Raw genomic sequence first — 57,118 nt, 5'->3', positions numbered from 1 at the left:
CGGAGGCGTCGCGCACGGCGTCCGCGACGGCGAGCACTGGATCGCCCGCGAGGGCACGCTCGCCAGGCTCGACTTCGAGCGGCCGGACCGGATGCGGGGGGTGGCCCTGGAGGACTTTCCTGCTCTCGACAGGTTCGTCGGCCGCCAGGCCACGCTGTTCTTCCGCGGCGACCTCGTCTGGCACGCGACCTGGGACACGCTGCGGGCCTGGGAGGTGGCGACAGGACGGCTCGTGTGGCACGCCCAGACCCCGGGGCCGCCACGGATCGCGGGCGACACCGCCTACATGATCGACGGCCACTACCACCCCCGGTCCGGTTTCCCCCTGCTGCGAATCGATCTGAACACCCGTGAGACGACGGACCCCCAGCACTTTGCGATCGACGAGGCGTCCATCGACCTGAGCATCGCTCCGGTCAACTGGCCGAGGATCTCCGCGATCGGGCCGCACATCGTGCTGGAGACCCACTCCCGCCCGGAACGGGCGTTCCTGATCGACCCCGAGCGGTGCCTCCTGCTCCACGAACTGCCCCGGGACATCGGCCGGGACCCGCACGACGGCCGCCGCGTGCTGCACCGGATCCCCGGCGGTTATGCGGTGATCGACCTGGAGAACCCGGCCGCCCAGCCGGGGACCCGTCAGTTCCCCGACCCGGTCGGCGACGTCCGCTGGTACCAGGAGATCGGTGCCGACCGCGTCATCGGGTGGGACCGCGGCGCGCGGCGCGTCGTCGTCGCCCGCACGAGCGGCGAACTCCTCGACCACTTCGTCGGCCACGGTGAGGAGGTGTCGGCCTTCTTCGTCTCGCCCGACGAGTGCACCCTCCTGTCGGTCGACCGCGCTTGCTTCGTCCGCGCATGGCACCTGGACCGGTAGTGCTTCGTCAGGTCGGCGTGTCGTGGGGTTGCCGGGTTTTGTTCATCGCGAGCTGCAACTGCTGCTCGCAACCTGGACCGGTGCATGCCCGACCTGCCCCCGAACGATGAAACCGTTACGTCGCAACAGCTATCGACAGACCTGACAAAGCATTACCAGTCGAAATCGCCGGTCCTGATGCCGTTGATGAAGGTGGTCCATGCGAGGGCGGTGAAGATGAGTGCGGGGCTGGTGGTGTTCTTGCTGTCGCGGACGGCGTGGCGTCCGCCGGACAGCTTGGCGACCTCGATGCATTCACCGCCGTTGCTCCCCGATCGGGTGGACTTGGTCCACGTCGCCGCTGCCAGTTCCCGGTTCAGGTCCATCGCGTGATCGTCTCCTTGATCAGCTTCAGCGACTCGCGCTGGGACAGTGCTTCGACGCGGATCGTCTCGTATCTCAATGCCAGGACGGCGACCTCGTCGGGTCGATCGGCTACCTGACCCGTACCGGCCGACTCGACATAGGCCGCGTTGAGCATTCCCCGGTGCGCCTGCGCGATGACAAAACCTCCGCTGACGCCGGTCGTCGTGCGGGCCTGGGCCGGGAGGACTTGGAGCGCGATGTCAGGACGTTCGCCCGCCTCGGCGAGGTGCTTGAGCTGCGCCGCCATCACGCTGTCTTCCCCGACAGGACGGAACAGGACGCTCTCGTCGATGACCGCCCACAGCATTGGAGGGGTCGGCCGGTTGAGGATGGTCTGCCGGTCCATCCGGGCCGACACGTACTCCTCCAGTTGCTCGGGGGTGATGCGTGGCTGTGAGGTTCTGTCCCCACCGCGGTCAGGTGGCGCTTGGCCGCGGTTCCCTCCTCCGTCTTGCGAGGCACCACCTGGCCGATCCTCGCCACGGCAGGATCCGCCAGGCAGGGCCTGGTGCGTTTCGACTCTCCGCTCTGACGGGTCACGGATGTGGCGCTGAGATGTCCCACAGTCGTGTCGCGCTGTCGAGGCCCGCGGTGGCCAGCAGGTGGCCGTCGGGGTGGAAGGCCACCGAGGCGACGACTCCGAGGTGGCCGCTGAACAGGGCGAGGGGCCGACCGGTGGCGGTGTCCCACAGCCGCGCCGTGCGATCGGCGCCCCCGGTGGCCAGCAGGTGGCCCTCGGGGTGGAAGGCCACCGACCAGATGTAGTCGCCATGGCCGGCCGGCGGGGCGCCGACGGGCTTTCCGGTGGTGGTGTCCCACAGCAGTACGGTGCCGTCCTCGCCCCCGGTGGCCAGCAGGTGGCCGTCGGGGTGGAAGGCCAGCGTGTGGACCGGCTTGGTGTGATTGAACAGGGCGACGGTCTGGCCGGTGGCGTCCCAAAGCCGTACGGTGCCGTCCTCACTGGCGGTGGCCAGGTAGTGGCCGTCGGGGTGGAAGGCCGCTGACCCGATGGCGCCGGTGTGTCCGGTGAACAGGGCGATGAGCCTGCAGGTGGAGACCTCCCACAGCCGTACCCCGTAATCCCAGCCCGCGGTGACCAGCAGGTGGCCCTCGGGGTGGAAGGCCACCGAGTAGACAGATCTGATGTGGCCGGACAGGGGAGTGCCGACGGGCTGGCCGGTGGTGGTGTCCCACAGCCGTGCGGTGTCGTCCGCGCCGGCGGTGGCCAGTAGGTGGCCCTCGGGGTGGAAGGCCACCGACAAGACGGTGTCGGTGTGGCCGGTGAGTGGTATGCCGACGGGCTTGCCGGTGACGGTGTCCCACAGCCGTGCCGTGCGCTTGGCGCTGGTGTCCCACAGCCGTGTGTGGTCGCTGTCAGGCCGGAGGGGCGCGGTGTCGGTGTGGCCGGGAAGGGAGGCGCCGACGGGCCGGCCGGCGCCGGTGTCCCACAGTTGCGTCGTGTCGTCCCAGCCGGCGGTGGCCAGCAGGCGGCCGCCGGGGTGGAAGGCCACCGCGCGGACGGACGCTGAAGAGCCGTGCCGGATGAAGGAGACGTGCTCGCGGACGCCGTCGGGTGGGGCGGCTCGCAGGGACAGGCCGACGTCGGCAAGCCTCTGCTCGACCTCTTCGGCCCACTCGGAATCGAAGCCCTCGATGGCCGCCGGCAGATCCCGTTCGCCGAGGGCGGCCAGCTCGCCGCAGGTGTGGATGCCCGCGCGTTTGAGGCGGTTGTACGGACGGACCTTGAGGTTGAGTTCCTCGATGGGCAGAGTCAGGTTGTCACCCGGCGAGTACCCCGAGCACAGTGAGTCATGGTCCGTCGTCCATGACTGGCGTAGTGACATCGTGGACCTTCCTTAAGATCACACTCTCCCCGGCGAGGAGTCTTTCCGCCGCCTGCCGAGGTGTCAACCCGCGCCGTTCCGCGGGGCGCCCACCAGGGTGGGGGCAGGCCCTGTGCGCGCCGCGATAGGTCGGCGACCCGGGTGAGTCCGGCTTCGACAAGACGGGTGGTCGTTCCCGGGAGGGCGCCCGTGCGGGTCGTTCGGTGGCGGGACGAGGTCGTCGTGGACACGTTCCGTCACGGTCATTCGTGGATCCGGGTCGGGCCGCGACTTGAAACCTACTAAACCAGTATGGAACTATGGTTTTTATGTTCGCGGCACTGACCACGTACAACAGGCGTCGCGTGCCGGAAATCATTCTGGTGCGCCGCCTGTTCGTCGACTTCGTACGGACCGACGGCGCCATCTGTCGCTGAGGCCACCCATCACCGAGCGTCAACGACGGCCCCGTGGGGCTGTCGTGAAGCCGCCGATCAGCCGTCCTCACTCGCCCTGACCGCGACGTCGCGGGGGCACCTCGTCTCTTTCTCCATCCGTCTGGCGAGCACGCCGTAGGAGATCTTTCGCATGGCCCTTGTCGTAGCAGTGATCGGCGGCCCGACCCCGGGTTCCGCCACCGCGGCCCTTGTCGAGAACGTCGCCGAGCGGCTGGAGTTGGAGGGCCACACCACGGTGCTGATCAGCCCGGCGGACCTGCCACCCGCGGCGCTGATCGCCGGGGACTCCGCCGATCCGCAGATCCGTTCCGCGATCGAGTTGATCGAGCAGGCGGACGGGGTCGTGGTGGCCACCCCGATCCTCCAGGCGTCCTACTCGGGGCTGCTCAAGACCTTCCTGGACGTGCTGCCCCCGGGCGCGCTGGCGGGCAAGGTCGCGCTGCCGCTGGCCAACGGCGGCAGCCGGGCGCACCTGCTGGCCGTCGACTACACGTTGCGGCCGGTGCTGAGCGCGCTGGGCTGTCCGCAGGTGGGGCAGGGGGCGTTCGTGCTCGACACCGACATCGTCCGGCACTCCTGCGGGGTCGGTCTCACCGGCGCGAGCGAGTCCCGCGTCGCGGCGGTCTGCCGCCAGTTCGCCCACGCCCTCGCCCTGATCCCCGACCAGACCTCTGTCCGGTCCTCTGACCGGTCACTGTTCTGACCTAGGCCTCTCTCCCGCACCGACCTTCCCAGGTCGTCCTTTTGACAAGGGTTTCTCATGTTCGGATATTCGTTGTTCTCGACTTCCCCCGTCCGGGCGGCAGCCGCAGGGGCCGCGCTCGCGCTGCTGGCCGCCGGCTGCTCCTCGGGCGGTGAGGCCACCGCAGGCGCGAGCGGCGCCGACACCGGCGCGCCGGTGCAGGGCGGCAAGCTGACCATTGCGGTCTCCAGCTTCCAGCCGTGCCTGGACGTCTCGCTCACCGGCGGCCGCAACAGCACGGTCACCCACCAGATCCTGGACACCCTGACCGACCAGGACCCGAAGACGGGCGAGATCATCCCTCGGCTGGCCACGAAGTGGGAGGTGAACGACGACTACACCGCCTTCACCTTCCACCTGCGCGAGGGCGTGACCTTCAGTGACGGCACCCCCCTGGACGCCAAGGTGGTCGCCGACAACTTCAGCACGCTCGCCAAGCTGGTCGGTGAGGGCAAGACCGACACCCTGACGCTGAACGCGCTCAACAGTTTCTCCGGCGCCGAGGTGGTCGACCCCCTGACCGTCAGGCTGAACTTCAAGCTGCCGGAACTGGGCTTCCTGCGTAACGCCAGCGACCCCTACCTGGCGATCCTGTCGGCGTCCACGCTGGCCACGACCACCGAGGAGCGCTGCGCGGGCAAGCTGGTCGGCACCGGTCCCTTCGTCTTCGACCAGATCGTCAAGGACAAGTCCATCACCCTCAAGCGCCGTGCGGACTACAACTGGGGCGCCGAGGGCGTGGTGGCGCACCAGGGGCCGTCGTACCTGGAAGGCATCGTCTTCGAGGCGGTGCCCGAGTCGGGGGTGCGGGTCGGCGGCCTGGTCAGCGGCCAGTTCGACATCAGCGACGACATCCCGATCACCGACCTGCCGCAGCTGCGCTCGGCCGGGCAGACGATCGTCTCGAAGGTGGTGCCCAACCTGGTCCCGGGCATGCGCCCCAACCCGTACAGCCCGCTGGGCTCCGACGACGCGGTCAGGCGGGCCATCCTCAAGGGCACCGACCGCAAGGAGATCACCGAGACCCTCTACCCGGAGATCTACAAGGCCCCGACCAGCATCGTCTCCTCCGGCACCGCCGGGTGGAAGGACTTCGGCGCCGACCTCGCCTACGACCCCGAGGGCGCCAAGAAGATCCTTGACGAGGCGGGCTGGAAGCCGGGCGCCGACGGGGTCCGGGAGAAGGGCGGCGTACGCCTGGAGCCGAAGATCACCTACATCATCGGCAACTTCTTCGGCGCCACCCAGCAGGAACTGGAACTCGCCCAGCAGCAGCTCGCCAGGATCGGGGTGAAGGTCGAGATCAAGGCCAACACCCCCGCCGACAACGCCGCGATGCTCAAGGACATCTCCAAGGCCGACTACGACTTCCTCACCGGCTCGGGCGCCAGCAAGGACATCGACTTCCTCGCCGGACTGTTCAAGAAGAGCAACTCCGCGCTGCTCAACGCCGAGCAGCCCGAGCTGGAGGCCGTCGCCGACGCGCTGAACGAGGCGGCCACCCCCGAGGCCCGCACGAAGGCCGCGGACGACCTGCAGAAGTACGTCATCGACCACGGCCACTGGATCCCGCTGCGCGAGCAGACCAAGGTCGTCGCCGTCTCCCCGAAGGTCAAGGGCTACGTCCTCGACACCTACGCCGCGCACTTCTTCCACGACACCTGGCTGGCCGGCTGACCATGGCCCGCTACCTGCTGCGCCGCGCGGCCCAGGGCGCCTTCGTGCTCTGGGCGGCCTTCACCGCCGGCTTCGTGATCCTCTACCTGCTGCCCAGCGACCCGGTGGAGATCATGCTCGCCTCCACCGGGTCCATGGGCGAGCTCGATCCCGGGGCGGTGGCCGCGCTGCGCGCCGAGTACCACGTCGACGAGCCGTTCTACGTCCAGTACGGCATCGCGCTGTGGCGGTTCGTCCAGGGCGACTTCGGAACCTCCATTCCCCAGCGGCTGCCGGTCACCGAGCTGATCGGCCAGGCGCTGCCGGAGACCCTGGGCCTGGCCGCGCTGGCCTTCGCCATCGCCGTGCTGCTCGGCGGGAGCCTGGCCCTGCTCACCGGCTACCTGCGCGGGGGACGGCTGCGACGGCTGCTGCTGTCGCTGCCCCCGCTGCTGGTGTCGATCCCGTCGTTCTGGGCGGGGCTGATCCTGCTGCAGGTCTTCTCGTTCCGGCTCGGCTGGTTTCCCGCGATCGGCAACCGGGGCTTCGCCTCGGTGGTGCTGCCCGCGGTGACGCTGGCCCTGCCCACCGCGGCGATCATCGCCCAGGTCCTGATCAAGAGCCTCCGCCAGACCTGGGACGAGGCGTTCGTGGTCACCGCCACCGCCAAGGGCGCCTCCAGGCTGCGCATCCTCTTCGTCGACGTGCTGCGCCACGCGAGCCTGCCGAGCCTCACCCTGGTCGGCATGACGGTCGGCAACATGCTGGCCGGGGCGATCGTGGTCGAGACGGTCTTCTCCCGGCTGGGGGTGGGCCGCCTGGTCGAGCAGGCCGTCGCCGCGCAGGACATCCCGATGATCCAGGGCCTGGTCGTGCTGTCGGCCCTCGTCTTCGTGGCGGTGAACCTGGTGGTCGACGCCGTCTACCCGCTGCTCGATCCGCGCATCCGGCCGTCACGAGCGGCCACGTGAAGGAGCTGAGCGTGTCCGATCCCGCCACGACCCTGCCCGGCGGCCCCGCGCCGCAGGGGCCATCCGGACCCGAGGCACCGAGCCTCCCGCCTGACCCCGGCTCCGGTCCCGGACCCGACCCGGTCTCCGCTCCCGGACCCGACCGGCCGCGCCGTGGCGCCGGCGGGGCCCGCGCGGTCGTGCGGCGCCCCGGGCTGGTGCTCTCCGTGCTGTTCCTGGCGCTGGTGCTGGCCTGGGCGCTGGTACCCGGGATCTTCGCCCCCTTCGACCCGCTGGTCGGCTCGCCGAAGGACAAGCTGCTGCCCCCGAACGGCACCTACTGGTTCGGCACCGACCACCTCGGGCGCGACCTGTTCTCCCGGGTCGTGCACGGGTCCTCGCTCTCGCTGACCGCGACCGCCCTGGCGGTGCTGGTCGGATTCCTGGTCGGGTCGTCCCTGGGACTGCTCTCGGGGTACGTGGGCGGCCGGTTCGACGACGCCGTCATGCGCTGCGTCGACGTGCTGCTGTCGATTCCGGGACTGCTGCTCTCGCTGGCCGTGGTCACCGTGCTGGGTTTCGGCACGCTGAACGTGGCGGTCGCGGTCGGTGTGGCGGCGGTGGCCGGTTTCGCCCGGGTGATGCGGGCCGACGTGCTGCGTGCCCGCACCCAGGTGTTCGTCGAGGCGGCCGAGGCACTGGGCGTCGGCCGGTGGAGATCCCTCATCCGCCATGTGCTGCCGCACGCCGTGGGCTCGGTGCTGGTGATGGCCGCCCTGGAGTTCGGTACGGCCATCCTGGCGGTCTCCTCGCTGAGCTTCCTCGGCTTCGGCGCGCCGCCGCCCGCTCCCGAGTGGGGGTCGCTGGTCTCCGAGGGGCGCAACTACCTGGTGAGCGCCTGGTGGCTGACCACCCTGCCCGGCGCGGTGATCGTGGCGACCATGCTGGCGACCAACCGGGTCGCCCGCGCCCTGGACACCGGCAGGGGAGACGACCGATGAGTACACAGCCCCTGCTGCGCCTGACCGGCCTGCGGGTCGGGTACGGGCCGGCCCGGCGCGGTGGTGACCGGCACGAGACGGACGCGGTACGCGGCGTCAGCCTGCGGGTGGACCGGGGAGAGGTGGTGGCACTGGTGGGCGAGTCCGGCTCGGGCAAGTCCTCCACCGCGCACGCCGTCAACGGGCTGCTACCCGCCACCGGGCGGATCAGCGCGGGACAGGTCCACTTCGGCGGACGGGACATCACCGGCTGGCCGGACCGCGCGATGCGCCACCTGCGCGGCGCCGAGATCGGGTTCATCCCCCAGGACCCGGCGGTCGCGCTCAACCCGGTACGGCGCATCGGGCACCAGGTGGCCGACGTGCTGCTGCTGCACGGCCGGGCCACCCGGAGGAACGTCCGGGGGCTGGTCGAGACGATCCTGGAGGAGGCCGGGCTGCCGCACCCCGCCGACTACGCCCGCCGCTACCCGCACGAGCTGTCGGGCGGCATGCGCCAGCGCGTGCTGATCGGCATCGCGCTGGCCTGCACGCCCCGGCTGGTCATCGCCGACGAGCCGACCAGCGCGCTCGACGTCACCGTCCAGCGCCGCATCCTGGACCACATCCAGCGCCTGACCTCGGCGAACGGCACCGCCGTGCTGCTGATCACCCACGACCTCGGGGTGGCCGCCGACCGGGCGGACCGGATCGTGGTCATGCGGGAGGGACAGGTCGTGGAGGAGGGGCCGACCGAGCGGATTCTCGGCGACCCCCGGCACGCCTACACCCGCCGCCTGCTCGGTGCGGTCCCCACCCTGACCGGGCCGACACTGATCGCCACCTCGTCACCGCGTCAGACGGTCCACGGACCGCGCCCCGAGGCGGCGGCGGCCCCGGAGTCGCCGCTGGAGGCGCGCTCGCATCCGGAGGCCGGGCCGAATCCGGAGGCGCGTCTGGAGTCGCGATCACGTCCCGAGGCCGGGCCGAACCCGGAGGTATACCCGCAATCGCGTCCGCATCCGGAGAGCGACATGGAGACCGACGCGGAGAAGACGCCGGAAAGCGGAACCGTACCGGCGCCGCTGCTGGAGCTTAGGGGGGTCACCAAGAAGTTCAAGCGCGCCGCCTCGGTGACCGTCGCGGTCAGCGACGTGGACCTTGTCGTCGGCCGGGGCCGCACGGTCGGCCTGGTCGGAGAGTCGGGCTCCGGCAAGTCCACCACCGCGCGGATGGCGCTGCGGCTGGAGACCCCCACCCGGGGGCGGGTCCTGTTCGACGGGGTGGACATCACCACGGCCACCCGCAGGACGCTGCGTCCGCTGCGGCGGCGCTTCCAGCCCGTCTACCAGAACCCGTTCGCCTCCCTGGACCCGAGGCTCTCGGTCGCGGCGCTCATCGACGAGCCGCTGGACGCGTTCGGCGAGGGGGACCGCGCCGCCCGGCGCCGCCGGGCCGCCGAGCTCGTCGACCAGGTCGCGCTGCCCTCGTCGGTTCTCGACCGGCACGCCACCGAGCTGTCCGGCGGACAGCGGCAGCGAGTGGCCATCGCCAGGGCGCTGGCGCTCCGCCCCGAGCTGATGATCCTCGACGAGCCCGTCTCGGCGCTGGACGTCTCCGTGCAGGACCAGATCCTGCGGCTGCTGGTCGAGCTGCAGGTGCGGCTGGGGCTGAGCTACCTGTTCATCTCCCATGATCTGGCGGTCGTCCGCCAGATCTCGCACGAGGTCACGATCCTGCGCGCCGGCTCCGTGGTCGAGAGCGGGCCGGCCGAGCGCGCCTTCGACAACCCGCACCACTCCTACACGAAGGAACTCCTCATGGCGGTACCCGGACAGCTGAAGCCCGGCGCGGACGCGAGCCCCCGATGGTGAGCCCGCTGACCGGCGCGCGTACCGAACGGCAGGTCCTCGCCGCGCTGCAGGAACTGGTTCCGGCGATCTCCGCCCGGGTCGCGGGGGAGGACCGGCCGCACGCGGAGACCTTCGCCGACCTCAGGGCGGCGGGCCTGCCCTCCTTCGTCATCCCGGCCGCGTACGGGGGAGGGGGCGCCACCCTGCCCCAGGCCGGCCGGGTGATCCGGACCCTCGCCGCCGCCGACGCCTCGGCCGCGCTGGTCCTGACCATGCACTACATCCACGGCACGCGCCTGCTCTCGCCGCACGTCCCCGGCCGGGGAGCCGCCGAGCTGGGCCGTACCCTCGCCGCCACCGACGGCCTGGTCAACTTCGCCAGCAGCGAGCGGCTGAGCGGCGCCCCCAGCCGGGGCGGCGCGGTCCAGACCCGCGCCTCTCGCGGGGACGACGGGTCGTGGCTGCTGAGCGGCCACAAGCGCTACGTCACCGGCAGCATCGTCCTGGATCACCTGCTGGTGTCGGCCACAGTGGACAACGACGGCGACGACGACACCGCCGCCGAGCCCGTGGCGCGCACCTTCGTCGTCCCGGCCGATGCGGACGGTGTGCGGATCGAGCCGACCTGGGACACCTTCGGCATGCGCGGATCGGCCTCGCACGACGTCATCCTCGACGGCGTCACCGTCCCCGCGGACGCCGTCGCAGAGGCGTACGACCCCGAGGCGGCCCCGGAGATCACCCGTACCTTCGGCGCCTGGTGGGCGCTGCTGCTGGCCTCGATCCACCTGGGCATCGCCGAGGCGGCCCGCGAGGTGGCCCTCGCGTTCGCCACCGGTCCCCGAGGCGACGGCCGTCCGGGCAGCCGCGCCGAGCAGCCCCGCACCCAGGAGCACGCCGCGCGTATCGAGCTGGCCCTGCTCCAGGCGCGCCTGCTGCTGGAGGACGCCCTGCACCGGTGCGAGGGTGTCCCGGAACCCGCCGACGTCGTTCAGGCCACCGCCACCAAGCTCCTGGTCCACCAGCACGCCTCGGACGCCGTCGACCACGCCTGCCGCCTGGTCGGCGGAGCCTCCGTCTGGAACACCTCCCCGCTGGGACGCCACTTCCGTGACCTGCGCGTCGCCCTGTTCAACCCGCCCAACGAGGACGTCGTGATCGACGCCGTCGGCCGCGCCGCCCTCGGCCTGAACGAGAAAGGCACCTGGACGTGACCCCGCCCCGCCGTACGATGTCGCTGAACTTCAACCTCAGCGGCGTCGGCCACCACACCTCCGCCTGGCGTCACCCCGACAGCCGGACCGACCAGGCCCTGGACGTCGAGTACTACGTGCGGCTCTGCCAGACCGCCGAGCGCGGCGGGTTCGACTCGATTTTCATCGCCGACACCCCGGCGCTGCGCGGCGACCCGAACGACGCCCTGGCCAACACCCCCTTCGAACCGCTGACCCTGCTGTCGGCCATCGCCACCCGCACCACCCACATCGGCCTGATCCCCACCGTCTCCACCAGCTACAGCGACCCGTACACCGTCGCCCGCCAGATCGCCTCCCTCGATCTGATCAGCAAGGGCAGGGCCGGGGTCAACCTCGTCACCTCCGCGGGTGACCACGTCGCCCGCAACCACGGCAGGGAGCGGCACATCCCGCACGCCGACCGCTACGCCCGCGCCCGGGAGTTCGTCCAGGTGCTGGAGCGGCTGTGGGGCAGCTGGGCGCCGGACGCGATCCTGGCCGACCGCGAGGCCGGCGCCATGATCCGTCCCGGCGGCATCACCCCGATCGACCACGTCGGCGAGCACTTCTCGGTGGCCGGGCCGCTGACCGTGCCGCCCTCACCGCAGGGACGCCCCCCGATCGTGCAGGCCGGGGCCTCGCCCGCCGGGATCGAGCTGGCCGCCGCGCACGCCGACGCCGTCTACGCCCGCTCCATGTCGATCGACGAGACGCGAGGTGTCTACCGCTCCATCAAGACGCGGGCCGCCGAGCTGGGCAGGGACCCGCACTCGATCAGGGTCCTGCCCGGCGTGGTGCCCTACGTCGCGGCCACCGAGGCCGAGGCCAGGCGGCTGGTGCGGGAGATCGAGTCCCGGTTGGTGACCAACCCCGGCGCCCTCACCGCCCTCGGCGCCATGCTCGGCATCGACCTGTCCGGCTACTCACCCGACGACGCCGTCCCACTCCACCTGCTCCCCGCCCCGGAGGACTTCAACGGCTCGGTCACCGGCTTCGTCGAGCTGCGCACCATGGCCGTCGACGAGGGCCTCACCCTCGGCAGGCTCGCCGGTCGCCTCGGCGGCCTCGCCCCGCTGGGCATGTGGGCGCTCATCGGCAGCGGGGAGCAGGTGGCCGACCAGCTCCAGTACTGGTTCGAGAACGAGGCGGCCGACGGCTTCAACCTGATGATGCCGATCGCCCCCGGCGGCATCGAGTCCTTCGTCGAGCACGTCGTGCCGATCCTGCGGGAACGCGGCCTGGTGCGCGCCGGCTACCAGGGCACCACCCTGCGCTCCCACTTCGACCTGTCCCTCGACACCCCGTCGCCGCTTCACTGAGAGGAAGACCATGACCGTCTCGCCCGAGGACCTTTTCATCGACCCCGAGCAGGCCGCCGGGAAGCTCGCCACCGGCGCGCTCTTCGTCGACGTACGCCGCCCCGAGGCGCGCGCCGAACACGGCCTGCTGCCCACGGCCGTCGCCGTGGAGAAGGTCGATGTCCTGAGGAGTTTCGGCCGGGAATCCCCGGAACTGCTGGCCGACGCCGCCGATCCCGGCCGGGAGATCGTCGTCTTCTGCTCGTCGGAACGCGGTTCGGGGCCGGTCGTTCAGAAGCTCGCGGAGTTGGGGTACACCAACGTCACCCATATTCTTGGCGGGTTCAGCGCATGGAAGGAGCAGGGCTTTGCGACACACCCCCATGACGGCGCGGCCACGGATGCCTGAACACCCGCAGGCGCAGCCGCCCGCGTGCGACCGGGCCCACTGAGGCCCAGGTGCGAATCTCGGCCAAGACCGACTACGCCCTGCGCGCCCTCACGCAGCTCGCGGCGCACGCGGACCGCCCGGTCAGCTCCGAGGAACTCGCGCAGGGGCAGGAGATCCCGCACAAGTTCCTCGAAGCGATCATGGCGGAGCTTCGGCGCACCGGGTTCATCACCAGCCAGCGCGGCACCGGAGGCGGGCACCGGCTCCGCCTCCCCGCCGACCAGGTCGTCATCGCCGACGTCATCCGCGCCCTCAACGGGCCGCTCACCGTCATTCGCGGAGAATGTCCTCAGGACATCGAGTACGGCCCTCCCTCGGAGGGGTTGCAGATCGTGTGGATCGCCATGCGGGCCACCCTCAGATCCATTCTCGAATCGGTGACACTGGCCGACATCGCCGGGGGAACGCTGCCCGGCCATATTCGCGAACTCGCCGGTGACCCCGACGCCTGGGTGACCCACTGGTTCCAAAATCCCGGCCAAATTCAGGAAACCGGCCGCAAGGTCTGATCCACGCCGTATTCGAATGTCAGAAGGACGGAACGTTGACATCCTCCCCGCCCTGCAGGACGGGGTCTCCACGCAGGAGGTATTTGATGAGTGAGAGCCCGACCGGACTGATCGGTGCGGACGAGCTGGCCGAACGGCTCGGGTCAGGGGCGCGCGTCCGGCTTCTCGACGTTCGCTGGCAGCTCGGTGACCCGCACGGCCACCGCGCCTATCTCGAAGGCCACCTGCCAGGGGCCGTCTTCGTCGACCTGGACACCGAACTGGCAGCCCCGCCCTCTCCCGAGGAGGGGCGGCACCCGCTGCCGGACCTGGACACGCTCCAGCGCGCCGCCCGCCGCTGGGGGCTGGACGACGGTGACGAGGTCGTCGCGTACGACGCCGGTGGCGGCCTGTCCGCGGCGCGCGCGTGGTGGCTGCTGCGCTGGGCGGGGGTGTCCTCGGTGCGGCTGCTCGACGGCGGCCTGCGGGGCTGGACGGAGGCGGGCCATCCGGTGGAGACCGGCGAGGTCCGGCCCGAACCGGGGGACGTGACGCTGACCTCCGGTGCCCTGCCCGTCCTCGACGCCGACGCCGCGGCCGACCTCGCCGGCACCGGCGTACTGCTCGACGCGCGGGCGGCCGAGCGCTACCTCGGCCACACCGAGCCGGTCGACCCGCGCGCCGGCCACATCCCCGGCGCGGTCAACGCCCCTACCGGGGAGAACCTGACGCCGGATGCGACCTTCCTCGACGAGGAGGCACTCGCCGCCCGCTTCGGCGCCCTCGGGGTGAAGGAGGGCACGGCGGTCGGTGTCTACTGCGGTTCGGGGGTGACCGCCGCCCACACCGTCTTCGCGCTGGAGCGGATCGGGATCCACGCGGCCCTGTACGCCGGGTCGTGGTCGCAGTGGTCCAACGACCCCGACCGGCCCGCGGCCACCGGCTGACGGGGAGCCGACGCGCCGCCTCTCATCTCCTGATCAACAGCGCGATCTGGTAGGAGCCGATCCCCACGCCGAACAAGACCAGGTACGGCGTGTCGATGACGTCGGCGGCGGCGACGAGCGTCACCGCCGCGGAGGCGACGGTGAGGTTGCCGTAGTCGCTCAGCGTGTCGTGGTAGCGGGCCGGACGCAGGCGATCCCGCCAGTGCTCCAGTAGAACGTCGGAGGCCTGGTGGCCGATCACGGTCACCTCCCCGGCGTCGATCCTGTGACGCCCGAGCAGCCTCCGGATCAGGTCCGGCGGCCCGTCCATCCCCGTGGACCGGAACGCCCCCACCCCCGCGTCGGGCTCGATGCGGTAGACGGGCCGGACAGCGTCATCGGCGTCCCAGCGGACGGCCATCGTCATCGCGCCGTACTCGGCGCTGCGCGTCTCGTGGATCCAGTCGACGATCACCATCCGTTCCGACCGGCGGAGCACGGCTGCGCCCGCGCCGTCCCCGATCATCCCCGCGTGCGGGTTGCGGGCGTCCACGTGACGGCTCCAGCTCGCCCCGACGCTCACCAGCGCGTGGGTGAAACGCCCGGCCCGCATGGACTCCCAGGAGAGCGCGAGCGCCATGACGAAGGTGCCGAACTCGCAGTTGATCGGCACCACGAGCGCGTGGCTCCCCAGTCCCAGGTCACGGTGCACGCGGAACAGCCCGTTCGGGCTCAGGAACTCGGACACCGTTATGTATCCGTACAGGCTGTCGATCTCGTCCGCGCGGACACCGGCCTCCTGCAGGGCCCCGCGGCACGCCGACACCGCGAGATCCTCGATCGCCTCGCCGCCCGCCAGGACCCGGCGGCTGCGGGCCCCGCTGAACAGCCCGCTCTCGGCCGAGGGCCCGCTCCCGATGGAGACCGCCTCCGCGACCGTCGGCGGCAGGGCCGATCCCAGTCCCGCGATGCCGATGCCGGCACGCGCCTCCCCGGCCATCACGCGTCCCCCGCCACCGCGGTGAACCGCTCACCGTAGGGGGGACTCACCCGGTAGTCGGTCTTGACCACGACCACCTGGGGCCGCGACCACCTGGCCGCCGCCGACCTGGCCTCGCTCATCACCTCCCGCAGGGCTTCGGCCTCCTCGACGACGTAGGCGTCGGCGCCGAGCGCGCGGGAGAACTGGGCGAGATCCACCACCCCCAGGCCGTAGAAGTCGTCCTCCAGGGAGAAACGTCCACCGTTCTGCGCGTGCTCCCCGTGGTTCACCATCCCCAGGTAGCCGTCGTCGAGGACGACGAAGATCGCGCCCACCCGGTTCTTGGCGGCGGTCCTGACCTCGTTGCCGTTCATCAGGAACGCGCCGTCGCCCACGAGCGCGGTCGCGACACGGCCGCCGTCACCGATCTTCCCGCCGACGGTCGCGCCGCACGACCAGCCCATCGACGACAGGCCGCACGGGTAGAAGATGCGGGTCGGCGGGTCGATCACCAGATGGTGCGTGGCCCATGCCGTGCAGTTGCCCATGTCGATGTACAGGTCGTCCTGACCGGTGAGCAGGTCGTTGAGGGCGAGCATCACCGCCACCGGCGACACGCCCGCCCCGCTGTCGCGGGGGAGCGGCACCGGCGTCGGCCGCGAGGAGGGGGGCGAGAGCGTGGGTGCCTGCTTCACCTCGCCCAGCCCGGGCAGCTCACGGCGCAGACCACGCAGGAAGACCTCCGCGTCGGCCTGAATGTGCTCGCCGCCCTTGAGGAACTGACCGAAGACCGTGGGATCCAGGTCGACGTGGAAGTACGACGAGACGGCCGCGAGTTTGCGGTCGAAGCTCCTGGTCGCCCATTCCCCCAGGCCGCTGCCGATCACCAGGAGGGCGTCGACCCCCGCCGCGGCGTAGCCCGCCGCCCGCTCGGTGCCCGCCGTCCCCAGCACGCCGAGGCAGCGGTCGTCGCTCTCGGGGAAGATACCCTTGGCGCGCACGCTGGTCACGACGTGAAGCCCCAGCGTGTGGACGATTTCCCGGAATGACGACTGGTTCGAGCGCAGCGCCTGCCGCGCTCCGTTCCCCAGGAAGATCAGGGGACGTCGTGCCTGCGAGAGCGCCCCGAGGACGCGCCTCGCCTCGGCGGGGTCGAGTTCCATGCCGGGCCGCCGGACCATCACGGCGGCCTTCTCGTCCCCGACCGGCATCCGGGCGATGTCCGCGGGAACCGACAGGTACACGGCGCAGGGACGGGGGCCGGTCGCGACGTTGATCGCCTGGGAGAGGATACGGGGAAAGGAGCCCGGGTCGCTCAGGCCGGTGGAGAACCCGGAGACGTGGGAGTACATCGCGGTCATGTTGGTGCCGAGATCGCTGCTGTCCTGGAGCGCCCTGAGGCCGAAGAGATCCGTCCGGACCTGACCGCCCACCACCAGCAGCGGAACCTGGTCGCGGTGAGCGGAGGCGACCCCGGTCAGCGCGTTGAGGGCGCCAGGGCCCGCGGTGACCAGGCACACGCCCAGCTTTCCCGTCGATCGCGCGTACCCGTCCGCCATAAAGGCGGCTCCTCCCTCGTGAGAGGCGATGATGAATTTGATTTTCGGATGTTCTCGCAGAGCCTGAATGAACGCGGAGATGTTTCCACCGGGAATGCCGAAAACCGCGTCCACCCCTAGGGCGTCGAGCTGCTCAAGGAGAAACTCGGCCACGGTCAGTTCGCTTACCGAGCTTGTCCTGGTGTTCAACACAACTGTTCCCCTGGAAACGAAGAAGTGGGACATCTAACGGGACAACGTGACATCTAACGACATGGTCATCATCCGTTCGCCCGCTGGGCGTCACTCTCCAGGCGGATGCCGGGTCACCCGCGCGGGGGAGGCGGATGCTCTCGCCAGAGGGCGGAAGTCCGTTTTTCCAGGTCAAATTCATGGTGCGGGAATGGTGGCGCGGAGGGGGGGCGCCCGCCGTCGGGGTGACGAACGCCCGGCACACTCGAAGTTTTCAGAAACATAGAATTAACAAACAAAGTGTTTCTCGGCTGAATGGCTCCGTTTTATGAAATCCGGAGACACGAATCGTGGAAACGACCGAGACCGGTGACCTGACGCGCGAGGCCCGTTCCCGTCGCGGCGGCCACAGCGGCCACCACCTCGCGAAGGGGCCTTCCCCGGCGCCCGTCCGGCGCGGAAGGTCTTCCCGTACGGGCCGCCGAATCGGGGTCGCGACGCGGGACGGTTCCGGCGTGGTTCCGGCTCCGGCACGGAACCGCGCCCGTCCGCGGCACGGCGGCGGAAGGCGCACCCGGGGCGGATGTTGCGGAAGGGGGCATGGGACACTTGTCAGGACGACGGGGCGCGGTGTTGACATCGCCGCCCGTCGGCCCGGGGCGATCATGTCCCGTGCCGCGCCTCCTGCCGCCGTCACCGCCGCACAGAGCGAGCGGAGACCCGCGGAGAAGTCTCTCGTGGATCATCCCCCTGTCATGCCCGGCGCCTCCGTGCGGTCCGAGGCCCTTCCTTCTTCCTCACCCCTGTCCGAGTCCCCTGTCTCGGCCTCGCCTCCAGCCCCCGCTCCCCGGCTCGGGAGGATCTTCGTCGCCCTGCTGCTGGTCACCTTCCTGTCCGCGCTGGACCAGACGATCGTCGCCACGGCCCTGCCCGCCATCGTCGGAGAGCTCGGCGGCCTGGAACACATGTCGTGGGTCGTGGCGGCCTACGCGCTCGCCACGGCGGTCGCGATGCCGGTCTTCGGGAAGCTCGGCGACGCCCTGGGGCGCAAGTCGCTGCTGCTCGGGTCGATCGTCGTCTTCCTGGTGGCGTCGGCGCTGTGCGGCGCGGCCCAGGACATCGTCCAGCTCGTCCTGGCTCGCGCCCTGCAGGGGCTCGGCGCCGCGGGACTGATGATCCTGTCGCAGGCCGTGGTCGCCGACCTGGTCCCGCCGCGCGACCGGGGCAGGTTCCTCGGCCCGCTGGGCTCGGTCTTCGGCGTCGCCACGGTGGTCAGCCCGCTCATCGGCGGGACGCTCACCGACGGCGCCGGATGGCGCTGGATCTTCTGGATCAACCTGCCGCTCGGCATCGTGGCGCTCGTCCTCGCCGCCACCTCGCTGCGGCTGCCGAAGCGGCGGCTGTCGGCTCCCCTCGACGTGACGGGCACCGCGCTGATGGCCGTCACGACGACCGCGCTCGTCCTGATCGGCACCTGGGGCGGCACGCTCCACGGCTGGACGTCCCCGACGATCCTGGGCCTGGGCGCGTTCACACTGGTGGGAACGTTCCTGTTCATGCTCGCCGAGCGCCGTGCGGCCGACCCGCTCATCCCGCTCGGCCTCCTCGCCGACCGCACGGTCCTGGTCGCCGGCGGACTGAGCCTCGTGGTCGGTGCCGGACTGTTCAGCGTGGTCAGCTACGTGCCGTCGTACGTCCAGATGGTGTACTCGATGGGTGCCACCGCGGCGGGCCTGTTCCTGGTGCCGCTGACGCTCGGCCTGCTCGCGGCGAACATCGGCACCGGTCTCCTGATCAGCAGGTTCGGGCGCTACAAGATCTACCCGATCGTCGGCACCGCCCTCGCGGCCGCCTCGATGCTGCTGCTCGGGTCGATGACCACGCAGACGCCCTCGTGGCTGCTGGCCGCCTACCTGGTGCTGCTCGGCCTCGGGGTCGGCTGCTTCATGCAGGTCTCGATCACCGCGGTGCAGATCGCGGTGCCCCAGTCCTCGGTCGGCACCGCCACCTCGACGGTCGTCTTCGTAAGGGAGATCGGCGTGACGGTCGGGGCGGCGGTGATCGGCTCGGTGTTCGCCAACCGGGTCGCCGCCGGGCTCGGCCCCGTGCTCGGCGGGGCCGGTGACCCGCACCGCCTGACGCCCGAGGCCGCCGCCGCGCTGCCTCCAGCCGCCCGCGCGCTCGTCGCCGGGGCCTACGCCGACGGGCTGGTGCCGATGTTCCTGTGGCTGGCGGTGGTGTTCGGGGCGGGCCTGGTGCTGGCGCTGCTGCTCAGGGAACGCCCGCTCACCGCATCATCCGGCACGGCCGCCGGGGGGAGTCCTCCGTGACAGCCTGGGCGGCGACCGCGTTTCGAGCGACCGAGCCTGTCCCGGCCCGCCGCCTCAGGGAGGCGTGCCGTCACCTGAGGCGGCCACGCCGGGCCGGGTGAGGCGTTCGGGATCGACGACCTTGTCGTAGAGGGCCTGGCTGACGCCGGACTTGAGAGCGGCCTCCTTGAGCGTGAGGTCCTCGTCGAGCGCTCGGTGGGCGATCCGCGCGGCCTCGTCATAGCCGATGATCGGGCTGAGCGCGGTCACCATCATCACGGACCGGTCGACGTCGTCCTTCAGCCTGGCGGTGTCGAGCTGAGCGCCCTCAATGAGGTAGACGCGGAAGTGGTCCATCATGTCGGACAGGATCCGTACCGAGTGCAGGACGTTGTTGATGATGACAGGGCGGAAGGCGTTGAGCTCGAAGTTGCCCTCCGCGCCCGCCATCGAGACCGCGCTGTCGTTGCCGACCACCTGGATGGCGACCATCAGCATCGCCTCCGCCTGGGTCGGATTGACCTTGCCCGGCATGATCGAGGACCCCGGTTCGTTGGACGGCAGGATCAGCTCGTGCAGGCCGGCCCGGGGCCCCGATCCCAGCCAGCGCATGTCGTTGGCGAACTTGAACAGCGACACCGCCAGGGCGCGCACCGCCGCCGAGACCCGGACCAGCGCGTCGCACGAGGCCTGGGCGGCGAACTTATTGGGGGCGCTGACGAAGGGGTAGCCGGTGAGATCGGCGATCTGGGCGGCGACCTCGTCCCCGAACCCCGGTGGCGCGTTCAGCCCGGTGCCGACCGCCGTGCCGCCGATCGCCAGCCGGTACAGCCCGGTGAGGGTGTGTTCGAGGTGGTCGGCGGCGTCCTGGATCTGGACGAGGTAGCCCGACCACTCCTGGCCGACCGTCAGCGGGGTGGCATCCTCCAGATGGGTGCGGCCGATCTTGACCACGTGCTCCCACTGGAGGCTCTTGGCCGCGGTGGCGTCACGCAGCCGCGTCAGCGCCGGCAGCAACCGGCCGTCGATCGCCCGCACCGCGGCGATGTGCATGGCGGTGACGAACGTGTCGTTGGACGACTGTCCCATGTTCACGTGGTCGTTCGGATGCACGGGATCCTTGCCGCCGAGCGGACGGCCGATGAGTTGGAGAGCCCGGTTGGAGATCACCTCGTTGACGTTCATGTTCGACTGCGTGCCGGAGCCGGTCTGCCAGACGTACAGCGGGAACTCGCTGTCCAGGTCACCGTGGACGATCTCGTCGGAGACCCGGCTGATCAGGTCGGCCTTCCACCGGGGCAGCCGGCCGGCGCGGCCGTTGACGATCGCCGCGGCCTTCTTGACGAAACCGTAGGCGTGGTAGACGGCCTTGGGCATCAGGTCGTCGCCGATGGCGAAGTGGATCAGCGACCGCTGGGTCTGCGCGCCCCAGTAGTGGTCGGCCGGCACCTGGATCTCGCCGATCGAGTCGCTCTCGGTACGGGTGCCGGAGGCCTCCAGGCCGATCGGCAGGTCCAGGATCCGCGGCGCGCTCTCGTCCTCCCGGTGCTGACCGGCCATCGTCATGTCCCCCGAACCGGTCGGTACCGCGGCTGCCACATCGCGTTCTGGACCTGCTGGACGGTGTCCCGCAGGTCGGCGCGGGCCAGGTCCTCCTTGGCCGCCTGCTCCGCGACCGCGACCGCGACCGTGGCCGAGACCTCTCTCAGGTTGTCCACCTGGGGCAGCAGGGAGGCGCCCGGGGTCGAGACGTCCACCATGCCGCCGACCGCCTCGGCGGCTGCCTGGAGCATGCCGTCGCTGACCCGCCGCGCTCGCGACACGACCGCGCCCAGTCCCAGCCCCGGGTAGAGCAGGGCGTTGTTGGCCTGGGCGATGACGTAGGTGACACCGTGGTGGGTGATGGGGGCGACCGGGATGCCGGTGGCGATCAGGGCGCGGCCGTCGGTCCACCGGATCAGGTCGGCCGGCATCGCCTCGATCCGCTCGGTCGGGTTGGAGATCGGGAAGATGATCGGCCTGTCGACACCGGCGGCCATGGCTCGAACGATCTTTTCGGTGAAGGCGCCGTGCTTGGTGGAGGTGCCGAGCAGCATGGTCGGCTTGACGCGGCCGACGACCTCGTCGAGGTCGATCTCGTCCCTCTCCCCGCTCCAGTCGGCGACCTCGGAGGCCGGCCGGGCGTAGGGGGACTGGAAGTCGCGCAGGTCTGACATGTCGTCGATCAGCAGGCCCTGCTTGTCGACCGCCCAGATCCGGCGGGTGGCCGTCTGGCGGTCCAGGCCGTCGCGGACCATCGCGTCACGCAACTGATCGGCGATCCCGATGCCGGCCGTACCGGCGCCGAAGACGACGATTCGCTGCTCGCGCATCGGTGTACCGGAGACGCGGACGGCGCCCAGCATGGCCGCGAGCACGATCGCGCCGGTGCCCTGCATGTCGTCGTTGAAGGTGGGGATCCGGCCGGTGTACCTCTCCAGGATGCGCCGGGCGTTGGACGGCCCGAAATCCTCCCAGTGCAGCATCGCGCCGGGGAACAGGCGGGTGGCCGCCGAGACGTAGGCGTCGATGAAGTTGTCGTAGCGTTCCCCCCGCACCCGCGAGTGCCGGTTGCCCACGTAGAACGGGTCGTTGAGCAACCCCTCGTTGTCGGTGCCGACGTCCAGCGCGACGGGGATGACCCGGGCGGGGTCGATCCCGGCGGCGGCGGTGTAGACGGCCAGCTTGCCGACGGCGATGCCGGCCCCGCCGCCCACCCCCCAGTCCCCGATGCCCAGGATCTCCTCCGCGTCGGAGGCGACGATCAGGTCGACGTCGTCGGCTCCCATGCCGAGGTTCTGGAAAGCCCGCTCGATGCCGTCCACGTCGTCGACGGACAGGTAGACGCCCCGCGGCCGGCGGTACTCGTGGCTGTAGGTCCTGATCGCCTGCGCGATCGTCGGGTCGTACACGATCGGCAGCATCTCCCGCAGGTGATCGGCCAGGAGCCGGTAGAAGAGCACCTCGTCACGGTCCTGCAGTGCCGACAGGTAGACGTTCTTGCGCAGGCCGGTCGGTTGTGCCCGGTACTGCGCGTACGCGCGGCGCGCCTGCTCGTCGAGTGTCTCGACAGCCGAGGGGAGCAGCCCCTCCAGGCCCAGCTCCGCGCGCTCCTGCTCGCTGAACGCCGTTCCCTTGTTCAGCAGCGAGTTGTTCAGTATCTCCAGCCCGCGCAACGTGGTGACGTAGCCCCCGCCGGGGTTCTCCGTGAAGCCGCGGTGCGCGCTCCTCGGCTGTTCGGCCCTGCCGGACTCCTTCGCCATCCCCATCACCCGCACATCTCTGACCCGGGACGCACCCGCCGCCCCTCAGGCGAGTCGGCAGCCGATCTGTCCATGTGGGGCCTCCCCGCTGCACGATCCGTGCACGCCAAAGGGAAAATAAATTACTTTTGCAACGACGGCCTTGCCGGACTCGGCGATCTTGTCATGGCGGGGCGACACCTCAGGATCGACATTCCGGCAGGGGTGCACAACGCGCGGCCGGCGAGTCGGCCCAAGGCTCGCCGTACCGCTTCCTTTACCGTGGCGTGGGCCCTGCCCTGCCCGTGCCTCCCGTTCGGGTGATGCCTTGACCTCGGGTAAAACATCGCGGGAGCCGCGTCGACCGGTCCTTACTTCGGGTAGACAGTAAGAAAAGCTCCCGGTCCGGCCCATGTCGCCGGCTGGTTTCCGCCCGGCGTCCGGCCGGGGCATCGAATGATCAATCGGAAGTCGATCCGTTATGAGTGCACACGTTCACGTCCGTCTCGACCACGGCCTGACCATGAACGAAAAGAGCGAGCTGGTCGAGCTGACGCGCTGCCGGTGTGGCGCCGTATGGAGCACGACCCACTGGGCCGGAGACGGCGACCTGGAGTGATCGCCGGGCGGCGGTGGCCGGGGACCGCGTGCTCTTCTCCCTACAGCTGCGCGCGATCGGCGTCGGCCGCAGTGATCGCGTGCAGCTTCTGGGCCAGGCCCAGGGCGGCCCATTCCCTGAGGCGACGGCGGATAGTGGCGGCCGAGCAGTGCGCGCTGGCGGTGCGTTCGTCACCGTCCGCGCACCCATCCGCCGAGCAAGACCCCGCTACCGCTGGGATGCCCAACCCACATCACGCCGACTACGGGCGCGTTCGGGCCTGATCCTCCACCAGGGCGGCGAAACCGTCGAGATGGCGTGCAAGGCTGTACTCGAACAATCCGTCCACGTCCGACACCGTTTCCTCGGAAACCGCGGCCAGCAGCGGAAATCGTCCGGAGCGGAGGAGTTCGTCGGCCCGCTTTCGCTGTGTCAGCCACCACCGGTCGAGCGTCATACCGGTCTCCTGCTCGGCTTCGATCTCATCCGCCGTGGACAGCGCAACGGTGTGGACCAGTGCGTGCAGCGTGAGCGCCTCGCGAATCCGTGTCGTCATGGGCAGTCCAAGCCCGTCGAGTGCGCGCAGGGTCCACTCGGTGTGCGCCATCATGTTGGGCACCAGCAACGGTCGCGTGAACGAGATGGCCCTGGGCAGCCAGAGGTGTCGCCGGCACAGCTCCCATTGCCGGCGGGAGATCAGTTCGAGCTTGGCTCGCCACCCCTCCGGCCCCGGGATGGGGAGCTCCAGTTCGCCGAAGACCTTGTCGGCCATCTGCGTCACCAGTTCGTCCTTGTTCGTCACGTGCCGGTACAGCGACATCGGACCGACGCCGAGCTCGGAAGCGAGTCGCCGCATGGATACGGCGTCGAGTCCCTCGGCGTCGGCGATCGCGATGGCGGTGCGGAGAGCCTGCTTCCGGTTCAGTGCCTGCTTGGGGACGTCGGCTCGCCGCGGTCTCAGGGGAGTGGTCAGGCCGGCCGGCTGCTTCTGGCGCAGGGGGCTGACCACCGTGCCGGCGCCGACCTTCGTTTCGACCAGCCCTTCGTCGCGGAGAGTGGCCATCACTCTGGTCGCGGTCGCGACCGCGACCCCGCATCGCTGGGCGATCTCCCGGATGGAAGGCACCCGGTCGCCGGGCCGCAGGTCGCCGGTCAGGATCCGGGCACGGATCTCCGTGACGATCTGCCGGTATGGCGGTTCCGGTCGCGGCGTTGACGACGGCATAGAGTCCCCGATCTCTTGGTGAGGTTGCTGTCCGCCAAGAGTGTACTAGTTCAATCTCTCTCAGTACTAGTTCACTTTAACTCGCTAAATTCTCGAGATATATCCACCTCCGGGACCGTTTCAATACGATGTACCCATGACAGTTGATACGCCGTACGCATCCGTGCGGCGAGCGGATGACGCAGACCAGCAGGCGGTGTTGGACGTCCTGACCGAGGCGTTCATGAACGATCCACTGGTCTGTTGGCTCTTCCCCGAGATGGGCCAACGAGGTCGTCTCCAGGCGCACTTCTACCGCCCCCTGCTCACTCATCCCGCCGTCGAGGCGTACCTGGCCGGCCGTCGCGAGGGCGCCTCGGTATGGCTGACGCTGGCCGCAGGTCAGACGCCCTATGCGGAGCACCCGGACGCGCCCGAGGCGGGCCAGGAGACGGCCTTCGGTGAGAACGGTGCACGATTGCCGGCCCTGGGCCAGGCACTGGCCCCACGGCACCCCGATCGCGAACCGCACCTCTACCTCCCCTGCATGGGGGTGATCAGCGGGCGGCAGGGCACCGGACTCGGCTCGGCGATGCTGCGGCACCGGCTGGAGCGAGCGGACGCCGACGGGCTCGCCGCGTATCTGGAGGCGAGTTCGTCCCGGAGTCGCGCCCTCTACCAGCGGCACGGATTCGAGGATCTCGGCGAGCCGGTTCGCGTGGCGGACAGCCCGCCCCTGTGGCCGATGTGGCGCCCACCGCACCGCTGACCGCCAACTCACACCACCCGTCCAACAGACAAAGGAGAGAACATCAATGACAACGAACCGCGACGCCGATCGGCGACCGCCGACCCTGGTGTTCATCCACGGCACCAACTCCTCGTCGGCCTGGGCTTCGGGGCTGACCAGCGAGCTCGCCCTGCGCGGGCACCGGTGCGTGGCCGTCGACCTTCCGGGACACGGCCGCGAGGCGTTCTACCCCCGTTCGTACCAGGCCCCGCAGGACCTCGAGGCACTGGCAACCGAACCTTCGCCGCTCGCCAAGATCACCATCGACGACTATGTCGAGCGCGTTGTGGACGTGGTGCGCCGCGCCCGCCGCCACGGGCCCGTGATCCTGGTCGGCATGAGCCAGGGCGGCGTCACCGTGAGCAGAGTCGGCAACGCCATCCCCGAACTGCTCGAACGGGTTGTCTACGTCGCGGCGTACTGCTGCGTGGACCTGCCGAACCTGGCCGCTTATCTCGAAACGCCGGAGAACAGTGACAGCCTGCTCCCCCAAGTGACCGCGGCCATGGTCGCCGATCCAGCGGTCCTGGGGGTGAGCCGGCTCAACTGGCGCTCGGCCGACCCGGTGGTGTTCCAAGGCGTCAAGGATGCCCTTGCCGGAGATTTCACCGACGAAGGGGTCGGTCGGCTGCTCAACATGCTCGAACCGGACGAGACTGCCGGCATTCCCCTGGCCGAAGCCCGGGGCGAGGCACACACCTGGGGCCGGATTCCCCGGACGTACGTGCGTCTCACCCTCGACCGGCTTATCCCGCCGGCGCTGCAGGACCGATTCATCAAAGAGGCCGACCGCCTCACTCCGAACAACCCGACCGACGTGCGAAGCGTCGCGGCACCCCATGTCGGCCCGTTCGACCGGCCTGAACTGGTGGAGATCTTCTCGGAACTCGCCAGCCGCTGACCCGGCGCGGCATGCTCCAGGAAAAGTCGCGTTATAGCTGGTGAGCAGGAGTTCTGACGAGGCGGAGTGGGTCCGGTGTGCTGGACTCCGCCACCCGGCCGCCTCGTCTTCCGCGTCTTCGCCACCGCGTCGGCCCGCGGGGGCTAGAGCGGATGCCACTCCAACCAGTCGCATCGCCCGGTCGTGGTCTCGCAGGTGTAGAACAGCCTGACCTCGGACCCGGCGAACGTTCTTGGTCAGCGCTGGGCGGGCGGGGTCGCGCGACGTATCGGCCGCCGAGTATCTTGAGAGGTGGCGACCGTCCGCGCCCAACCTCCGGCGACCCGCCCCAGCCGGGTCACCCGACGGAGGCAAAGGGAGGCCCACCTCTCGGCCGAGGCACCATTCGTCGATCGTGCGCCCGCCGCAGCGATTGCTGGGGGATCCGCGGACGGGACGCGGGAGACGATCATGACCAAGCAGGCCGGCTTCAAACGGCACGTGCGCGCCCGGATGGCCAAGACCGGCGAGTCGTACGCGACCGCCCGCAGCAGGCTCCTCGCCGAGCACCTGGGCACGACGCCGGACGACTTCCCGGTCGACTGGATGCCCGAGGCGCTGCACATCAGCAACGGCGACGCCACCGACGTGCCAGGGACCGGGCTCGCGCGGCGCGTGGTCTACTGGCGCGATCTCCTACACGAGGGGCCGGTGCCCGAGGTGGCGCCGGCCCAGCTGCGCCGGATCAGGGTCGACTACCTCACCGGCTACGAGGGCGTCGAGCGCGCCGAGGCGATGCGCCAGTTCACCGAGCGGGACCGGGCCCTGGGGGCCAACCGCGACGGGGAGTACGTGCTGTGGTTCGAGGCGGACCTGTACGACCAGTTGCAGATCGCCGAGATCCTCGCCCGCCTGGCTGATCTGGGCGTTCCCCCCGAGCGCATCACTTTGATCTGCATAGGCGAACACGCGGGCATCGCCCGCTTCGGCGGCCTCGGGGAGCTGACCGCCGAGCAGTTGCGTGAGCTGTCGCACACGAACGCGTGTGCGCGGCTGACCCCGGCGGCGCTCGAACTGGCCGTCCGCGCGTGGGCGGCCTTCCGCGCGCCCACTCCCGAGGGCCTGGGCTCCATCGCCTCCGCGCGGCTGGGCGAGCTGCGCTTCCTGGGCGAGGCATTCGACCGACTCAGCCGGGAGTATCCGGCGACGCGGGACGGTCTGTCGCTGACCGAGCGGCGGGTGCTGGCCGCCGTCGCCGACGGCGCGTCCGATGCCGGGACGGCCTTCGTGAGGGCCGGGGCGCGGGAGACGCGGCCGTACATGGGGGACATCACATGCTTCGGCCGGATGGACCGGATGGCAGCGGGGCCACACCCGCTGCTCCGTCTCGACCCGCCTGGCCGCCCCGTGGAGCGGACGACGGGCGTGTGCCTGACCGACACCGGGGCGCGGGTGCTGGCCGGAGAGGCCGACCAGATCGCCCTCAACGGCATCGACCGGTGGATCGGCGGCGTGCATCTGCAGGGCCACTACGTGCCGTGGCGCTGGGACGACGGCACCGAAACCATCGTCCACCTCCCCGGCGAAGCATAGAAGCCCAAGGCCGGCAGCCGGCGTTCACCGGGTTACGCGCCGTTCGGAACTTGTCAAGCTCGATATCCGCAGGTCGGCCGGCAGCGCGGCGACGTCGCCGGATGTCATCGAGGTGCCGCGGCCGGCGTGCGCCACGCGCGGCCTGCCGCCACCTCGGTCTCCCGCTGAGCCGGATCAGGGATCTTCTCGACGGGCAGGCGGCCGGCTTGCGCGAGGCCCTCGGCGAACTGCGCTCCGAACTCGACGAGCAGGCGGCGCTCATCGCCCGCAAACGGTCTGCGCTCGATCAGCTGCTGCGGGACAACCGAGACCCCGAACTGCCCGCCGGGCTCGGCGCTGCCCTCGCCACGCTTGAGGCGGCAGGGCTACCCGCCGCGGTCCTGAACCGCGACAAAGAGGACCTCCTTCTCGTGATCGCCCTGGCCGACGACCCCGCCGCGACGACCGCGCAGCTCACGACCATGTACGAGACCTTGACCGCCGCCCCGAACCTGTTCCGCCACGTGGAACTGTCACACCGCTTCGCAGCCCTCGCGGACGGTGGGCACGATCCGGCTGAACTCGACCGGCTCGCGCGACTACACCGATTTCGTGCTCGCCGCCCTTCCCGGCCTCGACCGAGCGGACGCCCTCGCCGACAGCGGGACGGACTTCCACGAGATCACTGGCGAGCACGACGAGAGCACCCTCGGCTCGGCGCAGTTCGCCGTGCTCACCGCCGTTCAGGAGAATCTCGCCGCCCACCTGATCCCGGCGTCCCCCGGAGGGAGATGGCAGCCCGGCTGGCCACACCCGCCGGCCGCAACCTCTACAAACGGCGCAGTGCCCTGGTCGAACCCGGCTTCGCTCAGCTCTTCCAACGATTCGGACGCCACCTCAACTACCGAGGCACCGCCGGCGTGGACACCGAGATCAAACTCCTGGGAGCCGTCCACAACCTGAACAAGCTCTTTCTCCACGCCAAGAACACCTCTTGACCACCCGGGGCTGGGAGTTACGCGACAGCCTCCCGGTTGCCGGCCCGTGCACCGAAACCCTCCACGCCCGGTCCCGGGCGTCCTCCTGGCTCGACCAACCGCAGGCCGTCCGGCATCACGACGTCGGGAAAACCATCAAACGCGACAAAACCCTCATCGCTCGACAGCAGCGCGCAGGTTAAACGACAAGCTCAGGGCCCGCCCATCGCCTGCCAGCCGGGTCTCGCGCTCTCGGCGGTATCGATCCTCACCCTCGGCGCGTTGGGCCGAATTCGGGAAACTGGTCCTCGCGCCACTCGGCGCCGTTGCCCTGCCCCGCCGACTCGTTCTCCCGTGCGCGCAGCTCGACCCGGCGGATCTTGCCGGAGATGGTCTTGGGCAGCTCGTGGAACTCGATCCGGCGGATTCGCTGGTAGGGGGCCAGGCGCTCGCGGGCGTAGCGCAGGATCGACAGCGCCGTCTCCCTCGTCGGCGCATGGCCCGGGGTCAGGGCGATGTAGGCCTTGGGCACGGCCAGCCGTACCGGGTCGGGGGCGGGGACCACGGCCGCCTCGGCCACCGCCGGGTGCTCGATCAGTACCGACTCCAGCTCGAACGGGCTGATCTTGTAGTCGCTGGCCTTGAAAACGTCGTCGGTACGCCCGATGTAGGTGATGTACCCCTCGTCGTCGACGGCGGCCACGTCCCCGGTGTGGTAGTAGCCCCCGGCCATCGCCTCGGCATCGCGCTCGATGTCGTCCTGGTAGCCGGTCATCAACGGCAGCGGCCTGCGCGAGAGGTCCAGGCAGATCTCCCCCTCCCCGACCCCGCTGACCTGGCGGCCGGTGACCGGGTCGACCAGGACCACCGGGATACCGGGCAGTGGGCGCCCCATCGAGCCGGGACGTACCGGCGAGCCGGGGGTGTTGCCCACCTGCGCGGTCGTCTCGGTCTGCCCGAAACCATCTCGGACCGTCAGCCCCCACGCACGCCGGACCTGCTCGATCACCTCGGGGTTGAGCGGCTCCCCCGCGGCCACGGCCTCCCGCAGCGCGACCGGGCGCTCGCCCAGCTCGGCCTTGATCAGCATCCGCCACACCGTCGGCGGCGCGCAGAACGAGGTGACCTCCAGCTCGCGGAGCCGCCTCAGCAGCGCGGCGGCGTCGAAACGGCGGTAGGTGTAGACGAGGATCGTGGCCTCAGCGATCCACGGGGCGAAGAAAGACGACCAAGCGTGCTTGGCCCACCCCGGCGAGGAGATGTTCAGGTGCACATCCCCGGGCCGCAACCCCAGCCAGTACATCGTCGACACGTGCCCCACCGGGTAGGAGACCTGGGTGTGCTCGACCAGCTTGGGCCGTGAGGTGGTTCCCGAGGTGAAGTACAACAGCAGCGGATCGCCCGGCGCCGTGCCCGGATGCCCCACCGGCGCGTGCTCCAGAGCGGCGGCGCCCCGCAGATCGGCCCACCCCTCGGCCGCACCCACGCTGATCCGGGTGTAGTCCCCGGGGACGTGGGCGAACCTGCCCACGTCGGCGGCGTTGCAGATCACGTGCCGCGCCCCGCCCCGGCCGATCCGATCGACCAGGTCCGCCGGGCCGACCGCGGGGGTGGTCGGCATGATCACCGCCCCCAGCTTCATCACCGCGAGCATGCACTCCCACAGCTCGACCTGGTTGCCGAGCATGAGAACCACCGGGTCGCCCTTGCGTACGCCGTGCGCGGCCAGCCAGGCCGCCAGCCGGTCCGAGGCCCGCGCCAGCTCCGCGAAACCGCGCTGTGTCGCGGTCCCGTCCTCCTCCAGCAGCACCAGCGCCGGACGGTCGTTGTCCCGCGCGATCGCGTTGAACCAGTCCACCGCCCAGTTGAACCGCTCGCCCAGCTCCGGCCAGCGGAACTCGGCCACCGCCCGGGCATGCTCGCCACGCAGCGACAGCAACTGATCCCGGCTCGCACGGTAGGCATCGGTCACGTTCACCGCGTATCTCCTCTCGTTAGCAGGCTGACGCCGCCTCACAGTGCTCGAGGCGCCGTCGTTGGCGGACCTCATGAGCGTGCGACACACCCGAGCCGCGCAATACCCCCTTGAGGGGGTAGCCGGCTGCCCTCTACCGTGACTCCGCAGGACACGGCCGCGGGCCGCGCGCCACCCCGAGCGGGAGTGTCCATGCCCTGACCTGTGTCGTATCCTGCTTCCCTCACACGGCTCGCCGCCTCGGAGAACGACGTACGGCGGCCGGTCTCGACCGCTGGGAGGGTTCGTGAACGATGACGTCGAGGTGCGCACCGCGATCGACAAACTACTCCCGGAGCGGCTTCGGCGGCTCCAGCGGGTGACCGGCGTGCCTGTCGTCTTCGGCGGACACACCAGGCCCGCAGCCACCAGGCGGCAACTCGTCCTGAGCCGTCTCGTCGGCACCCTTGGCGACTCGCTCAGAGGTCTCGCCGTGGACACCGGCCGCGGCCTTGGCGGCTCCGTGCTGCACGAGGGATCCCCTCGCCGGGTCAACGACTACGCGACAACCACGACCATCACGCACGACTACGACCGCATCGTGGTGGAGGAGGAGCGCATCACCTCGGTCTTCGCCGTGCCGGTGGTCGTGCGCGGCGTCGTCCAGGGCGTGATGTACGGCGCGGTGCGCGACCCCCAGCCGATCGGGGATCGGGCGCTGAACAGCGCCGGCGTGGTGGCGGCCCAGATGCAACAGGATGTCGAGGACCTGTTGCGACCTGGCGCCGAGGAGCCTCATCCCGGCTCCGCCCACGCCGCGATCGCCGAGCTGGCCGATGTCGTACGGAGCATCACCGACCCCGCTCTGCTCGCGCGACTGGCCCGGATCCACCGGGCCTTGGTCGGCCCTGGCGTGCGGGTGCCCGCCACCATCACGCTGGCCCAGCGCGAACGCGACGTGCTGAGCCTGGCCGCGGTGGGCGCCTCCAACGTGGAGATCGCCGCGCGACTGGGGCTGAGCCCGCAGACCGTCAAGGCCTACATGCGCACGGCCATGAGCAAGCTCGGCGTGCACAACCGCACCGCCGCCGTCCACGCGGCACGCCAGGCCGGCGCCCTCTAGGGGTAGCCGGCTTCGATCCCGGGTCAGGCCCACTCCGGGGTGACGGATTCGGTGCCAATCGCGTGTGCGGCTCGTCGTAGCGCCGTGACCAGGGCGGAATCATCGGACGAACGGGTACACAGGGACAGCGGGCAGGGTTCGACGTCCATGACCGGCACGAACACGATATCGGGATGCCAGCGGCTGTGACTGACGAAGCCTCCGGTGATCGAGATGGCGTGCCCTGCGGCGACAACCTCCAGCAACTCATCCATCGTGTGCACGGACGGCCCGTAACGGACAGGCACACCGCTCGGTCGCGGATCACACGCCCACCACCGCACCCACTGCTCGTCCGCCTCGTCGTCGGTGACGTGTGGTTCCCCATCCAGCTCGGCGAGCGAGACGGTCGCTCGGCCGGCCAGTCGGTGCGCCACCGGCAGCGCCACCACACGTGGCTCGTGAAGCACGACGTCGAACCGCAGGCCGGTCGTGTCCGCTATCGGCGGACGCACGAGGGCGGCGTCCACGTGGCCTGAGCGAACCGCGGATGCCTGTTGTGGCCAGGGCAGTTCGACAAGCCGGATTGATGATGTCGGGATCCGTCTGTGCAACTCGTCGAGCAGCCGGCGGCTGTGCGGGCCGGCGGCGGCGGTCATGAACCCAAGCCGCAGGCAGCCGGTGAGGCCGCGCTGGTAGGCGGCAACGGCGGATACCGCACGGTCGGACGCGGCGAGCGCCTCACGCGCTTCGACGAGGAACCGCCTCCCCGCCTCGGTCGGGCGCAGCGGGTGCGCCGAGCGGTCGATCAACTCCACGCCAAGCGTGCGTTCCAGCTTCCGCACCTGCTGGCTCAGCGAGGGTGCGCTCACGTACAGCCGCTGGGCAGCCCGGCCGAAGTGGCCCTCGTCGACGACCGCGATGAGGTAACGCACGAGGTGCAGGTTGAGGTCCATGGTGACTCCTCCCAGCCAGGAGCATAATGCGGCCACCGTCCCGATCACAGCCCGTTGACCTGCGGTGTTAGCCGAATGGTTAATGGGTGTGTCGTTTTTATGTCCTGGACGACCCGGTAGCCGGCGGCGAACGTGGGAACCCCCGGACGGACTCTAGGAGGAAACCCCGTGAGCCGCTACGAACACGCGTTCACGCATATGTTCGCAAGCCTGGAAAAGCAGATCGACAACACCGACAACCCGCGTCACCGCGCCATCCTCAAGAACTACCGGCGACACGGCTTGCTCGAGGTCTCCGGCCGCTACCGCGAACTTCTCGCGCCCAGCATGACCGTCGAGCATCCGCATTACCGCCTTCACGAAGGCGGCACATCGGTGATTCTCGACGGCATGGCCCAGGTGATGGCCTTTTACGAGTCGCTGGTCAAAGCGAACGCGATCGTCATGTGGGTGAACAAGCAGGACATCGCCGTCAATGATCGAGGCTTCTCGGGCGAGGTCGAGTTCTCGCAGTTCGTGCCCGGCGCGATGCTCGGCGACAGCGTGTTCGGCTCGGTGCGGGCCGGCGACGATCCCACCGACATCTACCTGCTGAAGCGCACCCTGGCGTTCGTCTGGCCCTACGACGAACGCGGCCGGCTGATCGGCGAGCACGTCTATGAGGACACCGCCTCGCGCGAGATCACCAAACCCGACCCGGCGGACGTCATCACCGCGGAACGTGCGGCCGAGCTGCTCGCCCCCGAGATCGACAAGGAGCTCCCGTGAAGGTCGCGCTCGTCACCGGTGCCGCGGGCGGGCTGGGCGCCGCGGTAGCCGCTCGCCTCGCCGAGGACCATGCCGTACTCCTGACCGATGTGGACGCCGACCGGGTCGCCGCGGCCGCCGCGAAGCTCGTTTCGAGTGGCGCGACCGTCGCCCACACCAGGTGTGACGTGCGCGATCGAGAGTCCGTGCGGGCGGCGTTCACGACCGCCGAGGAGCGGCTCGGCGAGGTCACGGCATTGGCCAACGTTGCCGGGATCGGACTGTTCGTCCCATTTCCTGAGCTGACGGACGAACAGTGGGACCGCACATTCGCGGTGAACACCCGAGGAACGTTCCTCAGCTGTCAGGAATTCCTGCGCCGCCGTGCCGGACGGCCTGGGGCGATAGTCAATGTCGCCTCGATCGCCGCTCGGCTCGGCATGGACGTGCTCGCCGACTACGGTCCGTCGAAGGCTGCGGTGATCGAGCTGACCCATGCCGTGGCCAGGGCGGGGGCCGTCACTGGCGTACGGGCCAATGCCGTGATGCCGGGGCTGATCTGGACCGACATGTGGCGGAAGACCAGCGAGTGGCTTCTGGAGAGCGATCCGGCGTATGCCGGTTCGACGCCGGAGAAGATCTTCGCAGGGTTCGTCGATGCGCTGGTCCCGATGAAGCGGCCGCAAACTACGGACGACATCGCCGCGATCGTATCCTTCCTGATGAGCGAGCAGGCCGTGAACATCACCGGCCAGACCATCGCGGTCGACGGCGGCGTCGTGATGACCTGAGGTCTCCCAGCCTCGGGCTTCCGTACGCCCAGCAGGCACGGTCGGCCGATCGAGGGAACGCGTGTTCGGCCGACCGTGCGGTGATCAATCGGGGTTGTCCTCGTCAGGGTGGTGGCCCCGACATGAGCCCATGTCCAAGAACCAGGGGAATGTCAGTGCTTGGCTGCGATCTTCGTCGGTGTCGAGCGGTGCTTGGAGGCCAGGGTCTTCAGCATGGAGGTCAGCATGACCCAGCGAAGCCGGTGCAGTCGTCGGACGTCACCGGCGAGCAGGTAGTACTGGACGAGCCCTCGGTATTCGGCCCCGTAGATCCCGACGATGTCGTGGTCGTCATAGTTGATCACCTGGGGCCGGCGCGCAGGTTTTCCGCGCTTGGTGTAGAGGGCGATCTTGGCCTTGATCAGCGCTTTCGGCACGTGCAGGCTGACAGCGCCGTTCACGGCGCGCTGGCCGCTGGCAGTGCGTTGCCTGTCGTCGTGCTGGACGCTGATCTCGTAGCCGAGGAAGCCTGCCCGGTCTGAGCGGGCGTGGGTGATCAGCGTCTTGTCCTGGGACAGTTCCAGCTTGAGGTCATCACGCAGGAACTGCGCCAGCCGCTGTTTGATCTCTTCGGCTTCGGCTTTTGGTCCGGTGAACCCGAGCAGATGGTCGTCGCAGTAGCGCACATACCGCAGCCGCCGGAAGCCGGGATCGTGGGGATCCACGCTCGGCAGGCTCCGCATTCGATCATGGACCTTCCGGGCTTCGGCTCGGTCTCCGGCTCTGCGGGCTCGCGCGAGTGCGTTGGCCTCCTTGAGGTAGGCAGGGTTGCGTGCCCTGCGTCCCCCTCGGGTGTATTCCGCGGATGAGACCTCCGATGAGGCTAAGTCGTCAAGCTGCTGCTGTGACGGGTGGCGGGAAGGCCTTGGCAGGATCGTAGGCCTGGCCGGTTTGCAGGCAGTGGTAGAGCTGTCCGAGCATGCGGTTGAACAGATGCCGTAGTGCTGAGGTGCTCGCGCAGCGTCAAGAGGGTACGGTCGATCGCCTCCAGCACCCGATCCGTGCCGGTCCGCCCGGACAGGTCGAGTCCGAGTCGGCCCGAGAGCACCTCCGGCACGAACACGTTGGTGTTCAGCCGGTACCGGGGAGGGCGAACCGCTGGGCGAACGCGGACATCTCATCCCGCTGCCGTTCCGGTTCCGCCGTGGTGGGGCTGACCACGATGCGGCGGCGGCGCTCATCCCGAACACGCACACCTCACCCATCCGGTGAAGTGCTGGCGCCGGAAGAAGCCGGTCTCCGCCCGCGCGTCGCCCTCGTCAGCGCGGGAGCCCGCCACCCCGGATGACCGCCGTCAGCAAACCCTTGACCTCGGTGGCGTCGTAGGCATCTCGATCAAAGGGGCCGAGTAGTACAGGTCCGTCACTGGGATCGTCAGGGAGGCGACCGTGGCTTCCGCGCACCAGGGCCGGATCGAGCGGCACCACCGGCATCGTGTAGCGGAAGCCGAGCCGCTTGCGGGCCAGCGCCAGGCCCGCGCGGACTTTCACGAGCGGGTCGGCGGGATCCATGAACAGCTCGGCGGGGTCGTAGCCAGGTTTGCGGTGGATGTCCACGAGCCGGGCGAAGTCGGGCGCCCGGTCGTCGGAGAACCAGTAGTAGTAGGTGAACCACGCGTGCGGCTCGGCGACCGCGACGAGCTCGCCCGCGCGCTCGTGGTCAAGCCCGTACTTGGCCTTCCCCGCCTGGTCGAGGACCTCGTCCACGCCGGCCAGGTCGGCGATCACGTCGCGGGCCCGACGCAGGTCGGCGGGGTCACGCACGTACACGTGGGCGATCTGGTGGTCGGCCACCGCGAAGGCGCGCGACGTCCACGGGTCGAGGTACTCCATTCCCGCCTGGGTGTGGACCTCAAGCAGCCCGGCCGAGCGCAGCGCCCGGTTGATGTCGACGGGCGTCGTGGCGTTGGTGATGCCGTACTCCGACAGCACCACCACTGTGGCGTCCTCGGCCAGGAGAGGAGCCAGGGCGGCGTCCACCGCCTGGGCCGCCCTGACAGCCTCCGGCCCGTCCGGGCCGTACCGCTGCAGGTCGTAGTCGAGGTGCGGGACGTAGACCATGAGCAGGTCGGGCCGCTCCTCGTGCAGGATGTGGCGGGCCGCGGCCACGATCCACCGGGAGGAGGCGATGCCGGCGTTCGGTCCCCAGTAGCTGAACAGGGGGAACGGGCCGAAGCGGCTTTCGAGGTCGTCATGCAGTGAGGGTGGCCGGGTGTAGCAGTCGGGTGACTTGCGGCCGTCGGCGTGATAGATCGGGCGCGGCGTGACGAGCAGGTCGCTGGCGGCTCCCATGGCGTACCACCAGCAGACGTTGGCGGTGCGCAGGCCGGGCACGGCGTCCCAGAGTTGGCCGCCCTGGATGAGCGCGTTGTGCTGGCGCCAGAGGAGCACCTCGCCGAGGTCTCTGAAGTACCAGCCGTTGCCGACGATGCCGTGGTCGCGCGGCATGGCGCCGGTCAGCAGGGTGGCCTGCATGGAGCAGGTGACGGCGGGCAGGACGGGCCGCAGCGCCGCGGCTGCGCCGACCTTCGCGACGCCCGGCATGTGGGCCAGCAGCCGTGGGGTCAGGCCCACCACGTTGATCACAACCAAGGGCGGCATCACAGCTCCTTGAGTCCGAGTATGGCCAGTTCCCGGCGCGTCCAGTCGAGTTCGGCGGCGATGCCCTCGGCGAGGTCCACCGGCGTTGCGGGCAGTACGTTCCAGGTGTAGGTCTCCACCTCGACGTGCCGGGTCAGAGGGGAGCCGCCGCCGAGCAGGGCGCGCAGCAGCTCCTTGAGGTAGGGCGCGGTGGTGGTGAGGGGCGGCGGCGGTGTGGTGTGCAGCGGCATGTGGAAGTGCACCCGCCAGGTCTCCTCGGTGGGCAGGGCGCCGGCCAGGGCCGCGTCCAGGTCGTCCACGGCTCCGGACGCCGCACGGGTCTGGTGGAGGAAGCGGTTCTCGTCGAACGCGGCCAGTACCGCCTGGCTGCCCGGTGGCGACTCCAGCGCGCAGGACGCCTGGAATTTCACGATCGGAAGCCTCAGTTCTGCGGCGTTCGCGGCCGGTTCGAAGCCCACTGCCAGGTGGCAGGCGTCCAGGCAGACACCGAGGTGGTCGCGGTCCACGTCTCGCAGCAGCCGCGCCGCCTGTGCGGTGGTCTCCACGACGCAGCCGGGTTCGGGTTCGAACCCCAGCCGGATCAGCTTGCCGGTACGGTCGGCGAGCACGCGCAGCCCCTCCGCTACGGCGTCCACGTTCGCCATGGCCGTCGCAGCGCTGTCCGCCGTCCACTCGGTGCGCCAGGTGAGGGGGAGGGTCGAGATCGTGCCCTCGGTGACGTCGTCCGGCAGCAGGCGGGCAAGGATCTCTGCCAGATCGAGCGTGTAACGCGCCCGCTCGCGCGATGTCCAGTCCGGGAAGTAGACCCGGTATTTCACGACCTCGTCGTGAAAGCCGCGATAGGGGAAGCCGTTGAGCGTCACCACCTCCAGCCCGAGCCGGCTGAGCAGGGCGCGGAGCCGTACGAGCTCGGCGGCGTCGGTGATCAGCGACCGCGCCGCCTCATGGGGCAGCCACAGCCCGATCCCGAGCCGATCGACGCCGAGCAGATCCCGCACCCGCGCGGCGAAGCCGGTGAGTTGCGCGTGGATGCCGGGCAGGTCCTCGGCGGGGTGGACGTTGGTGCAGTAGGCGAGGTGGACGGTCGAGCCGTCGGGATGCCGGAAGCGCATGCGCTTCAGCCCCGCCTGATCGTGTTGCCCGCGAAGTCCGGCTCGGCAGAGCGCGCATCAGGAATGTGGGCCGGCTCGCCGGATGCCGTGCCGATATCGAGCCGCCCGCTCTGCCTGTAGAAGGCGACGGGGTTGCGCCACAGGACCTGGTCTACGTCGTCCGCAGTGAACCCGGCCGCGAGCATGGCGTCGGCGACCTCGCGGGTCTTCAGCGGATCGCTGCGGCCCCAGTCGGCGGCCGAATTCACCAGCATCCGCGCCGTGCCGTACTCCCTGAGGATCGCCACCATCCGGTGCGGGTCCATCTTGGTGTCGGGATAGATCGAGAATCCCATCCAGCAACCCGACTCCGCGACCAGGCCCACAGTCGGCTCGTTGAGGTGGTCGACGAGCACCCGCCCCGGCGCCGTCCCCGAGGCGCGGACGACGTCGAGCGTGCGCCGGGTGCCCGCTACCTTGTCGCGGTGCGGCGTGTGCACCAGGACGGGCAGGTCGCTGTCGGCCGCCATCGCGAGCTGGGCCTCGAAAGCGTGCTCCTCGGCCGGGGTCATCGAGTCGTAGCCGATCTCGCCGACCGCGACCACGGAGTCCTTGAGCAGATAGTTCGGCAGTTCGGCGAGCACGTCCGTGCACCGCGGGTCGTTCGCCTCCTTGGGGTTGAGCGCGAGCGCGCAGTGGTGCCGGATGCCGTACTGCGCGGCACGGTACGGTTCCCAGCCGAGGAGCCCGTCGAAGTAGTCGAGGAAGCTGCCGACGTTGGTGCGCGGCTGCCCCAGCCAGAAGGCGGGCTCGACCACCGCCCGCACCCCTGCGGCGCGCATCCGCTCGTAGTCGTCGGTGGTCCGGGACGTCATGTGAATGTGGGGGTCGAAGATTCGCATCAGAGCCTCTCCAGCACATCTCGGGGAACCGGTCGGCCCGCGGCCATCCGCTCGGCGGCGTGATCGGCGAGCATTCTGGCGAGCTCGGTGTCGAAGCGGCGGTCGAGCCCCGCGACGGACGCGAGCGGGATCGACAGGAAGACGCACTTGAGCACGCCGTGACGGAAGGCGTGGTCGTCCAGCCATCGTGAGCCATAGGGGCCGAGCGCGGCGGCGACCAGCCTGGCGTCGTTGGTGCGCAGCGCGTCCTCGACCAGCGAAACGGCGGCCGCGCCGACCGCGAGCTCGGGCAGGGCGTTCAGGATCGCCAGCCGCTCGCCGGTGTCGCCGCGCCGGTAGAGCTCGCCGATCACGGCCGGGTTCCCGCGCAGCGCGGTCAGCAGCGCGTGTCGCGCGCCGGGTCCGCCGCGCCGCCCGGCCTGCGGGAACAGCAGCCGCGCCGACTCAGGGTCGGCCTTCACCTGCTGTACGGCCTGCGCCGTCCACTCCTGCTCGCTCATACGCCCTCCTCAGGAAGTCGATGGACCTGCGGGCCACCTCGGGGGCGGCATGACCGTGCCGGGCGAGTTCGACCGCGACCAGGCCCCGGTAGCCGTCGAGCGCGGCGAGCACCGGTGGGAAGTCGATCTCACCCGCGCCGAACTCCAGGTGCTCGTGGACGCCCCGGCGCATGTCCTCGATCTGCACGTGCGCGAGGTACGGCAGTGCCCGCCGCACGCACTCGGGGACGTCATACGGTTCGAGGCACCGGCAGTGGCCGATGTCCAGGGTTAGCCCGAAACGGTGATGGCCGCCGAGCAGGCGGCGCAGCCGCTCGTACCCGGCGAGGTCCGCCACGAGCATCCCCGGCTCCGGCTCGAACCCCAGCGTGACCCCGACACGGTCGGCCTCGTCGAGAAGCCGTTCACACCAGCGGACCAGTCGCGCCCATGCCTCCGCTTCGGGGACCTCGGCGGGTCGCACGCCGCTCCACAGATGCACCACGGGAGCGCCCAGGTCGGCGGCGATCCGCAGTGCCCTGCTCAGGAGATCGGCCCGCTGTGCCGCGCCGGCGTCGTCGTCCAGCAACGTCGGGTGGTGTTTGCGCCACGGATCCAGCGTGTAGCGCCCGCCGGTCTCGACGACCGCGCCGAGGCCGAGCGCATCGAGTCGCTTGGCGATCAGCGCCACCTCGTGCGCCGATCCGGCGGCGTAGGGGTCGAGATGGCCGTGGTCAAGGGTGATCGCCGCCCCGTTGTAGCCGAGGTCGGTCAGGATCGCGAGTGCCTCGGGAAGCCGGTGGTCGGAGAAGCCGTTCGTGCAGTAGGCCCAGTTCACGACGTCGCCATCCGGGCCGAGAGCCACTGGCCTGCGGGCATCGCCGCCAGCAGCGCGCAGGCCTGCGCGAGCCGGCCCCGTCCCGCGACGCCCGCCGCCTGGAGCGGGATCAGGCCGAGGATGCCGAGCCGTACGGCGTGCCGTACCTGGTCGGGGTCCGGACTGGCCCGCAGCCCGGCCTGCGCACCGGCGGTCACGGCGGCATAGCCCACGAGCAGCGCGACCGCGGCGGCCCGGTCATGCGGTGCCGGAGCGTCGGCGCGGTGCGACGCGGGCACCGGGAAAGTGGCATTCCCGGGACACGGCCCGTTCGGCGGTGCCGGGTGACGGCCCCCTCCCAGGCAGCTCAGGGCAGCCAGCCCGGCCGCGGCCGCGCTCGCCGCCAGCGCACCGTTGATCGTTCCTCGGTGTGCCCCCTTCACCTCCGCGCGGCCCAACAGGCTGATCCCGTAGGTGTGCGCGCCGATCGCCAGGGCCATCAGCCCACCGGTCCCGGCGCGCTCGCCCGTGCCGAGCAGCACGTCGAGCGCCCGGCAGGCGGCCATGGCCGCGGGTCCCGCGGCCGTCCGCTTGAGCCCGAGGTCGTACGCCCACACGGCGCCCGCGAGCAGCCCGGCGCGGGCCAGCCCGCGACGCCCGTCCGTGAGCGCCGCCGTGAGCAGGCCGGCACCGGTCAGTGTCACGGCGATGCCGAGCGCGCGGCCGGGGGTGATCCGCCCTGAGGGGATGGGGCGTTCCGGTCGCTCGACGGCGTCGATCTCCCGGTCGGCCCAGTCGTTGAGCGCCATGCCCGACAAGTAGAGGAACAAGGAGGCGACGGCCGGTCCGGGGGTGGCGGGTCGTCCTGCCGCCGCCGCACCGGCCATGGTGTCGCCGGGTACGGAAAGCGCGGCGGGTGCTCTGACCAGTTCGAGCAGCGCCCTCACGACAGTTCCTCGGCGAAGGCGCGCAGCCGAGCGTACTGCTCGGCGAGCCCGTGTTCATCCGTCGCCAGGGGATCCTTGAAGAAGTAACCGAGTTCGGGGAGCACACCGTGCCGGCCCTTCTCATGCGCCCGGGCGACCAGCCGGGCGAGATCGAGGACGAGGGGCGCGGCCAGCGCGGAGTCACAGCCCTGCCAGGTGAACTGGAAGGTCATCCGCACGCCGAGGAAACCCTCGAACGTGACGTGGTCCCAGGCGGTCTTCCACTCACCGAGGTCGGGGACGTAGTCGATGTGCGTCTGGCCGTCGATTCCCGCCCCGAGCACGCCGGTGACGGCCCGGTTCTTCGACATCTGCTTGCTCGCCCTGGCGTCCGGATTGGCGAGGGTGGCGCCGTCCCCTCCGCCGAGCAGGTTCAGGCCCGACCAGGAGCGCACCTGCAGCGCCCGGCCCGCGAACATGGGCGCCAGCGCGCTTTTGACCAGGGTCTCCCCGGTCTTGCCGTCCTGCCCCGCGTACGGCACGGCCTTCAAGGCGGACAGCTCCGCCAGCGCGGGCAGGGTCGGCCCGGTGGACGGGGTGAACTCGACATAGGCGCAGCCCGCGTGGAAGGCGGCGTATGCGTAGAGCGAGCTGGGAGGCAGGACCTCCGCCCCGCCCGCCAGCGCCTCCTCCAGGTCGGCCAGCCGCTCGAACTCGGGGCGCCACACGGCGGGGGGTTCGGTCGACGACACGTTGACCACGACGACGCGGTCCGCCCCGTGTCTCTCGCGGAACTCGACGAGATCGCGGATCAGGCGGGCGGCGGCCGCGCTCTGCGGAGCGTCGCCGGACGCGTGCCCCGGCCGGATCTCGGCCTCTGCGGCGGCCAGATCCCCGGCGAGCAGGGCGGGCAGATACGCCGGGATCACGCCCGCTTCGCTCAGCTGCTCGGCTCGTTTGCGCAGGGAGATCTCCGCCGTGTCGTGACCGCCGAAGACCATGTCGGCGAACGGCGGAAGCCTGCCGGGGAAGCCGGGGATGTCGGTAACGCAGCCGCGAGGAGGGGAGATCCCCGCCCTGAAGGCGGCGGCACCGACTATCACGGTGGTCGCCACCGATCCTCGAGCACCGACCAGCCATACGCCGAACGTGGGCATTGCGACCTCCGAACAGTGGCGACTTTTGTCAGCTACCCCCCATGTTTCGCGATGTTAAAGGCTGGTTTCGTCGGCGGTCAATAATCAATATGTCGATTGTCGACATAAGTTAAGCAGGGTTGGACTGGCCGACGGCCTCGGGAGCCAAGACGTGTTTGATGACCCCCGCACGGCCGCCGAGTTCGCTGGCGCGGATGCCGAGTCGTTGGGTGGCCAGGGGCAGCGAGCGAGCGTAAACCACCTCGCGAACGCTCGCCAGGAGATGCTCGCCCGCCTCGGCCAGATCACCGCCGATCATGATGACCGCGGGATTGAAGAAGTTGACGATCGAGGCCGGCACGCCGCCGACCTCTCTGCCGCCCTGCCGGACGAGATGAATCGCCGGCCGCGAGATGGAGGGTTTGGGCTAGGGCTTGAGGTCGAGCTGGATGCGGTGGACGGTGGTCAGGAGGCGCTCGAAGTCGGCGACGACGGCCTCGCCGTACTCGCCGGTGTCGCGGATCCGGATCTTCAGGGGTCGCCCGAGGTGCTCGGCGGTGATCCGGTAGCGGCCGATGGGCACGTCCAGCACCCCCGAGCCGTCGCCGCCGCGCTCGGCCCGGCGGGTGATGACCTCACCGGCCGAGCCGTCGATCAGCGGTCCCTGCGGGGTCAGGGTGAGCGTGACGTCCTCGTCCTGCAGGAAGGTCTCCGGGCTCTGTGGGTCGTAGGACTCCAGATGGAAGAGGACCATGCTGCCATAGAAGCCCAGCCCGTCGGACCGCTCACCGGCGAGCCGCCAGGTGAAGTCGCGGATCGCACCGTCCGAACCGGCGAAGGGGGTGTCGTCGTGGGGGGTCAGCTCCATCGTGTAGGCACGGCCCTCGAAGCGGCGGGTCACGGTGCCGGTCACCCGGAACGTGGCCGCGGCGACGTCGGTGCTCACCCGGTAGCGGCCGTCCTTGTCCGTCGTCACGACCAGGTTGCTGTTGTACAGAAGCTGGTTGTCGGCGACGATCTCCGCGCCCGCGACGGGCCTGCCCGCCGCGTCGACGACCCGCCCCTTGAGCACCCCGGCCTCCGACTGCCCCGCCCCGGCCTGCCGCTCCGCGGCGGTCTCCCGCCCGGCATCGACCGTCCCTGTCATCCGCTCCCCGCCTTCGATCGCGCAGCCGCTCAGGGCCGCGATGAGAACACCCACGACGATCACTTCTCGCACGCCGGTCAGGCTAGCGAACGATCTTGCAATCGACTTGGAAGGGGCGGCCTGCCGACGGATCCCCGGCGGATGCCTCGTCTCGTGTTTTCGCCTGCTCACACGGAGAGAGCTGGCACGATACGAGAAACGGCTCGCCAAGGCGGATCTCCTGGAGCACGACAGGCCGACGTCGTGGGACTACGACGTCTACTAAGGAGTCAGAAGATGTCGGAATCACGCTACAGCTGGAACGTCTCTCACCCCGGTCTCCACGAGCTGCAAAGGACCATCGAACCGATCCGGGAGAAGATCCTCGCCCACGACGTCTACAACTCGCTGAACGAGCTCGACGACGTGGTCGTCTTCATGGAGCACCACGTCTTCGCGGTCTGGGACTTCATGTCGCTGCTGAAGAACCTGCAGGGGCGGCTCACCTGCGTGCGGGTCCCCTGGGTCCCGCAGGGCCCCCGGACGAGCCGGCGCCTGATCAACGAGATCGTGCTCGTGGAGGAGAGCGACGAGCTCGGGGAAGGCCACATCAGCCACTTCGAGCTGTACGTCGAGGGGATGCGGCAGGCAGGTGCCGACGTGCGGCCCATCGAGTCGTTCGTCAGCCATCTGAGAGAGGGTGGAACGGTCCAAAAGGGACTGGGGCTCCCCGGTGTGCCACCGGCGGCCGCCGACTTCGTCAGGACCACCTGGAAGATCATCGAGTCCGCTCCCCTGCACGCCCAGGCGGCGACCTTCGCGTTCGGCAGGGAGGACCTCATCCCGGAGATGTTCGACCGCGTGTTGCGGACGGACCGGCATGCGGAGGCCCTGGAGAAGTTCCGCGACTACCTCTCTCGCCACATCGAGGTCGACGGCGAGCAGCACACGCCGATGGCCATGCAGATGCTGGTCGATCTCTGCGGGGACGACCGGCGGAAGTGGAACGACTGCGCGGCCACGCTGCGGGCGGCGCTGGAGGCGCGCCATGCCCTGTGGGACGGCATAGCGGGACGTACCTCCCCGTCCGGTGCCGCTGCCGCGAAGACCGCCTGATCGTCGAAGTCCGGGCCGAGGGGACCGCGAGGTCATATCGTGTTCGGCGCGGTCCTCGCGGTCGCTTGCGGAATGACACGGAACGATGGGAACCAAAGATCAGCTATGGACACACAGGTCACCTATCCACGCGGCGACGTCCACGGGGTCTCGCGGGTGGTCTCGGCCACACCGGTGAGCGGCGGCTACGGCGTGGTGACGGCGCAGACACCGTTCCATCCCCTGGACCACACCTGGCCCGACCAGCCCGCCGACCGGGGGACCGTGAACGGGCTGCCGGTCGTCGACTGCGTGACCGGCGCGTCGGACGGCGAGCGGCTCTACCTGGGGGAGGAGATCCCGGTACGCCGCGGCGCCGACGGCTGGCAATGGCTCGTGGTCCACGTGCTGAAGGAGCCGATCGCCGGGGACGCCGAGCTGGTCGTCGACGAGGCGTACCGGTCGGCGCTCTCCGCGGGGCACAGCGCGTGTCACCTCGCCGCGCTGGCCCTCAACGCGGCGCTGGCCGACCGGTGGCGCAAGGAGGTGACGCCCGACTCGCTCGGCCGGCCCGACTTCGACCAGGCGGCGATCACCACGTCACGGATCGTGGAACACGGCAGTGACGACGTCTACCGCCTGGGCAAGTCGCTGCGGAGAAAGGGATTCGACGCCGAGGGCCTCGACCTCGCGGAACTCACCCGGCGGATCGACGACCAGCTCGGCGAGTGGATCGCGGCCGATGCGCCGATCACGGTGGACAGCCCGTCCCCATCCCTGTCCGCGCGGCGGATGTGGCACTGTTCGCTGCCCGAAGGCGAGGCGCGCATCCCCTGCGGCGGGACGCATGTCTCGCGGACCTCCGAACTGGGTTCCGTACGGGTCTCCCTTTCCCTCCAGGACGCGGAGCTCACGATGCGCAGCGTGGTGAGCCCTCCCGCGTAGCGGCACGAGGGAGAGGTCGGCCCGCGGTCACACCGGACCGGTGAACATCGGCTCACCCCGCTCACCGGTCCTCCCGCTTTCCGGTCTTCCGGCTCAACCCGCTCTTTGGTCTTCCCCGCTCACCCGCTCACCTGCTCACCGCGGAAGCCAGGGCGCGCACCCGCTCGGCGTTCCGGTCGTGGCCGATGACGACCGGTGGCTCGTTGTACGGCATGGCGTCGGAGGAGCGGCGCAGCTTGACGTACTGGCCGCAGGCGTCGACGGCGTAGGGTTCCATGTCGTCCTGGAGCGCGCCGATCACCGTGATCCCGTACGTCTCGCCGATCCGGCGGAACAGCGCCACGGCCTCCCTGCGATGCTCCTTGCCGAGGTTGCGGCCCAGCTCGTCGAGGACCAGGCACAGGTGCCCGCCACCGGAGGACGCGATCGCCGCCGCGCAGACCAGTTTCACCGCCTTCTCGTCCATCAGCGCGGTGTTGGCCCGCCGGTTGTACGGCACGAACCCCTGCCCCTCGCCCCTGCGCCACTTGGGCGTCACCCGCCACGCCCAGCGCTGCTCGGGGTCGGCGGGCGCGGGCGGCACGGGGAACTCCAGCGTCGCGCCGTAGCCTCCGTAGGAAGTGTCGAGCCTGTCGAACTCCTCGGCCACCCGGGTCAGCCGCGCCTTGATCGCGGCGGTCAGCGCGGCCCGGTGCACGGCGGTGGACTGCGCGGCCTCCTCGGCACCCTTGGCGGCGGCCGTCAGGTCACGCTGCCGGGTGGTGATCTGCGTCTCGATCTGGCGGCGCCGGTGCCGTTCGTACTCCTCCTGGCCGCGCAGGTAGGACGCGAGCGCCGAGCACACGCCGGGGAACGTCGCCTGCTCGCGGGCGGTGCGCCCGGCGCCGGGCGCGGTCCGCTCCCTGACCAGGAAGCGCAGTTCCTCGGGCATCTCCTCGTCCTCGCCGGGGAAGGTGTCGCGCAGCGCCTCGTCCAGGCGGCGCTCGGCGGCCCGCCACCACTCCTCGGCCGTCAGCGGGCGCTCCTGCTCGTCCAGGGCCCCCAGCCACTCGCGGGCACCGTCGACGGTGCCGCCCCAGTCGCCGGCCAGCGCGTCAAGCCTGAGCGCCTCGCGGTCGGCGGTGATTCTCGCCGCCTGCCCGGTGGCCTGGTCGCGGTCGGACTCGTGCCCGGCCCTGCGGCCCTCCAGGCGCTCGACCTCCATGCTCCTGGTACGGGCGCGGAAGTCCAGCGTGCTCGCCCGGCGCTCGGCCTCGCCCACCTTCGGCGCGACCTCGGCCAGTGCCTCGGTCAGCTCACCGAGCGTGTTCCGCCGCTCGGCCAGCCGCCGCTCGATGTCGGCCAGTTGCACCGACGCCTTGGCCCCCTCCAGCCGCCTGCCAGCCTCGGCCACGGCGTCCTCGGCAGCCCGTACGGCCGCCGCGGCGCTCTCCTGCGTGTCGCGCGCCCGGTGCAGCCGCTGCTCGGCGGCCTTGATCCGGGCCTCCCTGCCGGTGACGGCCACCTCGAACGACCCCACGACGGTGACTCCCGCCGCGCTGACCAGCACCGAGCCGGGCAGCGCGTTCAGCGCCCGCGACGCGGCCTCCAGATCGGCCGCGTCGACGATCACCGCGTGCTCGTGCGGCCACCCGCGAGATCCCAGCGCGGCTGCTTTCCGCCCGGCCTCGTCCTCGCGGGCCTGCTCGGCGACGTCGATCGCGTCGAGCAGGCCGGTCGCTCCGACGCCCGCCTCGGCGAGCGCGTTGAGCTGGGCCGCGGCCGGTCCGCCCTCGGCGTCGTCCAGCGCCGCCTTCGCCCCCTCGACCTCGCGGTCGGCCACGCCCAGTGCTTTCAGCGCCTCGTTCAATCGCGTCCTGGCCTCGGCCAGCTCCGCGCCCGCCGCCGTCACGTCGCGCCCGTCGGCCAGCCGACGCTGCTCCTCAAGCCCGGGAATCCAGCCGCGCAGGTCGTCCACCGAGTTCTCCGCCACCGCTCGGTCGGCGTCCAGCTTCGCGGCGCGTGCCTGCAGGGTGGCCAGCTCCCTGCGAGCCTCGGCCAGACCGCGCTCCAGCGTGTCGTCCTTGAGCGTGGCGATCTCCGCCCTGATCTCGCCGATCGCCTCCGTGGCGCGCTCGGCCGCCGCGCCGGCCCGCTCCAGCTCCACCGCCAGCGCCTCGTCCCGCTGCCCCGCGTCGGCGAGCCTGCGCGCCAGCCGTCCCCGCCAGCGGCGCATCGCCTCGGCCAGCCGGACGCGGGCACGGTCGCGCCGGTCGAAGGTCTCCAGGAGCGTACGGGACTCGTCCTCGAACTCCCGCAGCAGCTCCATGGCCCGCGTCGCGCGCACCCGCCTGGCGTGCTCGTCGCGGCGGGCCTCCCGCTCCTGGTCGAGCTCGGCGTCCAGGCCGGTCAGCGCGGCGATCGCCTCGAAGACCCGCTCCGGGGAGATCTCGTTGAGCGGCTGGGAGAGCAGGTTGGTGGCGACCTTGCTCCGTACCGAGGTGGACAGGAACGACACGCACCTGACCCGGTCGCCGTACAGGAACCTGGTCAGGTCGCGCGCCACCACGTCACGTCGTCCCGCCGAGCGGGGCAGCGCCGCCCACAGCGCGTCGGCTCGCGTCACCCGCTCCGCCTCCGAGGCCGCCGACGCCAGGTGCACTCCCGGGGCCCACCTGATCTCCAGGTGCGGGGCCTCCTGGTTGACCCGCAGCCACACGGTCACCGCGTCGTCCAGGGAACCGGTGCGCGCCGGGTCGGCGTCCAGAGAGCCACCGTCCGAGGGGGCGGCGTCCGGAAGGCCGGGGTCCATGGAGCCCGTGTGCACGGAGCCGGCCGGCGCGAAGACACCGACGATGTAGCCGTGGTCGGCGCTGGCCCAGGTCCGGCCGCCGCCGCCCGCGGCGAGTTCGGCGTTGAACAGCAGCTCCGACACCGACTTGGCGCCCGAGGCGAAACGCCACTGCTCGTCTCCGAGCAGCGCTGTGATCATCGCGATGAACGACGACTTGCCCGCGCCGTTGGAGTCCTTCGGACCGGCGCCCGCGACCACGATCAGCGTGCCCGGCACGGTCGGCACCGGGTGGGTCGAGAGCCGGGAGATGTTGACCGGCTGTACGGCGACCAGCACCCGGTCACCCACCACGTTCTCGGTCGGAGCGGTGGCACGGATCTCCACGGGGACCAGACTCGCCTGCGTCCCGGCAGAGGCCTCGGAGGTCTCGGCTCTCGCGGCCCGGCTCCCTCCGGCCGGCACGTCCCCGGCCGGAGCGGTCGCGGCCCGGCCGCCCCTGGCCGGCACGTCCCCGGGCCGGGGGTTCGCACCCCGGCTGCCCCTGGCCGAGATGTTCCCGGCTCCGGCCTGGACGGCTTCGCCCGTGCCCGTTCCGGTGTCGGCGGCTTTCGCGCGGCTCCCCCGTGAACTCTTCGCGGCCTGGTTCCGCTGGTCGGTCAACCCCGTCGTTCCTTTCTTCCGTCCCGTTCCCGATTCCGGGAGCGCCGGGTCCTCGGTACCCCCCACCGGGGTCGACTCATCGCGTGGTGTGGTCGCTCCACTCCCGATCACCGCCGGTTGGCCCGTACGGCCGCGGCCAGCGGGGTGTGCGGCCCCGCCGCGAGGATCAGTTCCTCCTGCAGGCGCCGCCTGGCCTGCGGGGTCAGCCGGTGGAACTGCGGCCCCGGCACGTACCCCCCGGCCTCCTCGCCCGCCTTCACCTGGGTCACCAGACCCGCGTGACGCAGGGTGCGCAGTGCGGCCTCCAGCTCGCCGATCGGCAGCTTGGTATGCCGCCGCAACTCGTCGATCTGGGCCGGGAACGGCGAGAGCCAGCTGTCGGTGGGCAGCAGGCCGTCGGCCCTGGGAATCGCCACCGAGTGGATCAGCACCAGTACCAGCACCGCCCGCTCGGCCTCGTCCAACGTCGAGCCCGCCTGCGACACCGTGCCCGTTCCCGAAGCCGTGCCCGTTCCCGAAGCCGTGCCCGCTCCTGAGGCCGTGCCCGCGCCGAGTGTCCCGGCCGCGTAGCCGGAGATCCACGACTCGCGGTCGTGGATCAGGACCCGGCCGCGGCGCTCCAGCATCTCGGTGAGCGTGCGGCGCAGCACCGGGTCGCGCAGCGCGGAGAAGCGGGCCTCGTGCACCGGCTCGGCCGTGTGCTCCACCGCCATGAACGCCGCCACGATCTCGGCCCTGCGACGCTCGTCGAACGGGCCGAGCAGATCGGTGTCCACCTCGTCGGGAATCGTGACGCTCGCCCCCGCCTCAGCGTCCTCAGCGGCGCCGTCAGGGCCGTCATCGATGACCGGGAGCACCTCCGTGCCGCCCGGGGTCTCCTCCGCGGTGGGCAGGCGGCGCATCAGCTCCCGCAGCTGGGCGTGGGACGCGGGGGGCCAGGACGCGCACCGGGGGCCGAGCCGGACGAACCCGTCTGCGACCTCCAGCCAGGCCGAGTCGTGCAGGCGGCGCAGCGCGCCGATCGCCCAGTTGCGCATCAGGTCGTCGCCGCGCCCGATCAGGGCACGGTATGTCGACAGCACGTCGTCCACCGGGGCGGGGGTGCCGGGCCACGGGTCGGCGGTCAGGTCGCTCCAGCAGCAGCGCAGCGCCGCGGCCAGCACCCGCCGGGTCTCGCCGGATCGTTCCACCGGGACCGGTGCGACCTGGTACTCCTCCAGGAGCGAAGGGGTCGCCCCGTCGGGCCAGACCGGCAGCGCCATGCCCGTTCCGTCACCGCGACCCAGCCGTGCCATCCCCGCCGGAGCCGCCTGCCCGGCATGGAGCGCGAGAGGTCCGCCCGACCTGGCCCGGACATGTGCCGTCACGGACGGTTCGGCCTCCGAGGTCCGCGCGTACGCCTCGGTGGTACGGACGTGTGCCGTCGCGGACGGTTCAAGCCCGGTTTCCGGGGGCCGCGGGTGCGTCTCGGCGCCGGCCTCCCCGGTCGTCAGCGGGTACTCGGGTGTCTCGGGGCCGCTGCTCGCCGGTTCGGTCGCCGGGGCCGGTACGTGCCGCGGATCAGCCGACACCGCCGGTCCTTTCCAGGCGGCCGTGAGAGAGCCAGGCGGGTTCGGCGCCAGGGGTGGCGGTGAGGCCGTCGGACCAGCGCAGGCGATAGGGGGAGTCGGGGCGCAGGTCGGCCGAGACGAGGTCGGCCAGCAGACGGCGGGCGGAGACCCACTCGCCGTCGGCGGTGAGCAACTCCTCCAGCCGGGCGGTGGAGCGCCCGGCGAGGGCGGCCTCGGCCACGGTGGTCAGGTGGTCGAGGCCGTCGGTGGCGGGGTCGTGGGTGTCGGCGGGGCCGGTGTCGGGCAGGGCCGAGCGCGGGGGAGTGGGCTGGGCGGGTGCCGGGCGAGGGCTCTCGTCCACGGCCCTGACGATCGCCGCCGGATCGTGCCAGGGGGCGGGGGCGTCGAAGACGAAGCCGTCGAGCACCGAGGCCAGCCGCTCCTTGCTCGCGGTCTGCGCGAAGGTGCGCCAGAGCTCCGCGGGGAGCAGCGTCAGGTTCCTCGTCGTGCCCGCGGAGTCGGCCAGACGCCCGGCGGCACGGCGCGAGGCGTCGCTGTAGGAGTAGATCGCGGCGCGCAGCTCGGTACAGGTGCGGTCGAGGTCGGGCCAGCGGGTGAGGATGGTGCCGTGCAGGTTCTGCGCCCGCCGGGCGATCTCCTCGGTGCCCCACAGCTTGGGGGCCTGCTCGCGCAACTCCTCGATGGTGCCGCCGGTCAGCGTGATCAGCTCCAGGGCCCAGAGCCGGAAGGCGCGCGAGAGGTTCTGAGCGCTGGCGCGGGCCTCCTCCATCGTCGTGCGGGGGTCGGCCACGTTGAGGTCTTCGAGCGCGAGCAGCCGGTGCATCTCCGACTGGCCGCCGTCGTCCATCATCCGGCGGATGAACATCAGCCCCACCACGCTGGTGAACGACGCGCGGTAGCGGAGCTGGTTGGGCTTGGGAAACACCTCGCGGATCGCGCCGAGGCCTCGCAGGACCCGGAGCCGGTTCTCGAACCGGTCGAGCGGATAGGCCCGGCAGACGTTGCGCATCTGCTCGTGGGTCAGCCACTCCTCGCCGGCCTCGGCGAACGCCGCGAACAGGGTCTCGGCGATGTCGACCAGCGCGGGGTCGTCCACCACCGCGCCGCTGTCGCGGGCGAGCGCCGCGAACATGCGGCGGTAGGTCGAGAGCACGGCCTCCTCGGTGAGGGCCGAGTCGAGCGTGAGCTCATGGTTCGTCTCTGGCACGCGCCCTACCGTAAGGCTTGCGCCCGACATCCCCGACCCGCATCAGCGGAAAGCGCAGGTGGGACGGCCAATCGTAGGTCTCTCACCGACCTCGCACGGCCTGTCGCAGGCTTTCCGGATAACGGAGCGGGAGCGCGCCCATCAGCATTCCGCAACTATTCGCAACTTTCAGGACAGATCGCAACATCCGACGTACGGTCGGAGGATCAACCCCCCCGCGGTGACGAGGTGACGGAGATGGCGACCTCCACAGCACGCATCGACGAGGCCAAAGGCATTCTCGCCGCCAGGCTCAGGGCGCTTCGCGCCGACGCCGGGCTGACCGGGCGAGCGCTGGCGGCCAAGACCGGCCTGGACCACACCAAGATCTCAAAGATCGAGAACGCGGTCCAGATGCCCAACCAGGCCGACATCCGGACGTGGTGCGAGGCCTGCGACGCGGACGAGCAGGTGGTCGACCTGATCGCGGCCGCCCAGAACATCGACGCCATGTACACCGACTGGCGCCGCCTTGAGGAGAGCGGCCTCGGCCACGTGCAGCGCTCCTTCCAGCCGCTGTACGACAGGACCCACCAGTTCCGCGTCTGGCAGCATTCGGCCGTCCCCGGCCTGCTCCAGACCGGTGACTACGCCCGCGGCCACCTGCGCGCCATCATCGACTTCCGCGGCATCCCCGATGACATCGACGCCGCGGTCGCGGCGAGGCTGAGGCAACAGGAGATCCTGCGCAACGGGAGCAAGCGGTTCGCGTTCGTCGTCGGCGAGCAGGCACTCCGCACCCCGCTGGTCGGCCCGGCGGAGATGGCCGCCCAGCTCGACCGGCTGGCGGAGCTGACCTCGGGCGTCGCGAACGTGTCCTTCGGCATCGTCCCCGCGACGATCAGGCCGCCGCTCATGCCGCCGGAGAACTTCTGGATATACGACGCCAACCGGGTCCGCGTCGACACCGTGCCGGGCCAGATCCAGCACAAGGCCCCGAGCGACGTGGGCGTGTACGAGAAGGCGTTCCGGGCGCTGAGCGGTGCCGCGGCCTACGGGCAGGAGGCCCGCGCCCTGTTGCGGGCCGCGGCCGCCGCGTTGGGCGAGAAGTGAACTCGCAACATCGCGCAACACCGTTGAGGTGGGCATCCCATGATCTCTAGTCTCGCGAGCGTGACCGTTGATCACACACCCCCCGAAGACCTCGCGCCGCACCCAGCCGAACTCCGGGCCCGTGAACTGGCGGCCCTGCTGGCGCGAGCCCACAACATCCCGGCGGACGTCCACCGCCTGCCATCCGGCAAGATAGTCGTCTCCGTCTACTACGGGCTGGTCGCCCGCCTCGACGACGCCTGCCGTTTCTGGTGGGTCGTCCCGGCCTCCACCGGCCGGCACAGACCGCTGTGGACGAGCGCCGCCACCCCGGTCGCGGCCGCGTTCCGGATCGCCACCCACTACCGGGAGATACGGGCCCACCCGCTGGCCCACCTGATCTGCGGCGGCTACCTGCTGACCGACGTCCTGCTGGAACACCACACCGTCGCCCCGGTCTGACGCCGCCGGGATCTCCGCCCAGCGGGCCGGGCAGGGCGGCGGGTAGCCGATGTCAGGCATGTACAGCCGCGTCATGGCCATGCCGGTGGTGCCGCATACGCGCTTGACCACGGTGGGGGTGCCGATCACGCGGAGCCGGACGGAGTCGTCGTGCGAACCGGTCACCGGGCCGCGGCCGTGGTCGTCGGCATATCGGCTTGCCGACGAGGATGGGATCCGGATGCTCGCACACCGCGTCCGTGAACACCCTCAAAGGGGCAGAGGTCAATGGGCGAGGCCATTATGAGGCGTCGGCGGAGGACAACCCGACGGGGGTGCTAAACAGTCGGCACTTATTCGGGTTATATGTTCACGCCATTACATAGTCCACGGAGCGTGGCCCAGATGGAGCCGGTGACGGCAATCTTCCCTCGTAAGGACGATAACCTCATGTCAGGCTTTTCGGTGTTTAACGCTGGTACGCAGTAATCGGCTGAATTCTGTGGGTAGTCTCCTCGCGTGTGGGTAGTGGCCCCGGGCCAGGCACGAGCGCACCGCGAAACGACGGGGGAGACAACCCATGATCAGCGTCCTGATCGCCGAGGACATGCACCTGGTCCGGGGGGCCATGGTCGCCCTGCTCTCCACCGAGGACGACATCAAGGTCGTGGGAGAGGTCGGTCACGGCGACGAGGTGGTCCGCTCCTGCCTGCAGCACCGGCCGGACGTCGCACTCCTCGACATCGGCCTGCCCGGCACCGACGGCCTCACCGCCGCGGCGGAACTGCACAGAAGGCTCCCCGAGTGCGCCACGGTGATCCTGACCGGGCTCGCGACCCCGGCCGCGCTGCACCGCGCGCTGGACGCGGGGGCACGCGGTTTCGTCGTCAAGGACACCCCGGCGAGCCAGCTCGCCGACTGCGTACGCCGGGTGGCCGCCGGCCAGCAGGTCGTCGACCCCGAGCTGGCCGTCGCCACCCTCAACGCGAAGCCGAACCCGCTCACCCCGCGCGAGCTGGAGGTCCTGCAGGCCGCGGCCGAGGGCGCACCGGTCGGCGAGATCGCCGACCGGCTCTGCCTGTCCGGCGGCACGGTACGCAACTACCTGGCGCGGATCCTCACCAAGGTCGACGCCCGCACGCGCGTGGAGGCGGTCAGGATCGCCAAGGAGGCGGGCTGGCTCTGGTCCGACGACCTGACCGAACTCGGCCTGATCCGCTCTCGGAGGACGGGCTAGGTGTTCTGTCTCGTGCATTCAGCCCGATCGGGCGGTGCGGGGCGGGTGCTGAGCCGGTCCCGCCGAGGAGATCAGAGGCAGCCGGTCAGGGTGGGCAGGAAGTCCGGGCACCGATGCGGTCGCCCGTGCTCCGTCACGGGCCCGGCCGATCGCGGCGACGGCGGCGTCCGGGTCGTCGGCGTAGCAGCGGAGGCGCCGGGCCGTGACGACGGCTCCCAGCGGGCGCACCGCGGTCACCGGCTCCGCCAGGTCGACGACCAGGTTCGTCTGGGACGACACCGCCAGGGAGAGTTCGTCGCCGGTCACCCGCAGGAGACCTTCGTGGTCGTAGCGCCGGTCCACCCGTACGGACTCGACCAGTGCCATCGGCACGCGGAGGTCGAACAGGGCACCCCAGCGGAGCCTGAGCTCGCCCGGGGCGGCGACATGGGGCCGGATGATGCCGGCGGCCGTCATCGCCAGCATGGTGACCACGGCGTACACGTCCAGGACCAGCACGACCGCGTGGACGACGGGCCAGGGCAGCAGGATGGCCAGAACCACCGTCTCGATCACGCACACCACGAGCAGGATGACCATCATGGGGGTCTGCTCGCGGGCGTAGCCGATCGCGACGGCGTCGCCGCGGACCCCCTGCCGCCGCCCGGCGACCAGATATCCGATGCTCGCCGCGGCTCTCGCCTCATGCGCCGTCAACCGCAGGACCGGCTCGGGAACCAGCTCCCGCAGCGCCGCCCCGGCCGCCTCGGCGGCCGTCAGGCCCGCTGACCGGTGCCTCCTGAACGCCCCGGTCAGCAGGAACGTCTCCACCCCGACGAGAGTGGCGACGGCCACCTCGGCCACCACGATCACCGGCATCGGGATGGGGACGCCCGCGACCAGGCACACCACCAGGGCCATCTCCGCGGGGAGCACCGCGTAGGCGATCGCGCGGACCAGCCGCTTCATCTGAATACCTCCAGCGTGGAGACCCCGGGCTGCGGCCGCGGGGAGGAAGTCAGGACAACCGCCCGCTGAGAAGCCGCAGCGTCGTGCGTACGACCTCGGCCTGGGCCGGGGGAAGATCCGCCAGGAAGGCCGCCCCGAGTGGATCGGTGGAGGCCCCCGGGAGATCGGAGCTGAGGAGGGTCAGCAGGTCGGCCGGGATGTGGTCGGCGAACTCGGCGGTCAGCGAGGGGATCCGCGGATCGTCGGCGGTCGCCTCGGTCAGCTCGCCGAGCCTGCGGTAGAGCTCGTAGGAGCGGGCCACGGCGCCGGGGTCGGCGGCCATCGGCCGCATGGCGGCGAACAGCCGCTCCCGATCCTCGGGAGTGGCTGCCGTGTCCATCAGCGCGAGCAGTTCGCGGTCCCAGGCCGCCAGCGCGGGTTCCGGCAGCTCGGCCGCCGAGGTCGACATCGCGCCGAACAACCCGGCCAGCCCGGGGGAGACCACGTCGTCGGGGTCGAGCTCGGCACAGGAGGCCTTTTCCAGCAGCACCGCCAGCCGGGACCGGCGCTCCTGGATCGCCCGCTCCTGGCGGGCGAGGTCGGCGTCCAGTTCGACGAGCACCTCGTGCAGGTCACGGCCCCGGTCGTCGGCCAGGACGTCGCGTACCTCCTCAAGGGCCAGGCCGAGTTCGGTGAGCCGCCGTATCCGTGCCAGCTCGACCGCGTCCCGCAGGCCGTACACGCGGTAGCCGTTGGGCCGCCGCGGCGGTTCTGGCAGCAGTCCCTGGTGGTGGTAATGGCGTACGGCGCGGGTGGTGATGCCGACCAGCGCCGCGACCTCTCCGATTCGCATACCTGCATTACAGACGTTGACGCCGCGTCAAGGTCAAGCTCCTCCCTGACCGCGACCTATGATCACAGCAGCTGAGTTCCGCGGCGGTCGCCCGCTGTCCGAAGGTCACCGCCGGGCTGTGGCGTCGTAGCGGCGGCGGGCCTGCTCGATGTGGTCCAGATGCCGGCGGGTCCAGCCGCAGATGCCGTTGACGGTGTCCCGCAGTTCCAGGCCCGCGGCGGTCAGGGTGTACTCCACGCGCGGGGGAACCGTCGGGTGGACCACCCGGTCCACGAGCCCGTCGCGTTCCAGTCCGCGCAACGTCTGGGTCAGCATCTTGTGGCTGATGCCCTCGATCTCGGCGCGCAGCTCAGTGAAGCGCAACGTGCGCTCGCCCATCACGTTGACGATCAGCAGGGCCCACTTGTTGGCGATCCCGATGAAGATCTCGCGTGCCAGCGAGTCGGCACGGGTCAGGTCCGCCCGGTGCGGCACGGGGCTGAGCTGCTCGGTCACCGCGAGGTGCCTCCCTTTCCAAAAAGTGCGTTCTTCCACGTCAACGCACACTCTTCTACGGTTACCGGGTAACTACAAGAGAGTGTGGCCGGAAGGCCCGCCGACCGGGAGAGGTCCCATGACGATCCTGAAGACCTATGGCCGCCTGTGGGCCGACGACCTCGACCGCGCTCTGCCCCTGTTGCGGGAGATGGTCGGGGCCGAACCCGACCTGCGGTTCGCCTTCGACGGCGTCGAGCTGGCCGCCATCGGCGACCTCCTCATCGTGGCCGGACCGCAGCAGGAGCGAGCGAGGTACGCCCATGCCTCGGCGACCGTCATCGTCTCCGACCTCGATGAGCAGGTCCGCGCCCTGGAGGCGCACGGCGCCGAGATCACCACCGCGATGAGCACGAGCCCCACCGGGCGGTTCCTCTACGCCCGCCACGCCGGCGGGCCGGAAGTGGAGTACGTCGAGTGGGTACCCGAGCTGGTCGAGCGGATCATCGGGAGCTGAGCCCGGCGTGCCGCGTATGACGCGACCCTGCCGGGCGGCCCGAGCGGTGAGCGCCTACTGGCGCCGGGGCAGGTCCGGCTGACCGGGAAGGACGAGGCGGGCGCCACGTGGTCACGGAAGCGGAGTCGAGCTGTCGCACCTTGAGGAGGTGTTCGGCTGCTTACATGTTCCGGGTCACCGCACCGTCGTGACACCGGCCTCGCGGGGCAGGGGGCC

Annotated in this window: 52 protein-coding genes and 1 pseudogene (1 of these 53 cut by a window edge); 25 read left to right on the top strand and 28 right to left on the bottom strand. The window is 70.6% G+C overall.

Annotation, left to right across the window (positions count from 1 at the left end; translation table 11 throughout):
• Nucleotides 1-877 carry the 3' end of a hypothetical protein gene (locus ABZU75_RS09835; RefSeq protein ID WP_355551394.1) on the top strand. Its footprint begins 1,028 nt before the window's first position, so only the last 877 of its 1,905 coding nucleotides appear in the window; its start codon lies beyond the left edge, outside the window; the stop codon is at nt 875-877.
• Nucleotides 878-1,029: 152 nt separating this feature from the next.
• On the opposite strand, the gene ABZU75_RS09830 is transcribed toward ABZU75_RS09835, so the two are convergent.
• From ABZU75_RS09830 to ABZU75_RS09820, 3 genes are all read right to left on the bottom strand, one after another.
• A complete protein-coding gene (locus tag ABZU75_RS09830) occupies nt 1,030-1,242 on the bottom strand; it encodes a DUF397 domain-containing protein (protein ID WP_355551392.1) in 213 nt (70 codons plus the stop codon).
• Complete coding sequence (locus ABZU75_RS09825; RefSeq protein WP_355551460.1) at nt 1,233-1,667, bottom strand: DUF5753 domain-containing protein; 435 nt, start codon at nt 1,665-1,667, stop codon at nt 1,233-1,235. The genes ABZU75_RS09830 and ABZU75_RS09825 overlap by 10 nt, the downstream gene beginning before the upstream one ends.
• Before the next feature lie 151 nt (nt 1,668-1,818).
• Nucleotides 1,819-3,126: a DNA-directed RNA polymerase subunit alpha C-terminal domain-containing protein gene (locus tag ABZU75_RS09820; protein ID WP_355551390.1), complete on the bottom strand. Its 1,308-nt coding sequence runs from the start codon at nt 3,124-3,126 to the stop codon at nt 1,819-1,821.
• A 567-nt stretch (nt 3,127-3,693) separates the two neighbouring features.
• Here ABZU75_RS09820 and ABZU75_RS09815 point away from each other — a divergent pair.
• From ABZU75_RS09815 to ABZU75_RS09770, 10 genes are all read left to right on the top strand, one after another.
• On the top strand, nt 3,694-4,266 hold the full coding sequence (locus tag ABZU75_RS09815; RefSeq protein WP_355551388.1) for an NAD(P)H-dependent oxidoreductase: 573 nt from the start codon (nt 3,694-3,696) through the stop codon (nt 4,264-4,266).
• A gap of 72 nt (nt 4,267-4,338) precedes the next feature.
• Nucleotides 4,339-5,982, top strand: a complete 1,644-nt coding sequence (locus tag ABZU75_RS09810; RefSeq protein ID WP_355551386.1) for an ABC transporter substrate-binding protein — start codon at nt 4,339-4,341, stop codon at nt 5,980-5,982.
• A 2-nt stretch (nt 5,983-5,984) separates the two neighbouring features.
• Nucleotides 5,985-6,932 (top strand): ABC transporter permease, encoded by a 948-nt coding sequence (locus ABZU75_RS09805; RefSeq protein WP_355551384.1) that lies wholly within the window; start codon nt 5,985-5,987, stop codon nt 6,930-6,932.
• Nucleotides 6,933-6,943: 11 nt separating this feature from the next.
• Nucleotides 6,944-7,912, top strand: coding sequence for an ABC transporter permease (locus tag ABZU75_RS09800; protein WP_355551382.1), 969 nt, complete (start codon nt 6,944-6,946; stop codon nt 7,910-7,912).
• A complete protein-coding gene (locus ABZU75_RS09795) occupies nt 7,909-9,765 on the top strand; it encodes a dipeptide ABC transporter ATP-binding protein (protein WP_355551380.1) in 1,857 nt (618 codons plus the stop codon). The genes ABZU75_RS09800 and ABZU75_RS09795 overlap by 4 nt, the downstream gene beginning before the upstream one ends.
• Nucleotides 9,759-10,958 (top strand): acyl-CoA dehydrogenase family protein, encoded by a 1,200-nt coding sequence (locus ABZU75_RS09790; RefSeq protein WP_355551378.1) that lies wholly within the window; start codon nt 9,759-9,761, stop codon nt 10,956-10,958. Before ABZU75_RS09795 ends, ABZU75_RS09790 begins: the two co-directional genes overlap by 7 nt.
• Nucleotides 10,955-12,298 carry an LLM class flavin-dependent oxidoreductase gene (locus tag ABZU75_RS09785; protein ID WP_355551376.1) on the top strand — a complete coding sequence of 448 codons (1,344 nt, stop codon included), beginning with the start codon at nt 10,955-10,957 and terminating at the stop codon, nt 12,296-12,298. The genes ABZU75_RS09790 and ABZU75_RS09785 overlap by 4 nt, the downstream gene beginning before the upstream one ends.
• A 10-nt stretch (nt 12,299-12,308) precedes the next feature.
• Complete coding sequence (locus ABZU75_RS09780; RefSeq protein WP_355551374.1) at nt 12,309-12,686, top strand: rhodanese-like domain-containing protein; 378 nt, start codon at nt 12,309-12,311, stop codon at nt 12,684-12,686.
• Between the two features lie 50 nt (nt 12,687-12,736).
• Entirely contained in the window at nt 12,737-13,237 is a 501-nt protein-coding gene (locus ABZU75_RS09775; RefSeq protein ID WP_350916541.1) for an Rrf2 family transcriptional regulator, read from the top strand.
• An 86-nt stretch (nt 13,238-13,323) separates the two neighbouring features.
• Nucleotides 13,324-14,163 carry a sulfurtransferase gene (locus tag ABZU75_RS09770; protein ID WP_355551371.1) on the top strand — a complete coding sequence of 280 codons (840 nt, stop codon included), beginning with the start codon at nt 13,324-13,326 and terminating at the stop codon, nt 14,161-14,163.
• Nucleotides 14,164-14,185: 22 nt separating this feature from the next.
• Here the strand turns inward: ABZU75_RS09770 and ABZU75_RS09765 are convergent, their stop codons facing one another.
• Nucleotides 14,186-15,142, bottom strand: coding sequence for a hypothetical protein (locus ABZU75_RS09765; RefSeq protein WP_355551369.1), 957 nt, complete (start codon nt 15,140-15,142; stop codon nt 14,186-14,188).
• Nucleotides 15,142-16,908 (bottom strand): thiamine pyrophosphate-binding protein, encoded by a 1,767-nt coding sequence (locus ABZU75_RS09760; protein ID WP_355551367.1) that lies wholly within the window; start codon nt 16,906-16,908, stop codon nt 15,142-15,144. Before ABZU75_RS09760 ends, ABZU75_RS09765 begins: the two co-directional genes overlap by 1 nt.
• A gap of 683 nt (nt 16,909-17,591) precedes the next feature.
• Between ABZU75_RS09760 and ABZU75_RS09755 the strand changes: the two genes are divergently transcribed.
• Entirely contained in the window at nt 17,592-19,184 is a 1,593-nt protein-coding gene (locus ABZU75_RS09755) for an MDR family MFS transporter (protein ID WP_355551365.1), read from the top strand.
• 54 nt (nt 19,185-19,238) lie between these two features.
• On the opposite strand, the gene ABZU75_RS09750 is transcribed toward ABZU75_RS09755, so the two are convergent.
• The 4 genes and pseudogenes from ABZU75_RS09750 to ABZU75_RS09735 all read right to left on the bottom strand — a co-directional run bounded on the left by ABZU75_RS09750 (nt 19,239) and on the right by ABZU75_RS09735 (nt 24,267).
• Entirely contained in the window at nt 19,239-20,723 is a 1,485-nt protein-coding gene (locus ABZU75_RS09750; protein ID WP_355551363.1) for a class II fumarate hydratase, read from the bottom strand.
• 2 nt (nt 20,724-20,725) lie between these two features.
• Nucleotides 20,726-22,465 carry an NAD-dependent malic enzyme gene (locus tag ABZU75_RS09745; protein WP_355551361.1) on the bottom strand — a complete coding sequence of 580 codons (1,740 nt, stop codon included), beginning with the start codon at nt 22,463-22,465 and terminating at the stop codon, nt 20,726-20,728.
• Between the two features lie 671 nt (nt 22,466-23,136).
• Nucleotides 23,137-23,238 (bottom strand): annotated as a pseudogene (locus tag ABZU75_RS09740) (IS5/IS1182 family transposase); the annotation flags it as partial.
• A gap of 66 nt (nt 23,239-23,304) precedes the next feature.
• On the bottom strand, nt 23,305-24,267 hold the full coding sequence (locus ABZU75_RS09735; RefSeq protein ID WP_355551358.1) for a GntR family transcriptional regulator: 963 nt from the start codon (nt 24,265-24,267) through the stop codon (nt 23,305-23,307).
• 136 nt (nt 24,268-24,403) lie between these two features.
• Here ABZU75_RS09735 and ABZU75_RS09730 point away from each other — a divergent pair, with 136 nt between their 5' ends.
• The 4 genes from ABZU75_RS09730 to ABZU75_RS09715 all read left to right on the top strand — a co-directional run bounded on the left by ABZU75_RS09730 (nt 24,404) and on the right by ABZU75_RS09715 (nt 28,486).
• On the top strand, nt 24,404-25,015 hold the full coding sequence (locus ABZU75_RS09730) for a GNAT family N-acetyltransferase (protein WP_355551356.1): 612 nt from the start codon (nt 24,404-24,406) through the stop codon (nt 25,013-25,015).
• Between the two features lie 46 nt (nt 25,016-25,061).
• The gene (locus ABZU75_RS09725; RefSeq protein ID WP_355551354.1) at nt 25,062-25,937 is read left to right on the top strand and encodes an alpha/beta hydrolase; all 876 of its coding nucleotides are present in this window, start codon (nt 25,062-25,064) and stop codon (nt 25,935-25,937) included.
• Between the two features lie 450 nt (nt 25,938-26,387).
• A complete protein-coding gene (locus ABZU75_RS09720) occupies nt 26,388-27,509 on the top strand; it encodes a hypothetical protein (protein ID WP_355551352.1) in 1,122 nt (373 codons plus the stop codon).
• Between the two features lie 206 nt (nt 27,510-27,715).
• The gene (locus tag ABZU75_RS09715; protein WP_355551350.1) at nt 27,716-28,486 is read left to right on the top strand and encodes a transposase; all 771 of its coding nucleotides are present in this window, start codon (nt 27,716-27,718) and stop codon (nt 28,484-28,486) included.
• Nucleotides 28,487-28,733: 247 nt separating this feature from the next.
• Here the strand turns inward: ABZU75_RS09715 and ABZU75_RS09710 are convergent, their stop codons facing one another.
• Complete coding sequence (locus ABZU75_RS09710) at nt 28,734-30,443, bottom strand: AMP-binding protein (RefSeq protein ID WP_355551348.1); 1,710 nt, start codon at nt 30,441-30,443, stop codon at nt 28,734-28,736.
• Between the two features lie 283 nt (nt 30,444-30,726).
• On the opposite strand from ABZU75_RS09710, the gene ABZU75_RS09705 reads away from it, so the two are divergent.
• Nucleotides 30,727-31,542 carry a LuxR C-terminal-related transcriptional regulator gene (locus ABZU75_RS09705; protein ID WP_355551346.1) on the top strand — a complete coding sequence of 272 codons (816 nt, stop codon included), beginning with the start codon at nt 30,727-30,729 and terminating at the stop codon, nt 31,540-31,542.
• Nucleotides 31,543-31,565: 23 nt separating this feature from the next.
• Here the strand turns inward: ABZU75_RS09705 and ABZU75_RS09700 are convergent, their stop codons facing one another.
• On the bottom strand, nt 31,566-32,477 hold the full coding sequence (locus ABZU75_RS09700) for a LysR family transcriptional regulator (protein WP_355551344.1): 912 nt from the start codon (nt 32,475-32,477) through the stop codon (nt 31,566-31,568).
• Nucleotides 32,478-32,645: 168 nt separating this feature from the next.
• Between ABZU75_RS09700 and ABZU75_RS09695 the strand changes: the two genes are divergently transcribed.
• Together ABZU75_RS09695 and ABZU75_RS09690 are read left to right on the top strand one after the other, a co-directional pair.
• The gene (locus ABZU75_RS09695) at nt 32,646-33,245 is read left to right on the top strand and encodes a hypothetical protein (protein WP_355551342.1); all 600 of its coding nucleotides are present in this window, start codon (nt 32,646-32,648) and stop codon (nt 33,243-33,245) included.
• Complete coding sequence (locus ABZU75_RS09690) at nt 33,242-34,015, top strand: SDR family NAD(P)-dependent oxidoreductase (RefSeq protein WP_355551340.1); 774 nt, start codon at nt 33,242-33,244, stop codon at nt 34,013-34,015. Before ABZU75_RS09695 ends, ABZU75_RS09690 begins: the two co-directional genes overlap by 4 nt.
• Before the next feature lie 152 nt (nt 34,016-34,167).
• On the opposite strand, the gene ABZU75_RS09685 is transcribed toward ABZU75_RS09690, so the two are convergent.
• The 11 genes from ABZU75_RS09685 to ABZU75_RS09635 all read right to left on the bottom strand — a co-directional run bounded on the left by ABZU75_RS09685 (nt 34,168) and on the right by ABZU75_RS09635 (nt 43,224).
• Nucleotides 34,168-34,719, bottom strand: a complete 552-nt coding sequence (locus tag ABZU75_RS09685; protein WP_355551338.1) for a group II intron reverse transcriptase/maturase — start codon at nt 34,717-34,719, stop codon at nt 34,168-34,170.
• 406 nt (nt 34,720-35,125) lie between these two features.
• Nucleotides 35,126-35,248: a hypothetical protein gene (locus tag ABZU75_RS09680; protein ID WP_355551336.1), complete on the bottom strand. Its 123-nt coding sequence runs from the start codon at nt 35,246-35,248 to the stop codon at nt 35,126-35,128.
• Nucleotides 35,249-35,313: 65 nt separating this feature from the next.
• A complete protein-coding gene (locus tag ABZU75_RS09675; protein ID WP_355551334.1) occupies nt 35,314-36,654 on the bottom strand; it encodes a nucleotide pyrophosphatase/phosphodiesterase family protein in 1,341 nt (446 codons plus the stop codon).
• Nucleotides 36,654-37,766: a metabolite traffic protein EboE gene (eboE, locus tag ABZU75_RS09670; RefSeq protein WP_355551332.1), complete on the bottom strand. Its 1,113-nt coding sequence runs from the start codon at nt 37,764-37,766 to the stop codon at nt 36,654-36,656. Before eboE ends, ABZU75_RS09675 begins: the two co-directional genes overlap by 1 nt.
• Nucleotides 37,767-37,771: 5 nt before the next feature.
• On the bottom strand, nt 37,772-38,647 hold the full coding sequence (locus ABZU75_RS09665) for a TatD family hydrolase (protein WP_355551329.1): 876 nt from the start codon (nt 38,645-38,647) through the stop codon (nt 37,772-37,774).
• Nucleotides 38,647-39,147, bottom strand: coding sequence for an EboA domain-containing protein (locus tag ABZU75_RS09660; RefSeq protein ID WP_355551327.1), 501 nt, complete (start codon nt 39,145-39,147; stop codon nt 38,647-38,649). The genes ABZU75_RS09665 and ABZU75_RS09660 overlap by 1 nt, the downstream gene beginning before the upstream one ends.
• The gene (locus ABZU75_RS09655; RefSeq protein WP_355551325.1) at nt 39,092-39,964 is read right to left on the bottom strand and encodes a sugar phosphate isomerase/epimerase family protein; all 873 of its coding nucleotides are present in this window, start codon (nt 39,962-39,964) and stop codon (nt 39,092-39,094) included. Before ABZU75_RS09655 ends, ABZU75_RS09660 begins: the two co-directional genes overlap by 56 nt.
• Nucleotides 39,961-40,890 carry an SCO3242 family prenyltransferase gene (locus tag ABZU75_RS09650; RefSeq protein ID WP_355551323.1) on the bottom strand — a complete coding sequence of 310 codons (930 nt, stop codon included), beginning with the start codon at nt 40,888-40,890 and terminating at the stop codon, nt 39,961-39,963. The genes ABZU75_RS09655 and ABZU75_RS09650 overlap by 4 nt, the downstream gene beginning before the upstream one ends.
• Nucleotides 40,887-42,026 (bottom strand): inositol-3-phosphate synthase, encoded by a 1,140-nt coding sequence (locus ABZU75_RS09645; RefSeq protein WP_355551320.1) that lies wholly within the window; start codon nt 42,024-42,026, stop codon nt 40,887-40,889. The genes ABZU75_RS09650 and ABZU75_RS09645 overlap by 4 nt, the downstream gene beginning before the upstream one ends.
• A 109-nt stretch (nt 42,027-42,135) precedes the next feature.
• Nucleotides 42,136-42,366, bottom strand: a complete 231-nt coding sequence (locus ABZU75_RS09640) for a hypothetical protein (RefSeq protein ID WP_355551318.1) — start codon at nt 42,364-42,366, stop codon at nt 42,136-42,138.
• 66 nt (nt 42,367-42,432) lie between these two features.
• Nucleotides 42,433-43,224, bottom strand: coding sequence for a carboxypeptidase-like regulatory domain-containing protein (locus ABZU75_RS09635; protein ID WP_355551316.1), 792 nt, complete (start codon nt 43,222-43,224; stop codon nt 42,433-42,435).
• A 204-nt stretch (nt 43,225-43,428) separates the two neighbouring features.
• Here ABZU75_RS09635 and ABZU75_RS09630 point away from each other — a divergent pair, with 204 nt between their 5' ends.
• On the top strand, nt 43,429-44,247 hold the full coding sequence (locus tag ABZU75_RS09630; protein WP_355551314.1) for a DUF3050 domain-containing protein: 819 nt from the start codon (nt 43,429-43,431) through the stop codon (nt 44,245-44,247).
• A gap of 105 nt (nt 44,248-44,352) precedes the next feature.
• Entirely contained in the window at nt 44,353-45,171 is an 819-nt protein-coding gene (locus tag ABZU75_RS09625) for a metal-dependent hydrolase (RefSeq protein ID WP_350916647.1), read from the top strand.
• A 127-nt stretch (nt 45,172-45,298) separates the two neighbouring features.
• On the opposite strand, the gene ABZU75_RS09620 is transcribed toward ABZU75_RS09625, so the two are convergent.
• From ABZU75_RS09620 to ABZU75_RS09610, 3 genes are all read right to left on the bottom strand, one after another.
• Nucleotides 45,299-48,604, bottom strand: coding sequence for a chromosome partitioning protein ParA (locus ABZU75_RS09620; protein WP_355551311.1), 3,306 nt, complete (start codon nt 48,602-48,604; stop codon nt 45,299-45,301).
• 107 nt (nt 48,605-48,711) lie between these two features.
• A complete protein-coding gene (locus ABZU75_RS09615; RefSeq protein ID WP_355551309.1) occupies nt 48,712-50,175 on the bottom strand; it encodes a hypothetical protein in 1,464 nt (487 codons plus the stop codon).
• Nucleotides 50,165-51,382, bottom strand: coding sequence for a hypothetical protein (locus tag ABZU75_RS09610; RefSeq protein WP_355551307.1), 1,218 nt, complete (start codon nt 51,380-51,382; stop codon nt 50,165-50,167). Before ABZU75_RS09610 ends, ABZU75_RS09615 begins: the two co-directional genes overlap by 11 nt.
• A gap of 237 nt (nt 51,383-51,619) precedes the next feature.
• Here ABZU75_RS09610 and ABZU75_RS09605 point away from each other — a divergent pair, with 237 nt between their 5' ends.
• From ABZU75_RS09605 to ABZU75_RS09595, 3 genes are all read left to right on the top strand, one after another.
• Entirely contained in the window at nt 51,620-52,474 is an 855-nt protein-coding gene (locus tag ABZU75_RS09605; RefSeq protein ID WP_350960159.1) for a helix-turn-helix transcriptional regulator, read from the top strand.
• Nucleotides 52,475-52,534: 60 nt separating this feature from the next.
• Nucleotides 52,535-52,915: a hypothetical protein gene (locus ABZU75_RS09600; RefSeq protein ID WP_350960161.1), complete on the top strand. Its 381-nt coding sequence runs from the start codon at nt 52,535-52,537 to the stop codon at nt 52,913-52,915.
• Nucleotides 52,916-53,474: 559 nt separating this feature from the next.
• The gene (locus ABZU75_RS09595; RefSeq protein WP_355551304.1) at nt 53,475-54,131 is read left to right on the top strand and encodes a response regulator transcription factor; all 657 of its coding nucleotides are present in this window, start codon (nt 53,475-53,477) and stop codon (nt 54,129-54,131) included.
• Nucleotides 54,132-54,149: 18 nt separating this feature from the next.
• Here the strand turns inward: ABZU75_RS09595 and ABZU75_RS09590 are convergent, their stop codons facing one another.
• The 3 genes from ABZU75_RS09590 to ABZU75_RS09580 all read right to left on the bottom strand — a co-directional run bounded on the left by ABZU75_RS09590 (nt 54,150) and on the right by ABZU75_RS09580 (nt 56,406).
• Nucleotides 54,150-55,079, bottom strand: coding sequence for a hypothetical protein (locus ABZU75_RS09590; RefSeq protein WP_355551302.1), 930 nt, complete (start codon nt 55,077-55,079; stop codon nt 54,150-54,152).
• 49 nt (nt 55,080-55,128) lie between these two features.
• Nucleotides 55,129-55,911 carry a MerR family transcriptional regulator gene (locus ABZU75_RS09585; protein WP_355551300.1) on the bottom strand — a complete coding sequence of 261 codons (783 nt, stop codon included), beginning with the start codon at nt 55,909-55,911 and terminating at the stop codon, nt 55,129-55,131.
• Between the two features lie 105 nt (nt 55,912-56,016).
• Nucleotides 56,017-56,406, bottom strand: coding sequence for a helix-turn-helix domain-containing protein (locus ABZU75_RS09580; RefSeq protein WP_355551298.1), 390 nt, complete (start codon nt 56,404-56,406; stop codon nt 56,017-56,019).
• Between the two features lie 118 nt (nt 56,407-56,524).
• On the opposite strand from ABZU75_RS09580, the gene ABZU75_RS09575 reads away from it, so the two are divergent.
• The gene (locus ABZU75_RS09575) at nt 56,525-56,902 is read left to right on the top strand and encodes a glyoxalase/bleomycin resistance/dioxygenase family protein (RefSeq protein ID WP_030907873.1); all 378 of its coding nucleotides are present in this window, start codon (nt 56,525-56,527) and stop codon (nt 56,900-56,902) included.
• Nucleotides 56,903-57,118 lie beyond the last annotated feature (216 nt).

Origin of the sequence: Streptosporangium sp. NPDC005286 (genome assembly GCF_040607515.1) — a bacterium.
In the GTDB taxonomy this organism is placed as follows: Bacteria; Actinomycetota; Actinomycetes; order Streptosporangiales; family Streptosporangiaceae; genus Streptosporangium.
The sequence above is the reverse complement of the archived record's forward strand: the minus strand, read 5'-3'. Positions and strand labels throughout refer to the sequence as shown.

Bases quoted from the DNA above. Each gene is read 5' to 3' on its own strand.
- ABZU75_RS09830 (WP_355551392.1), bottom strand. From the start codon at position 1,242: ATGGACCTGAACCGGGAACTGGCAGCGGCGACGTGGACCAAGTCCACC.
- ABZU75_RS09820 (WP_355551390.1), bottom strand. From the start codon at position 3,126: ATGTCACTACGCCAGTCATGGACGACGGACCATGACTCACTGTGCTCG.
- ABZU75_RS09815 (WP_355551388.1), top strand. From the start codon at position 3,694: ATGGCCCTTGTCGTAGCAGTGATCGGCGGCCCGACCCCGGGTTCCGCC.
- ABZU75_RS09805 (WP_355551384.1), top strand. From the start codon at position 5,985: ATGGCCCGCTACCTGCTGCGCCGCGCGGCCCAGGGCGCCTTCGTGCTC.
- ABZU75_RS09795 (WP_355551380.1), top strand. From the start codon at position 7,909: ATGAGTACACAGCCCCTGCTGCGCCTGACCGGCCTGCGGGTCGGGTAC.
- ABZU75_RS09790 (WP_355551378.1), top strand. From the start codon at position 9,759: ATGGTGAGCCCGCTGACCGGCGCGCGTACCGAACGGCAGGTCCTCGCC.
- ABZU75_RS09780 (WP_355551374.1), top strand. From the start codon at position 12,309: ATGACCGTCTCGCCCGAGGACCTTTTCATCGACCCCGAGCAGGCCGCC.
- ABZU75_RS09770 (WP_355551371.1), top strand. From the start codon at position 13,324: ATGAGTGAGAGCCCGACCGGACTGATCGGTGCGGACGAGCTGGCCGAA.
- ABZU75_RS09765 (WP_355551369.1), bottom strand. From the start codon at position 15,142: ATGGCCGGGGAGGCGCGTGCCGGCATCGGCATCGCGGGACTGGGATCG.
- ABZU75_RS09760 (WP_355551367.1), bottom strand. From the start codon at position 16,908: ATGTCCCACTTCTTCGTTTCCAGGGGAACAGTTGTGTTGAACACCAGG.
- ABZU75_RS09750 (WP_355551363.1), bottom strand. From the start codon at position 20,723: ATGGCCGGTCAGCACCGGGAGGACGAGAGCGCGCCGCGGATCCTGGAC.
- ABZU75_RS09745 (WP_355551361.1), bottom strand. From the start codon at position 22,465: ATGGCGAAGGAGTCCGGCAGGGCCGAACAGCCGAGGAGCGCGCACCGC.
- ABZU75_RS09735 (WP_355551358.1), bottom strand. From the start codon at position 24,267: ATGCCGTCGTCAACGCCGCGACCGGAACCGCCATACCGGCAGATCGTC.
- ABZU75_RS09730 (WP_355551356.1), top strand. From the start codon at position 24,404: ATGACAGTTGATACGCCGTACGCATCCGTGCGGCGAGCGGATGACGCA.
- ABZU75_RS09725 (WP_355551354.1), top strand. From the start codon at position 25,062: ATGACAACGAACCGCGACGCCGATCGGCGACCGCCGACCCTGGTGTTC.
- ABZU75_RS09720 (WP_355551352.1), top strand. From the start codon at position 26,388: ATGACCAAGCAGGCCGGCTTCAAACGGCACGTGCGCGCCCGGATGGCC.
- ABZU75_RS09700 (WP_355551344.1), bottom strand. From the start codon at position 32,477: ATGGACCTCAACCTGCACCTCGTGCGTTACCTCATCGCGGTCGTCGAC.
- ABZU75_RS09675 (WP_355551334.1), bottom strand. From the start codon at position 36,654: ATGCCGCCCTTGGTTGTGATCAACGTGGTGGGCCTGACCCCACGGCTG.
- eboE (WP_355551332.1), bottom strand. From the start codon at position 37,766: ATGCGCTTCCGGCATCCCGACGGCTCGACCGTCCACCTCGCCTACTGC.
- ABZU75_RS09665 (WP_355551329.1), bottom strand. From the start codon at position 38,647: ATGCGAATCTTCGACCCCCACATTCACATGACGTCCCGGACCACCGAC.
- ABZU75_RS09660 (WP_355551327.1), bottom strand. From the start codon at position 39,147: ATGAGCGAGCAGGAGTGGACGGCGCAGGCCGTACAGCAGGTGAAGGCC.
- ABZU75_RS09645 (WP_355551320.1), bottom strand. From the start codon at position 42,026: ATGCCCACGTTCGGCGTATGGCTGGTCGGTGCTCGAGGATCGGTGGCG.
- ABZU75_RS09630 (WP_355551314.1), top strand. From the start codon at position 43,429: ATGTCGGAATCACGCTACAGCTGGAACGTCTCTCACCCCGGTCTCCAC.
- ABZU75_RS09625 (WP_350916647.1), top strand. From the start codon at position 44,353: ATGGACACACAGGTCACCTATCCACGCGGCGACGTCCACGGGGTCTCG.
- ABZU75_RS09605 (WP_350960159.1), top strand. From the start codon at position 51,620: ATGGCGACCTCCACAGCACGCATCGACGAGGCCAAAGGCATTCTCGCC.
- ABZU75_RS09595 (WP_355551304.1), top strand. From the start codon at position 53,475: ATGATCAGCGTCCTGATCGCCGAGGACATGCACCTGGTCCGGGGGGCC.
- ABZU75_RS09590 (WP_355551302.1), bottom strand. From the start codon at position 55,079: ATGAAGCGGCTGGTCCGCGCGATCGCCTACGCGGTGCTCCCCGCGGAG.
- ABZU75_RS09585 (WP_355551300.1), bottom strand. From the start codon at position 55,911: ATGCGAATCGGAGAGGTCGCGGCGCTGGTCGGCATCACCACCCGCGCC.
- ABZU75_RS09575 (WP_030907873.1), top strand. From the start codon at position 56,525: ATGACGATCCTGAAGACCTATGGCCGCCTGTGGGCCGACGACCTCGAC.